This is a genomic window from Streptomyces sp. NPDC053542, from assembly GCF_044544685.1.
Lineage (GTDB): Bacteria > Actinomycetota > Actinomycetes > Streptomycetales > Streptomycetaceae > Streptomyces.
In genome coordinates, this window is the sequence record NZ_JBITXL010000004.1 from 262,740 (window position 1) to 318,784 (window position 56,045).

52 protein-coding genes, 3 tRNA genes and 1 pseudogene (2 of these 56 cut by a window edge) are annotated in these 56,045 nt (G+C 73.5%); 30 read left to right on the forward strand and 26 right to left on the reverse strand.

Going from position 1 to position 56,045, the window contains the following annotated elements:
• The 4 genes from ACIGXO_RS12880 to ACIGXO_RS12895 form a co-directional block, all read left to right on the forward strand.
• A protein-coding gene (locus ACIGXO_RS12880) for an ACP S-malonyltransferase (RefSeq protein ID WP_399784530.1) crosses the window boundary here: on the forward strand, positions 1-349 show its end. Its footprint begins 608 nt before the window's first position; only the last 349 of its 957 coding nucleotides appear in the window; the start codon falls outside the window, past its left edge; it ends in the stop codon at positions 347-349.
• A gap of 14 nt (positions 350-363) precedes the next feature.
• Positions 364-1,410 carry a ketoacyl-ACP synthase III gene (locus ACIGXO_RS12885; protein ID WP_399784533.1) on the forward strand — a complete coding sequence of 349 codons (1,047 nt, stop codon included), beginning with the start codon at positions 364-366 and terminating at the stop codon, positions 1,408-1,410.
• Positions 1,411-1,511: 101 nt separating this feature from the next.
• Positions 1,512-1,760: an acyl carrier protein gene (locus tag ACIGXO_RS12890; RefSeq protein ID WP_267245723.1), complete on the forward strand. Its 249-nt coding sequence runs from the start codon at positions 1,512-1,514 to the stop codon at positions 1,758-1,760.
• A gap of 77 nt (positions 1,761-1,837) precedes the next feature.
• A complete protein-coding gene (locus tag ACIGXO_RS12895; protein WP_399784539.1) occupies positions 1,838-3,118 on the forward strand; it encodes a beta-ketoacyl-[acyl-carrier-protein] synthase family protein in 1,281 nt (426 codons plus the stop codon).
• 63 nt (positions 3,119-3,181) lie between these two features.
• On the opposite strand, the gene ACIGXO_RS12900 is transcribed toward ACIGXO_RS12895, so the two are convergent.
• Together ACIGXO_RS12900 and ACIGXO_RS12905 are read right to left on the reverse strand one after the other, a co-directional pair.
• The gene (locus ACIGXO_RS12900; RefSeq protein WP_399784542.1) at positions 3,182-4,057 is read right to left on the reverse strand and encodes an NAD(P)-dependent oxidoreductase; all 876 of its coding nucleotides are present in this window, start codon (positions 4,055-4,057) and stop codon (positions 3,182-3,184) included.
• Positions 4,058-4,108: 51 nt separating this feature from the next.
• Positions 4,109-4,603: a DUF3145 domain-containing protein gene (locus ACIGXO_RS12905; protein ID WP_031055108.1), complete on the reverse strand. Its 495-nt coding sequence runs from the start codon at positions 4,601-4,603 to the stop codon at positions 4,109-4,111.
• A gap of 326 nt (positions 4,604-4,929) precedes the next feature.
• Between ACIGXO_RS12905 and ACIGXO_RS12910 the strand changes: the two genes are divergently transcribed.
• From ACIGXO_RS12910 to ACIGXO_RS12925, 4 genes are all read left to right on the forward strand, one after another.
• Positions 4,930-5,853 carry an SGNH/GDSL hydrolase family protein gene (locus ACIGXO_RS12910; RefSeq protein ID WP_399784546.1) on the forward strand — a complete coding sequence of 308 codons (924 nt, stop codon included), beginning with the start codon at positions 4,930-4,932 and terminating at the stop codon, positions 5,851-5,853.
• A 42-nt stretch (positions 5,854-5,895) separates the two neighbouring features.
• Complete coding sequence (locus ACIGXO_RS12915; RefSeq protein WP_399784549.1) at positions 5,896-6,942, forward strand: aldose epimerase family protein; 1,047 nt, start codon at positions 5,896-5,898, stop codon at positions 6,940-6,942.
• 142 nt (positions 6,943-7,084) lie between these two features.
• On the forward strand, positions 7,085-8,392 hold the full coding sequence (locus ACIGXO_RS12920) for a pyroglutamyl peptidase (protein WP_399784552.1): 1,308 nt from the start codon (positions 7,085-7,087) through the stop codon (positions 8,390-8,392).
• Between the two features lie 7 nt (positions 8,393-8,399).
• Entirely contained in the window at positions 8,400-9,191 is a 792-nt protein-coding gene (locus tag ACIGXO_RS12925) for a carbon-nitrogen hydrolase family protein (protein ID WP_399784556.1), read from the forward strand.
• Here the strand turns inward: ACIGXO_RS12925 and rbsK are convergent.
• The 6 genes and pseudogenes from rbsK to ACIGXO_RS12955 all read right to left on the reverse strand — a co-directional run bounded on the left by rbsK (position 9,158) and on the right by ACIGXO_RS12955 (position 16,836).
• Positions 9,158-10,111 carry a ribokinase gene (gene rbsK, locus ACIGXO_RS12930; RefSeq protein WP_399784559.1) on the reverse strand — a complete coding sequence of 318 codons (954 nt, stop codon included), beginning with the start codon at positions 10,109-10,111 and terminating at the stop codon, positions 9,158-9,160. The genes ACIGXO_RS12925 and rbsK overlap by 34 nt on opposite strands.
• Before the next feature lie 121 nt (positions 10,112-10,232).
• A pseudogene (locus ACIGXO_RS12935) lies at positions 10,233-12,157 on the reverse strand (substrate-binding domain-containing protein).
• Positions 12,147-13,760: a sugar ABC transporter ATP-binding protein gene (locus ACIGXO_RS12940; RefSeq protein WP_399784562.1), complete on the reverse strand. Its 1,614-nt coding sequence runs from the start codon at positions 13,758-13,760 to the stop codon at positions 12,147-12,149. Before ACIGXO_RS12940 ends, ACIGXO_RS12935 begins: the two are co-directional and overlap by 11 nt.
• Positions 13,757-14,827, reverse strand: a complete 1,071-nt coding sequence (locus ACIGXO_RS12945; RefSeq protein WP_399784566.1) for a LacI family DNA-binding transcriptional regulator — start codon at positions 14,825-14,827, stop codon at positions 13,757-13,759. The genes ACIGXO_RS12940 and ACIGXO_RS12945 overlap by 4 nt, the downstream gene beginning before the upstream one ends.
• Before the next feature lie 337 nt (positions 14,828-15,164).
• Complete coding sequence (locus tag ACIGXO_RS12950; RefSeq protein ID WP_399784568.1) at positions 15,165-15,593, reverse strand: organic hydroperoxide resistance protein; 429 nt, start codon at positions 15,591-15,593, stop codon at positions 15,165-15,167.
• A 223-nt stretch (positions 15,594-15,816) separates the two neighbouring features.
• On the reverse strand, positions 15,817-16,836 hold the full coding sequence (locus ACIGXO_RS12955; protein WP_399784570.1) for an NADP-dependent oxidoreductase: 1,020 nt from the start codon (positions 16,834-16,836) through the stop codon (positions 15,817-15,819).
• A 96-nt stretch (positions 16,837-16,932) separates the two neighbouring features.
• On the opposite strand from ACIGXO_RS12955, the gene ACIGXO_RS12960 reads away from it, so the two are divergent.
• Both ACIGXO_RS12960 and ACIGXO_RS12965 read left to right on the forward strand, forming a co-directional pair.
• The gene (locus ACIGXO_RS12960; RefSeq protein WP_399784573.1) at positions 16,933-17,430 is read left to right on the forward strand and encodes a MarR family winged helix-turn-helix transcriptional regulator; all 498 of its coding nucleotides are present in this window, start codon (positions 16,933-16,935) and stop codon (positions 17,428-17,430) included.
• A gap of 4 nt (positions 17,431-17,434) precedes the next feature.
• Positions 17,435-18,058 (forward strand): DsbA family protein, encoded by a 624-nt coding sequence (locus tag ACIGXO_RS12965; RefSeq protein WP_399784577.1) that lies wholly within the window; start codon positions 17,435-17,437, stop codon positions 18,056-18,058.
• A 53-nt stretch (positions 18,059-18,111) separates the two neighbouring features.
• Here the strand turns inward: ACIGXO_RS12965 and ACIGXO_RS12970 are convergent, their stop codons facing one another.
• Positions 18,112-18,258, reverse strand: coding sequence for a hypothetical protein (locus ACIGXO_RS12970; RefSeq protein ID WP_399784579.1), 147 nt, complete (start codon positions 18,256-18,258; stop codon positions 18,112-18,114).
• Between the two features lie 270 nt (positions 18,259-18,528).
• On the opposite strand from ACIGXO_RS12970, the gene ACIGXO_RS12975 reads away from it, so the two are divergent.
• From ACIGXO_RS12975 to ACIGXO_RS13020, 10 genes are all read left to right on the forward strand, one after another.
• Positions 18,529-19,563, forward strand: a complete 1,035-nt coding sequence (locus ACIGXO_RS12975; RefSeq protein WP_399784582.1) for a DUF3068 domain-containing protein — start codon at positions 18,529-18,531, stop codon at positions 19,561-19,563.
• A gap of 106 nt (positions 19,564-19,669) precedes the next feature.
• The gene (locus ACIGXO_RS12980; RefSeq protein ID WP_399784585.1) at positions 19,670-20,854 is read left to right on the forward strand and encodes a glycosyltransferase family 4 protein; all 1,185 of its coding nucleotides are present in this window, start codon (positions 19,670-19,672) and stop codon (positions 20,852-20,854) included.
• 7 nt (positions 20,855-20,861) lie between these two features.
• Entirely contained in the window at positions 20,862-21,587 is a 726-nt protein-coding gene (locus ACIGXO_RS12985; protein WP_399784588.1) for a class I SAM-dependent methyltransferase, read from the forward strand.
• Positions 21,584-26,122, forward strand: a complete 4,539-nt coding sequence (locus ACIGXO_RS12990; protein WP_399784590.1) for an alpha-(1->3)-arabinofuranosyltransferase family protein — start codon at positions 21,584-21,586, stop codon at positions 26,120-26,122. The genes ACIGXO_RS12985 and ACIGXO_RS12990 overlap by 4 nt, the downstream gene beginning before the upstream one ends.
• A complete protein-coding gene (locus ACIGXO_RS12995) occupies positions 26,119-27,543 on the forward strand; it encodes a condensation protein (RefSeq protein WP_399784593.1) in 1,425 nt (474 codons plus the stop codon). The genes ACIGXO_RS12990 and ACIGXO_RS12995 overlap by 4 nt, the downstream gene beginning before the upstream one ends.
• On the forward strand, positions 27,540-28,292 hold the full coding sequence (locus ACIGXO_RS13000; RefSeq protein ID WP_399784596.1) for a class I SAM-dependent methyltransferase: 753 nt from the start codon (positions 27,540-27,542) through the stop codon (positions 28,290-28,292). Before ACIGXO_RS12995 ends, ACIGXO_RS13000 begins: the two co-directional genes overlap by 4 nt.
• A 77-nt stretch (positions 28,293-28,369) precedes the next feature.
• Entirely contained in the window at positions 28,370-28,630 is a 261-nt protein-coding gene (locus ACIGXO_RS13005) for a Trm112 family protein (protein WP_399784600.1), read from the forward strand.
• Complete coding sequence (locus ACIGXO_RS13010; RefSeq protein WP_399784603.1) at positions 28,627-29,460, forward strand: FkbM family methyltransferase; 834 nt, start codon at positions 28,627-28,629, stop codon at positions 29,458-29,460. The genes ACIGXO_RS13005 and ACIGXO_RS13010 overlap by 4 nt, the downstream gene beginning before the upstream one ends.
• Positions 29,444-30,094, forward strand: coding sequence for a hypothetical protein (locus tag ACIGXO_RS13015; protein ID WP_399784606.1), 651 nt, complete (start codon positions 29,444-29,446; stop codon positions 30,092-30,094). The genes ACIGXO_RS13010 and ACIGXO_RS13015 overlap by 17 nt, the downstream gene beginning before the upstream one ends.
• 130 nt (positions 30,095-30,224) lie before the next feature.
• Positions 30,225-31,256 (forward strand): rod shape-determining protein, encoded by a 1,032-nt coding sequence (locus tag ACIGXO_RS13020; protein WP_399784608.1) that lies wholly within the window; start codon positions 30,225-30,227, stop codon positions 31,254-31,256.
• 85 nt (positions 31,257-31,341) lie between these two features.
• Here ACIGXO_RS13020 and ACIGXO_RS13025 read toward each other — a convergent pair whose 3' ends face one another.
• The 5 genes from ACIGXO_RS13025 to paaI form a co-directional block, all read right to left on the reverse strand.
• Complete coding sequence (locus tag ACIGXO_RS13025; RefSeq protein WP_399784611.1) at positions 31,342-31,938, reverse strand: histidine phosphatase family protein; 597 nt, start codon at positions 31,936-31,938, stop codon at positions 31,342-31,344.
• Positions 31,931-32,314: a thioredoxin gene (gene trxA / locus ACIGXO_RS13030; RefSeq protein ID WP_399784615.1), complete on the reverse strand. Its 384-nt coding sequence runs from the start codon at positions 32,312-32,314 to the stop codon at positions 31,931-31,933. The genes ACIGXO_RS13025 and trxA overlap by 8 nt, the downstream gene beginning before the upstream one ends.
• Before the next feature lie 288 nt (positions 32,315-32,602).
• Entirely contained in the window at positions 32,603-33,220 is a 618-nt protein-coding gene (locus ACIGXO_RS13035) for a TetR/AcrR family transcriptional regulator (RefSeq protein WP_399784618.1), read from the reverse strand.
• Between the two features lie 63 nt (positions 33,221-33,283).
• Positions 33,284-34,633 carry a phenylacetate--CoA ligase PaaK gene (gene paaK / locus ACIGXO_RS13040; protein WP_399784621.1) on the reverse strand — a complete coding sequence of 450 codons (1,350 nt, stop codon included), beginning with the start codon at positions 34,631-34,633 and terminating at the stop codon, positions 33,284-33,286.
• Between the two features lie 5 nt (positions 34,634-34,638).
• Positions 34,639-35,016, reverse strand: a complete 378-nt coding sequence (gene paaI, locus ACIGXO_RS13045; protein ID WP_363256649.1) for a hydroxyphenylacetyl-CoA thioesterase PaaI — start codon at positions 35,014-35,016, stop codon at positions 34,639-34,641.
• A gap of 127 nt (positions 35,017-35,143) precedes the next feature.
• Between paaI and paaN the strand changes: the two genes are divergently transcribed.
• From paaN to paaE, 10 genes are all read left to right on the forward strand, one after another.
• Positions 35,144-36,901, forward strand: a complete 1,758-nt coding sequence (gene paaN, locus ACIGXO_RS13050; RefSeq protein ID WP_399784624.1) for a phenylacetic acid degradation protein PaaN — start codon at positions 35,144-35,146, stop codon at positions 36,899-36,901.
• Between the two features lies 1 nt (position 36,902).
• A complete protein-coding gene (locus ACIGXO_RS13055; RefSeq protein WP_399784628.1) occupies positions 36,903-38,138 on the forward strand; it encodes a thiolase family protein in 1,236 nt (411 codons plus the stop codon).
• On the forward strand, positions 38,135-39,007 hold the full coding sequence (locus ACIGXO_RS13060) for an enoyl-CoA hydratase/isomerase family protein (protein ID WP_399784631.1): 873 nt from the start codon (positions 38,135-38,137) through the stop codon (positions 39,005-39,007). Before ACIGXO_RS13055 ends, ACIGXO_RS13060 begins: the two co-directional genes overlap by 4 nt.
• Before the next feature lie 80 nt (positions 39,008-39,087).
• On the forward strand, positions 39,088-39,897 hold the full coding sequence (locus ACIGXO_RS13065; RefSeq protein ID WP_399785634.1) for a 3-hydroxyacyl-CoA dehydrogenase family protein: 810 nt from the start codon (positions 39,088-39,090) through the stop codon (positions 39,895-39,897).
• Entirely contained in the window at positions 39,888-40,751 is an 864-nt protein-coding gene (locus ACIGXO_RS13070) for an enoyl-CoA hydratase/isomerase family protein (RefSeq protein ID WP_399784634.1), read from the forward strand. The genes ACIGXO_RS13065 and ACIGXO_RS13070 overlap by 10 nt, the downstream gene beginning before the upstream one ends.
• 170 nt (positions 40,752-40,921) lie before the next feature.
• Complete coding sequence (gene paaA, locus ACIGXO_RS13075) at positions 40,922-41,956, forward strand: 1,2-phenylacetyl-CoA epoxidase subunit PaaA (RefSeq protein ID WP_399784637.1); 1,035 nt, start codon at positions 40,922-40,924, stop codon at positions 41,954-41,956.
• The gene (gene paaB / locus ACIGXO_RS13080; protein WP_399784641.1) at positions 41,953-42,300 is read left to right on the forward strand and encodes a 1,2-phenylacetyl-CoA epoxidase subunit PaaB; all 348 of its coding nucleotides are present in this window, start codon (positions 41,953-41,955) and stop codon (positions 42,298-42,300) included. The genes paaA and paaB overlap by 4 nt, the downstream gene beginning before the upstream one ends.
• 43 nt (positions 42,301-42,343) lie before the next feature.
• Positions 42,344-43,234, forward strand: coding sequence for a 1,2-phenylacetyl-CoA epoxidase subunit PaaC (gene paaC, locus ACIGXO_RS13085; RefSeq protein WP_399784644.1), 891 nt, complete (start codon positions 42,344-42,346; stop codon positions 43,232-43,234).
• Between the two features lie 326 nt (positions 43,235-43,560).
• Positions 43,561-44,037, forward strand: a complete 477-nt coding sequence (paaD, locus tag ACIGXO_RS13090; RefSeq protein ID WP_399785637.1) for a 1,2-phenylacetyl-CoA epoxidase subunit PaaD — start codon at positions 43,561-43,563, stop codon at positions 44,035-44,037.
• Positions 44,037-45,152: a 1,2-phenylacetyl-CoA epoxidase subunit PaaE gene (gene paaE, locus ACIGXO_RS13095; RefSeq protein WP_399784647.1), complete on the forward strand. Its 1,116-nt coding sequence runs from the start codon at positions 44,037-44,039 to the stop codon at positions 45,150-45,152. The genes paaD and paaE overlap by 1 nt, the downstream gene beginning before the upstream one ends.
• On the opposite strand, the gene ACIGXO_RS13100 is transcribed toward paaE, so the two are convergent.
• The 12 genes from ACIGXO_RS13100 to ACIGXO_RS13155 all read right to left on the reverse strand — a co-directional run.
• Positions 45,097-45,303 carry a hypothetical protein gene (locus ACIGXO_RS13100; protein WP_399784650.1) on the reverse strand — a complete coding sequence of 69 codons (207 nt, stop codon included), beginning with the start codon at positions 45,301-45,303 and terminating at the stop codon, positions 45,097-45,099. The genes paaE and ACIGXO_RS13100 overlap by 56 nt on opposite strands.
• On the reverse strand, positions 45,300-46,313 hold the full coding sequence (locus ACIGXO_RS13105) for a 3-deoxy-7-phosphoheptulonate synthase (protein ID WP_399784653.1): 1,014 nt from the start codon (positions 46,311-46,313) through the stop codon (positions 45,300-45,302). Before ACIGXO_RS13105 ends, ACIGXO_RS13100 begins: the two co-directional genes overlap by 4 nt.
• Before the next feature lie 133 nt (positions 46,314-46,446).
• Complete coding sequence (locus ACIGXO_RS13110; RefSeq protein ID WP_399784656.1) at positions 46,447-47,724, reverse strand: ATP-grasp domain-containing protein; 1,278 nt, start codon at positions 47,722-47,724, stop codon at positions 46,447-46,449.
• Positions 47,725-47,777: 53 nt separating this feature from the next.
• Positions 47,778-49,076: an MFS transporter gene (locus tag ACIGXO_RS13115; RefSeq protein WP_399784659.1), complete on the reverse strand. Its 1,299-nt coding sequence runs from the start codon at positions 49,074-49,076 to the stop codon at positions 47,778-47,780.
• Positions 49,070-50,050, reverse strand: coding sequence for a prephenate dehydrogenase/arogenate dehydrogenase family protein (locus ACIGXO_RS13120; protein ID WP_399784661.1), 981 nt, complete (start codon positions 50,048-50,050; stop codon positions 49,070-49,072). The genes ACIGXO_RS13115 and ACIGXO_RS13120 overlap by 7 nt, the downstream gene beginning before the upstream one ends.
• Positions 50,050-52,185, reverse strand: a complete 2,136-nt coding sequence (gene pabB, locus ACIGXO_RS13125; protein WP_399784663.1) for an aminodeoxychorismate synthase component I — start codon at positions 52,183-52,185, stop codon at positions 50,050-50,052. The genes ACIGXO_RS13120 and pabB overlap by 1 nt, the downstream gene beginning before the upstream one ends.
• Positions 52,186-52,223: 38 nt before the next feature.
• Positions 52,224-52,544: a chorismate mutase family protein gene (locus ACIGXO_RS13130; protein WP_399784665.1), complete on the reverse strand. Its 321-nt coding sequence runs from the start codon at positions 52,542-52,544 to the stop codon at positions 52,224-52,226.
• 97 nt (positions 52,545-52,641) lie between these two features.
• Entirely contained in the window at positions 52,642-53,526 is an 885-nt protein-coding gene (locus ACIGXO_RS13135) for a N5-glutamine methyltransferase family protein (protein WP_399784669.1), read from the reverse strand.
• Complete coding sequence (locus ACIGXO_RS13140) at positions 53,513-54,931, reverse strand: NAD(P)/FAD-dependent oxidoreductase (protein WP_399784672.1); 1,419 nt, start codon at positions 54,929-54,931, stop codon at positions 53,513-53,515. Before ACIGXO_RS13140 ends, ACIGXO_RS13135 begins: the two co-directional genes overlap by 14 nt.
• Positions 54,932-55,526: 595 nt before the next feature.
• A tRNA-Ile gene (locus ACIGXO_RS13145) sits at positions 55,527-55,603 on the reverse strand.
• A gap of 302 nt (positions 55,604-55,905) precedes the next feature.
• A tRNA-Asn gene (locus ACIGXO_RS13150) sits at positions 55,906-55,978 on the reverse strand.
• A 5-nt stretch (positions 55,979-55,983) separates the two neighbouring features.
• Positions 55,984-56,045 (reverse strand) — tRNA-Asn (locus tag ACIGXO_RS13155) (it continues 11 nt past the right edge of the window).

Below are 56,045 nucleotides of genomic sequence, written 5' to 3' on the forward strand. Positions count from 1 at the left end.
TGTCTCCACCCTGGAGTCCGCGGTGGCCGAGCTGTCCCCCGCCGCCCCGCACACCCGGTACGTCTCGAACAAGGACGGCCAGGTCGTCACCGGCGGCCAGGAGGTCGTGCAGCGGCTGGTGGGTCAGGTGGCCAACCCGGTCCGCTGGGACCTGTGCATGGAGACCTTCAAGGAACTGGGCGTCACCGCGATGATCGAGGCGGCTCCGGGCGGGACCCTGGTGGGCCTCGCCAAGCGCGCGCTGCCCGGTGTGAAGACCCTGGCGCTGAAGACGCCGGAGGACCTCGACGCGGCCCGCGAGCTGATCGCCGAGCACGCTTCTCCCGCTGCCGAGAACTCGGCCGGATAAGGAGACCGAAGAGCATGACCTCGAAGATCAAGCCCTCGCAGGGCGCCCCGTACGCGCGGATCATGGGCGTGGGCGGCTACCGCCCCGTCAATGTCGTGCCGAACGAGGAGATCCTCAAGCACATCGACTCGTCCGACGAATGGATCCGGTCGCGCTCGGGCATCGCCACGCGGCACTGGGCCGGTCCCGAGGAGACCGTCGCGGCGATGTCGGTGGAGGCCGCCGGCAAGGCGATCGCCGATGCGGGTCTCACGCCGGAGCAGATCGGCGGCGTGATCGTCTCGACGGTTTCGCACTTCAAGCAGACCCCGGCGGTCGCGACGGAGATCGCGCACCGGATAGGGGCGGGCAAGCCGGCCGCGTTCGACATCTCGGCGGGCTGCGCGGGCTTCGGTTACGGCCTGACCCTGGCCAAGGGCATGGTCACCGAGGGCTCGGCGGAGTACGTGCTGGTCATCGGCGTGGAGCGGCTCTCGGACCTGACCGACCTGGAGGACCGCGCGACGGCCTTCCTCTTCGGTGACGGCGCCGGTGCCGTGGTCGTGGGCCCGTCGGAGGAGCCGGCCATCGGCCCGACCGTCTGGGGCTCGGAGGGCGACAAGTCCGAGACCATCAAGCAGACCCTGAGCTGGGACGTCTACCGCCGCACCCCGGTGCCCGGCGGCAACGGCCCGGCCGACCAGCTCGCCCTGGACGAGATCCGCTACCCGGCGATCACCCAGGAGGGCCAGGCGGTCTTCCGCTGGGCGGTCTTCGAGATGGCCAAGGTCGCCCAGGAAGCACTGGACGTGGCCGGGGTCAAGCCCGAGGATCTGGACGTCTTCATCCCGCATCAGGCCAACATGCGGATCATCGACTCGATGGTGAAGACGCTCAAGCTCCCCGAGTCCGTCACGGTCGCCCGGGACATCGAGACCACCGGCAACACCTCGGCCGCCTCGATTCCGCTCGCGATGGAGCGGCTGCTGGCGACCGGTCAGGCCAAGAGCGGCGACACCGCGCTCGTCATCGGGTTCGGGGCGGGTCTCGTGTACGCCGCCACGGTCGTTACTCTCCCCTAGGCAAGATCTACGCAGCGCCGACGTCTCCGGGCGGTCCGGCGGCTGTACTGGAACTTCACCGCAACGCACAGTTTCACTCGAAAAACACCGAAGGAGCCATCATGGCCGCCACTCAGGAAGAGATCGTCGCCGGTCTCGCCGAGATCGTGAACGAGATCGCCGGGATCCCCGTTGAGGACGTCCAGCTGGACAAGTCCTTCACCGACGACCTGGACGTCGACTCGCTGTCCATGGTCGAGGTCGTCGTCGCCGCCGAGGAGCGCTTCGACGTCAAGATCCCCGACGACGACGTCAAGAACCTCAAGACGGTCGGCGACGCCACCAAGTACATCCTCGACCACCAGAGCTGACCAGCTCGGAGCATGTCGCCACCCCGCGGTGGCGCCGTCGATTCTCGACCCCTCTACCCGTGGAGACAAGAATTCCCGTGAACGCGACCAATCGCACCGTGGTCGTCACCGGTATCGGCGCAACCACACCGCTGGGTGGCGACTCCGCTTCGACCTGGGAAGGTCTGCTGGCGGGCCGCTCCGGCGTGCGGCCCCTGGAAGGCGAGCGCTTCGCCGACCTGCCCGTCCGGATGGCCGCCACCGCGGCCGTGGAGCCGGACCAGGTCCTGCCGCGCCCCGTCGCCCGCAAGCTCGACCGCTCCGCGCAGTTCGCGCTGATCGCCGCGCGTGAGGCGTGGGCCGACGCCGGTTACACCGGCCCGGCCGGCGAGGACACCGCCGAGGACGGCTCGGCCCTGATCGCCCCGGAGCGCCTGGGCACCGTGATCGCCTCCGGCATCGGCGGCGTGACCACCCTGCTCGACCAGTACGACGTGCTGAAGGAGAAGGGCGTACGCCGCGTCTCCCCGCACACCGTGCCGATGCTCATGCCCAACGGCCCGTCCGCCAACGTCGGCCTGGAGGTCGGCGCGCAGGCGGGCGTGCACACCCCCGTGAGCGCCTGCGCCTCCGGCGCCGAGGCCATCGGGTACGCCGTCGAGATGATCCGCACCGGCCGTGCCGACGTGGTCGTCGCGGGCGGCACCGAGGCGGCGATCCACCCGCTTCCCATCGTCGCCTTCGCGAACATGATGGCGATGTCGAAGAACAACGACGAGCCGGAGAAGGCGTCCCGCCCGTACGACACCGCCCGGGACGGCTTCGTCCTCGGTGAAGGTGCGGGCGTGGTGATCCTGGAGTCGGCGGAGCACGCGGCCAAGCGCGGCGCCAAGGTGTACTGCGAGGTGCTGGGCCAGGGCCTGTCCGCGGACAGCCACCACATCGCGCAGCCCGAGCCGACCGGCCGGGGCATCGCGGCGGCCGTGCAGAACCTGCTGGACGCCACCGACCTCAAGCCGGCCGAGCTGGTGCACCTCAACGCGCACGCCACGTCCACCCCGCAGGGTGACGTCGCCGAGATCAAGGCGCTGCGCCGGGTGCTGGGCGACGATGTGGACCACATCGCGATCTCCGGTACCAAGTCGATGACCGGCCACCTGCTGGGCGGCGCGGGCGGCATCGAGACCGTCGCGACGGTCCTCGCGCTGCACCACCGCCAGGCTCCGCCGACCATCAACGTCGAGAACCTCGACGACGAGGTCGACGCGGACATCGTCCGCGACGAGCCCCGGCAGCTGCCGGAGGGCACGATCGCGGCGATCAACAACTCGTTCGGCTTCGGCGGCCACAACGTAGTGCTGGCGTTCCGTACGGTCTGACGCCTGCCGTAAGTACGTGACGAGGCCCGCCCCGGGTGATCCGGGGCGGGCCTCGTCACGTTCTCACTTCTCGAAGCTCGCGTAATAGGCGGCGGCGCCGTCCTTGTCGCCGTGGCCCGCCGCCTCCGCCCTGCGGAAGCGTTCGGCGGCGGCAGCCGCCAGGTCCATCCGTACGCCGGCGTCCTCCGCGGCCGCCGCGATCAGGGCCGCGTCCTTGCGGGCCGCGGAGACCGTGAAGCTCGCCGGGTAGTCGCCGGAGAGGATCAGCTGGGACTTCATCTGCAGGTACGGCAGGTCGAGGGGGCCGCCGGCCACCGCGTCCAGGAAGTCGCGCGGGTCCACGCCCAGACCCTCGGCGAGTGCCAGCGCCTCGCCCGCGCCGTTGATGATCGTCAGCACCCAGCTGTTGGCGACGAGCTTGAGGCGGCTGGCGGCGCCGCTCGCGCCGTCCTCACCGGCCCACAGCGTGCGCTGCCCGACGATCCCGAAGACCTCCTCGGCGGCCTCCCTTACGTCCTGCGGGCCGGCCGCGAGGACGGTCAGTGCCCCGTTCTCGGCGGGCTGCTTGGTACCGAGGACCGGGGCGTCGACGAAGGCGAGGCCATGTGCGGTCGCGAACTGAGCGAGCGGCGCCAGCGCCTGGGGGCCGACCGTGCTCATCTGCAGCCACAGCTGCCCGGGGCGCAGCGCGGGCTCGGCCTGGCGGAGCGCGTCCAGCGCGGCGGGCCCGTCGTGCACCATCGTGAGCACGATGTCCGCGCCGTCCACCGCGGCGGAGGCGGTGTCGGCCACCCGCGCGCCGTCGGCGGCCAGCGGCTCGGCCTTGGCGCGGGTGCGGTTCCATACGCGGACGTCGAGGCCGGCGCGCGCGAGGTTGCGGGCCATCGCGGCACCCATGATTCCGGTCCCGAGTACAGCCACTGAGGTCTTGTCAGCCATGGACGCACGCTACGTCTTCGAGCGGACTCGAGGACAAACGCGCCGCACCCGTCAGACGACCTGGTGCAGCCACCGCACCGGCGCGCCCTCGCCCGCGTACCGGAAGGGCTCCAACTCGTCGTCCCACGGCTTCCCGAGGAGCCGGGCGACCTCGGCGGCCAGGTCGGTCTCGCCGCGCGCGGAGCGCGCCACCGCGGCCCGCAGCCGGTCCTCGGGGATCAGGATGTCGCCGTGGATGCCCGTGACGGCGTGGAAGATGCCCAGGTCGGGCGTGGAGCTGTAGCGCTCGCCCTCGGCGGCCGCGCACGGCTCAGCGGTCACCTCGAAGCGCAGGAGGTGCCAGCCGCGCAGCGCGGAGGCGAGTTTGGAGGCCGTGCCGGACTCGCCCTGCCAGGAGAACTCCGCGCGCCAGGTGCCGGGCGAGGCGGGCTGCCGGATCCAGTCGAGATTGACGCGCACGCCGAGGACGCCCGCGACGGCCCATTCGACGTGCGGGCACAGCGCGCGCGGAGCGGAGTGGACGTACAGAACTCCACGTGTCGTCACCGGGACCTCCAGTACGGTTCGAGGTTCGCCTTCCCCAGCGGCCTCGTGCCCGTTCCGGTCTCGGCCGGGACAGCTGCTGACATTCTGCCCCAATGATCACTTCGGCACCAGCACGCGAGGTTACCTACAGTAAACACCATGGGGCTCAATTCGCCACAAAAGGGACAGGAAATGACGTGTTGTAATTTGTTCGTACGGGAGTGCGCTACTCCTCCAGGTCGCCGCCCGACGGCCACGGGGCAAAGCTATCGCGCTGTGACCGCGGAGGAGTGACGTACCGTCGCTCACGGAAGAGATATCACTCGCACGTCGGAGGGGGACAGGGGATGGCAAAGATCAACTGGGCCTCCGGACGCCCTCGCCGGCGGCCGGCCGCCGTCCGCGCGGCGCTCGCCGCCGCCCTGCTCTTTGCCGTTCCGGCCTGCGGTTCCGGCGACAGCGGCGACAACTCCCCGGCCTCGCGCGGCCGCACGGAATCCGCCCGTCCGCACCCGGCACCCCCACCGGTTTGGGACACCCGTCCGGATTCCGTTGCCGCGCTGGGTGACTCGATAACGGCCGGCTTCGACGCCTGCGGACTGCTGGCCGACTGCACGGCCGCCTCCTGGGCCACGGGCACGGATCCGGCCGTCCACAGCCTGGCCGAACGCCTCGTGGCGGACCCGTCCGGACACGCCTGGAACTACGCCCGCACCGGAGCGCTCATGGACGATCTGCCACGCCAGATCGACCGAGCGATTCCGCACAAACCCCAACTTGTCACGATCCTGATCGGCGCCAACGACGCCTGCCGGAACAACGCCTCCGCCATGACACCAACGGCTGATTTCCGCGCCGGTTTCCGGACGTCCTTGAAGAAGCTGCGCCGGGCACTGCCCCGTACGCAGGTCTACGTCGCCGCGGTGCCCGATCTGATGCGGCTGTGGTCGCAGGGCCGCCGGAATCCCGTGGGCAAGCAGGTGTGGAAGCTCGGGATCTGCCAGTCGATGCTGCACGACGCGGACGACGTCTCGCGCGCCGCCGACGACCGCAGGCAGGGCGTGCGGGACCAAGTGATCGCCTACAACACGGCGCTGCGCGAGGTGTGCGAGGAGGACCGCCGCTGCCGGTTCGACCAGGCGGTGTTTGATTACCGCTTTACTGGCAGGGAGTTGAGCGAGTGGGACTGGTTCCACCCGAGCAAGCGCGGTCAGCGCGAACTGGCCGAGTTGGCCTACCGCACCGTCACCCGCCCCGAGGGCCGCGGCTGACCGGGCGCTGCCCCCGGGGTGCGCGGGCATAGGCTCCCCGGCATGAGCGCGACCCACGTCGCCGAAGAGCCCTTCGGCACCTTGAAAAACGGCAGTATCGTCCACCGCTGGACACTCGAAGCAGGCGCAGTCCGGGTACGGATCCTGACGTACGGCGGCATCGTGCAGAGCGTCGAGACACCCGACCGGCACGGTGCGCGCGGCGAGACCGTGCTCGGCTTCCCGGACGCGGCCGGGTACGAGGCGCACGGCGAGTCGTACTTCGGGGCGCTGGTCGGCCGGTACGCGGGCCGTATCGGGGGCGCCGCGTTCACCCTTGAAGGGCAGCGGTACGCACTGCCCGCCAACGACGGGCCGAACTGCCTGCACGGTGGCGTCGCGAACTTCTCCACGGCCCTGTGGGACGCCGCGCCGTGCCCAGGAGGAGTGGAGCTGCGGCGCACCAGCGGGGACGGCGAGGAGGGCTTCCCCGGGGCGCTGGACGTCCGCGTCCGGTACACGCTCTCCGCCACCGGGGAGCTGGCCTGCGACTACCGCGCCACCACGGACGCGCCGACCGTCCTGAACCTCACCAACCACTCGTACTTCGACCTCAGCGGTGACGGCAGCGGCGGCGCGGAGACGCACCGGCTGCGGATGGCGGCGGATCACTACCTCCCGGTCGACGCGACCGGCATCCCGGCCGGCGCCCCGGCCCCCGTCGCCGGTACCCGCTTCGACTTCCGGGTGCGCCGGACCGTCGGTCGCGGGTACGACCACACGTTCGTGGTCGGCGACGGCTCGGGGACGATCGGCGGCCCCGAGGACCGGGCTCCGGCGCCGCGTCCGGTGGCCGAGCTGAGCGAGCCCTCCTCGGGGCGCGTCCTGCGCCTGTCGACCACCGAGCCGGGCGTACAGCTCTACACGGCCGAGCACTTGGACGGTTCGCTGACGGGCAGCACGGGCCGCCCCCTCCTGGCGGGCGGCGGAATCGCCCTGGAGACCCAGCACTTCCCCGACTCCCCCAACCGCCCGGACTTCCCCGGCACGGTGCTGCGGCCGGGCGGGGTGTTCCGGTCGCGGACGGTGTACGGGTTCGGGACGGAGTAGGGGCCGGGCGGCCCGCCTACGGGGGCGCGCGGCCGGACTACGGGGCCGGGCGGCGGCCGCCGGCCTACGGGCCGCGCGGCGATCGGCTTTGGCGGGGCTGCCCTCTACCGCCCCAAGGGCCCCTCCCGCTTTACTCGCCCCCATGAGACGCATACGTACCAGGCTCAGGCTCGTCGCCCTCGGGACGGCACTGACCGCCGCGCTCCCCCTGGCCCTGACCGCTCCGGCGGCCGCCGCTCAGGAGCGGCCCACCGCCCCCTCCCCGGTCGCGGTCGAGGAGGCGCGACTCTCGCTCGCCGCCCCGCGGGAAATCCTGCGCCGCAGCGGCTTCGACGAGATCGGCCCGGAGTTCGCCCGGGGGCTGGCCGCGACGCGCTCGGAGGGCGCGGCGAAACGGTACGTCGGACGGGCCGCGCGTGCCCTGTGGGAGCGGGCCGTGGACCGGGTCCAGGGGCGCGGCCCGGCGGGCGGCGATCTCAGCCGGGACGACGACCGGCCGCTGTACTGGGCGCGGCTGGAGATGACCCGGGCCCTTCGGGAGTGGCAGCCGTCCTTCGCGCTGTCCGACGGAGGGCGCGCGGCGCTGGCCGGGGCGCTGGAGCGCGCGTCCCGGGGCGAGGACTCGATCGAGCTGCCTCCGGGGCGGGGCGTCACGCGTGTCCTGGTGACGGGCTTCGACCCGTTCCAGCTGGACGCCGATCCGCGGCGCAGCAACCCGTCGGGCGCGTCGGCGCTCGCGCTGGACGGGACGACGGTGCGCACCGCTTCGGGGCGGGCCGTGCGGATCGAGACCGCGGTCATCCCGGTCCGCTGGTCGGACTTCGCGGCCGGAACCGTGGAACGCACCCTGCTGCCGCACTTCCGCCCGGGGCCGCGCCAGGTCGACCTCTTCACCACCGTGAGCCAGGGCCGCCCCGGCCGCTTCGACGTGGAGCGCACCAACGGGGCCTGGCGGGGCGGCTATCCGGACAACGCGCGGGAGTCGCGTACGGAGACGGTGCCGATTCCCGAGGGCGTGCCGACGGTACGGCCGCAGCCCCAGTGGACGGGCACGACGCTGCCCTACGAGGCGCTCGCGGGCGCCTCGACAGGCCCGTACCCGGTGCACGACAACACCGCGGTCACCGAGATCCCGGCGGGCGGCGGCGCTCCCGTGGAGCGTCCGGACGGCCCGACCCCGGGCTCCACGGCCCGCGCGGGCGGCGGCGGAAACTACCTCTCCAACGAGATCGCCTACCGTGCGACGCTGCTGCGCGACGCCGTGGCCCCGTCCCTGCCGGGCGGCCATCTGCACACCCCGGTACTGGAATTCGGCCCCGGCAACACCGACCCGAAGACCGGCACGGTCACCGATCCGGCCTTCGTCCGCAACCGCCTGGCGATCGTCGGACAACTGCGGGAGCTGGTGCGGACGGCGGTCGAGGCCGGTTGTCAGTGGCCGGGTGCATGATGGGCAAATGATCGTCGCAGCAGCGCAGTTCGCCCCCGTCCCGCTGGACGCCGCCGCCAACGCGGCGCGGATGGCCGGGCTGATCACCGAGGCCGCCGAGCGCGGCGCCGGGCTCGTCGTCTTCGCCGAGCTGGCGCTGACGGGCTATGAGCTGGACGGGATAGCCGCCGCGCCGGAGCGGTATGCGTACGCCGCGGACGGTCCGGTCCTCGCGCCGGTCGCGGCCGCCTGCCGGGCGACCGGCACGGCCGCGGTGGTCAACTGCCCGGCGCCCGCGGCGAACGGCGGACTGGCCTTGACCTCGTACGTCTACGGCCCGGACGGCGCGCTGCTGACCCGCTACGACAAGCGGCATCTGCACGGCCCGGAGAAGGCGGTCTTCACGCCGGGCCGCACGGACGGCAGGTGCACGCTCGGCGGCCTCCGCATCGCCCTGGCCACGTGCTACGACACGGCGCACCCGGAGGTGTGGGAGCGGGCCGCGGCGGACGGCTGCGGGGTACTGCTGGCGAGCGCGTTCCACGACTCGGCGGTGCGAGTCGAGGAGCTGTACGCGGCGGCCGCCCGGGAGCACGGCCTGCAAGTGCTGCTGGCCAACTGCCTCGGCCCGGGCAGCCCGGGCACCGCCTGCGGCCTGAGCGGCGCGTGGTCACCGACGGCCGGCCGGCTCGCCGACGCGGGTACCGAGGCCGGGCTCACCCTCGCCGACCTGCGGGAGCGGATCACGCTGATGTCGGACCCGGCGGTGGCGGCGGAGCCGGCCGCTCAGGCGCCCGGCAGCTCGTCCGGCGTCGGGTAGGACGGCTGGGCGCCGGGCTTGGTGACGGCTGCGGCGCCGACGCGTACGGCGTAGCGCGCGGCCGTGGCCAGGGGCTCGCCGCGGGCGAGGCGGGTGGCGAGGGCGCCGGTGAAGGCGTCGCCCGCGCCCGTGGTGTCCACGGCCGTCACCTTCACGCCGGGTACGGCCGCGGCGCCGTCCGCGTCCAGGACGTACGCGCCGTCGCCGCCGAGGGTGACGACGACCGAGCGGGCGCCGCGTGCGCGCAGCGCGCGGGCCCACTCCGCCGGGCCGCCGTCCGCGGCGCCGGAGAGCCGGCGTGCCTCGTGCTCGTTGACCACCAGCGGGTCGGCGGCGGCGAGCAGTTCGGGGGCGAGGCTCTCGGGTGCCGGGGAGGGGTTGAGGACGACGCGGGTGCCGGCCTCGCGCGCCGCGGCGGCCGTGGCCACCACGGACTCCATCGGGATCTCCAGCTGGAGGGAGACCACGGCGGCGGACGCGATCACCTCGCGGGCCGCGGCGACGTCCTTCGGGCTGAGCGCCGCGTTGGCGCCGAGCGAGACGACGATGCTGTTGTCGCCGTCCGCGCCGACGATGATCATCGCGGTGCCGGTGCGGGCCTCCGGGTCGACGATCACGTGCCGTACATCGGTACCGGCCGCGCGCTGGGCCTCCATCAGCAGCTCGCCGTAGGAGTCGGCCCCGACCCGCGCCAGCAGCGCGACCCGGCCGCCGAGCCGGGCAGCGGCGGCGGCCTGGTTGGCGCCCTTGCCGCCCGCCGACTCGACCAGGTCCGTACCGAGCACGGTCTCGCCCGCGTCCGGCCGCCGGTCCACCCGGACCGTCAGGTCGGCATTGGCCGAGCCCACCACCAGCACGTCGTAGTCGTAGCCGTCGCTGTGCTCGCAGCCGTCGCTGTGGTCGTCGTTGTGTGCGTCCACGTCCGCCGTTTCCATTCTTCGTTCACTGCCGGGCGGCGGTGTGCCGCCGCCCGGTGTCCTGCTGCCCTCGCCGCGGTCATCCGTCGTACCGCGCGTGGTCATCCCTCGTACCGCACCGCGGTCATCCGTCGTACCGCGCCGCGTTCTTCTCCGTCACCAGTACCACCGGCACCTTCACCTGCTTGGGCAGCGGCTGGTGCCGGGCCGCCTTCAGGGCCCAGTCCACGGCCTGCTTGCCGAGCAGCTTCGGCTGCTGCGCGACGGTCGCCGTCAGGGTCCCATTCCGTACGGCCTTGATGCCGTCCGGCGTGCCGTCGAAGCCCACGACCCGCACGGCCGAGCCGGACTTGGCGCCGAGCGCCTTGGAAGCGCCGAGCGCCATCTCGTCGTTGGCGGCGAAGACGCCGGCGATGTCGCGGTGCGCCTGGAGCATGTTGGACATCACGTCCATGCCCTTGGTGCGGTCGAAGTCGGCGGGCTGCCGCGCGACGACCTGGATACCGGGGTACTTCTTGATGCCCGCCTCGAAGCCCTGGCCGCGCTCGCGCGCCGCCGAGGTGCCCGGCTGGCCTTCGAGGAACACCACCTTGCCCTTGCCGCCGAGCGATTCGGCGAGCGTCTTCGCGGCGAGCCGGCCGCCCGCGACGTTGTCGGAGGCGATGGTCGAGCCGACCTTCCCGCCGTTGACGCCGCGGTCCAGGGAGATGACGGGGACATCGGCGCGGTTGGCGACGCCGACGGCCGGTACGGCGGCGTCGGAGTCGACCGGGTTGATGATCGCGGCCTTGACGTTCTGGCTGGTGAAGGTCTCCAGCTGGTTGATCTGCTGGGTGGGGTCGTTCTGCGCGTCGGTGATGTTGATCTTCAGCCCGCGCGCCTCGGCCTCGGCCTGCGCGCCTTCCTTGATGCCCACGAAGAACGGGTTGTTCATGGTGGACAGGGCGAGGCCGAGGTCCGTGTTGCCGCCCCGGTCGCAGCCGCTGACCACGAGGGTGGCCAGCACGGCAGCGGCGGCCGCGAGTGCTCCCGTACGCCCCCTCATCGCGCGCTCCGCCGCCGCAGCGTGTCCAGCAGGACCGCGAGGGCGATCACCAGGCCGGTGGCGACCTGCTGCCAGAACGCGGAGACGCTCAGCAGGTTCAGGCCGTTGCGCAACACCGCGAGGATCAGCGCGCCGATGAGCGTGCCGGACGCCTTGCCGGAGCCGCCGGAGAGGCTGGCGCCGCCGATGACGACGGCCGCGATGGCGTCCAGTTCGTAACCGGTGGCGGCCTGCGGCTGGGCGGAGGTGAGCCGGGCTGCCAGCACGATGCCGGCGACCGCGGCGAACAGCCCGGACAGCGCATAGATGACCAGCTTGCGGCGCTTGACGTGGATACCGGAGAGCCGCGCCGCCTCCTCGTTGCCGCCGATGGCGAACATCGCGCGCCCGGTGTACGTACGGGCCAGTATCAGCGCCGCGATCAGCCCCATCGCGATCATGACGAGGACGGGCACCGGCAGCCAGCCGCCGAGCGTGTCGCCGAGCTTGCTGACCGAGGCGGGGAACGCGATCGGCGAGCCGCCGGAGATCACCAGCGCGAGGCCGCGGCCGACGGACAGCATCGCGAGGGTGGCGATGAAGGCGGGCAGCTTCCCGTACGCGACGAGCGCGCCGGACAGCAGGCCCGCGGCCGCGCCGACCACCAGCCCGAGCAGTACGGCGACGATCACCGGCAGGCCCTCGGTGGTGGCCGCCCAGGCGACGACCGTCGCCGACAGGGCCGCGACCGAGCCGACGGACAGGTCGATGCCGGCCGAGACGATCACGAAGGTGACGCCGAAGGCCAGGATCGCGGTGACCGACGCCTGCACGCCGACGTTGAGGAGGTTCTGCCCGTTCAGGAAGTCCCTGGAGAGCACCGCCATCACCACGACCAGCGCGATCAGGCCGCCCAGCGGCCCGTTGCGCAGCACCGCGCGGGAGAACCACGGCCCGAAGCCGTCCCGGCCCGGTGCCTCTCCCACCGCCTCGGCGGCGGCTCCCGTCTTCACCTCAGCGGACATCGGAGCCCTCCATCGCGCTCTCGTCTTGGTTCGTCGTGTCGTCCGGCGCGGCCTGGAGCGCCAGCTCCATCACCGCGTCCTGGGTGGCCTCGGCCGCCGGCAGCTCGCCGGCCAGCCGGCCCTGGGACATCACCAGCACCCGGTCGCTCATGCCGAGCACCTCGGGCAGGTCGCTGGAGATCATCAGGACCGCCTTGCCGGCCGCCGTCAGTTCGTTGATCAGCTGGTAGATCTCGACCTTCGCGCCGACGTCGATGCCGCGCGTCGGCTCGTCGAGGATCAGCAGCTTGGTGTCGGTCAGCAGCCACTTGCCGATGACGATCTTCTGCTGGTTGCCGCCGGAGAGGGTACGGGCGCTCTGCGCGAGCCCGCTCATCCGTACTTTCAACCGGCCCGCCACCCTGGCCGCTTCGCGCCGCTGCGCACCGCGGTCCACCAGGCCGCCGCGGGTGTCGCGGTGCAGCCGGGCGAGCGTGAGGTTGTCCTGCAGCGAGGCGTCCAGCACCAGCCCCTGGCCCTTGCGGTCCTCAGGCACCAGCCCGAGCCCGGCACGCATGGCGGCGCGCACGTCGCCGCGGGCCAGCTCCGTACCGTCGATCTCGACCGTCCCGGCGTCGTACGCGTCCACGCCGAAGATCGCCCGGGCCACCTCGGTACGGCCCGCGCCCACCAGCCCGGCGACGCCGACGACCTCCCCGGCCCGCACCTCGAAGCCGACGTCCTGGAACACCGGCAGGCCCTTGGGCCCGTTACGGGTCAGCCCGCGCACCCGCAGCAGGGGCGCGCCCGGCTCCTCGGGGCGCTGCCGCGGGTACTGCTCGGCGATGTCCCGGCCGACCATCAGGCGGATCAGCTCGTCCTCGTCGGTGGACGCGGGCACCTCGTCGACGGACCGGCCGTCGCGCAGCACGGTGACCCGGTCGCCGAGCGCGCCGATCTCCTCCAGGTGGTGGGTGATGAAGATGATGCCGACGCCGGATTCGCGCAGCTCGCGGACGAGCCCGAAGAGCGTTTCCACCTCCTCGGAGGTGAGGACGGCCGTGGGCTCATCCATGATCAGTATGCGCGCTTCAAGACTCAGTGCCTTGGCGATTTCGACCATCTGGAGCCGGGCGATGCCCAGTTCGGCGACAGGAGTGTTCGGGGAGACGTCCAGCCGTACGCGTTCGAGCAGCTCGGCGGCGCGGGCCCGCATGGCCTTCTTGTCGACCAGGCCGAGCGCGGTGCGCGGCTGCCGGCCGAGGAAGATGTTCTCGGCGACGGTGAGGCCGGGGACGAGGTTGAACTCCTGGTAGATGGTGGCGATGCCGAGGCGTTCGGCGTCCTGGGCGGAGCGGATGTGCACCTCGTGCAGGCCGTCGCGCGAGCCGTCCTGTCCGCCGTCGGCCAGGATGCGGCCGTCGTCGGGGCGGTGCGCGCCCGAGAGCATCTTGATCAGGGTGCTCTTGCCCGCGCCGTTCTCACCGAGGAGTACGTGCACCTCGCCGGCGCGCAGGCTCATGTCCACGCCGTCCAGGGCGCGCACACCGGGGAACGACTTCGTCACCCCCTCCACGCGCAGCAGTTCGCGGCCGCCCGGTACGTCGTCGTTGACGCCGGTCATGCGCTGCCCCTCTCGTTGTGGGTGTCGCTGTCGGTATCGCTGTCGTCGGTGGTCAGGGGGTCGTGGCCGGCCGGTTCCGGCTCGCCGCAGGAGCGGCGCGGTACGAGGCGGGCGGGGAGCAGCACGGACTCGGCCGGCCTGCCCTCGATCCGCGCCAGCAGGGTGTGCACGGCGGCCCGGCCCAGCTCGCGGGTGGGCTGCGCGATGGCGGTCAGCGGCGGGTCGGTGTGCCGGAACCACGGCACGTCGTCGTAGCCCACCAGCGCCACGTCGTCCGGTACGCGCAGGCCGCGCGCCCGGATCTCGTCCATCGCGCCGAGCGCCATCAGGTTGTCCGTGGCGAGCACCGCGTCCGGCGGCTCGGGCAGGTCCAGGAAGCCGCGCATGACCCGGCGGCCCCCGGTGGGCTGGAGGTCGGGCGTGGCGCCGACCCGCTCGTCGGGCAGCTCGATGCCGTACGGGCGCAGCGCCTCCCGGAAGAACCGCAGCCGGTCGGCGCCGGTGCGGGTGCCGGCCGGCGCGACGATGATCGCGGGGCGGCGGCGGCCGAGCGCGGCGAAGTGCGCGGCGAGGTCGGCGAGCGCCGCCCGGCCGTCGGCCCGTACGCAGGGCACGTCGAGCCCGTCGACGGCGCGGTCCAGCAGGACCAGCGGGGTACCGGCCGCGGCGGTCTCGCGCAGTACGGGCGAACCGGTGCCGGCCGAGCTGACCAGCAGCCCGTCGATCCGCCGGTCGATGAGCGTACGGATGTGGTCGTCCTGCTGCTGCGGGCTCTCGCCCGCGTTGCCGATGACCAGGCTGTAGCCGAGGCTGCGGGCCTCGTCCTCCACGGCGTCCGCGAGCTCGGTGAAGAACGGATTGGTCAGGTCGCCGATGAGCAGGCCGAGCGCGCCGGTACGGGCGGTGCGCAGGGCACGGGCGACGTTGTTGGGCCGGTAGCCGAGCTCCTCGACGGCGGCGAGCACGCGGTCGCGGGTGGCCGCGACGGGCGAGTGGCCGTTGAGCACGCGCGAGACGGTGGCCACGGAGACGCCGGCCCGCTCGGCCACGTCCTTGATGTTCGCCATGGCGCCCTCGCCCTCACGCTCTCGTCCGGTGGTCGCGTGTAATCGATTACTCGTGCTGCAGTGGGGGCTACGTAATCGATTACACGGGCATGGCGTCAAGGTTTCATAAGTGTGGGCTGCGTCACTTGGGGGTGGAGGTGCGAGTGGGGCTGGGGACGGGCGATGGTCGTTGCGGGCGATGGTCGTTGCGCGCCTGCCGCCCGGCCCGGAACGGCCGGAACCGGCCCGGTGCGGGCGGAGCGGAGGCCGCCGGGAACGCCGAAGGGCCGCACCCCGGGCGGGGTGCGGCCCTTCTTGCGGCGGGCGGCGCTTCCTGCCGCGCGCCGCGCGTCACGGGTCAGGCGACGGTCAGCTTGACCTCGATGTTGCCGCGGGTGGCGTTCGAGTACGGGCAGACCTGGTGCGCCTTCTCCACCAGCGCCTTCGCGGTGTCCGCGTCGACGTTCGGGATCGAGGCCGCGATCTCGACCGTGAGGCCGAAGCCGCCGGCCGGGGTCTTGCCTATGCCGACCTTGGCGGTCACCCGCGAGCCGGAGACGTCCGCCTTCTCCTGGCGGGCCACGACGCTCAGCGCGCCCTGGAAGCAGGCGCTGTACCCGGCGGCGAAGAGCTGCTCGGGGTTGGTGCCGGCGCCGCTGCCGCCCTGCTCCTTGGGCGGGTTGACGACGACGTCGAGCTTGCCGTCGTCGGAGGCGACACGGCCGTCACGGCCGTTCTCCGCCGTGGCGACAGCGGTGTAGACGACGTCGACGGGCTGGATGGACATACGGATTCCTCCTGTACGTACGCCGCGACTCGCGCCCACGATCGCGACGGCTTGCCCCGAGCCTAACGGGCGGCCACAAGAGGGCCGCGAGCAAGGGGCCTTGACGAATTCCTCAACTGCCGGTAGGGCGACGGCCCCGTGACCGGTGGGGCGGCACCGTCTCCCGCGGCTGCGGGTGGGGCGACGGCGCCCTCCCCCGGCTGCGGCGCGCCGCCGTGGCGCGTCAGGCGGGCAGGCTGACGACCATCTTGCCGGTGTTCTCGCCGCGGAGGAGGCCGAGGAACGCCTCGACGCCGTTCTCGATGCCCTCCACGAACGTCTCGCGGTACTTCAGCTCGCCCGACCGCACCCAGGCCGAGACCTCCTCGACGAACTTCGGCTGCAGGTCGTAGTGATCACCGACGAGCAGCCCCTCCATGCGGAAGCGCTTGGCGATGATCTGGGCCAGGTTGCGCGGGGCCGGGGTCGGCTCGGTCGCGTTGTACTGCGAGATCATGCCGCAGACGGCGATGCGGCCGTGCAGGTTCAGCGCCGCGATGGCCGCCTCGAGGTGGTCCCCGCCGACGTTGTCGAAGTAGACGTCGATGCCGTCGGGCGCGGCCTCCTTGAGCTGGTCCTTCACCGGGCCGTTCTTGTAGTTGAACGCCGCGTCGAAGCCGTACTCCTCCAGGAGGACCTTGACCTTCTCGTCCGAACCGGCCGAGCCGATCACCCGGGACGCGCCCTTGAGCTTGGCGATCTGGCCGACCTGGCCGCCGACCGCGCCCGCCGCGCCGGAGACGAAGACCGCGTCGCCCTCCTTGAAGTCCGCGACGCGGAGCAGGCCGGCGTAGGCGGTCAGGCCCGGCATGCCGAGCACCCCGAGGTACGTGCTCAGCGGGGCGGTCTCGGAGTCCACCTTCACCGCGGTCTTCGCGTTGACCGTGGCGTACTCGCGCCAGCCGAGGAAGTGCAGGGCGTGGTCGCCCACCTCGAAGCCCTCGGCGTTGGAGGCGATGACCTCGCCGACCGCGCCGCCCTGCATGGGCTTGTCCAGCTCGAACGGCTCGACGTACGACTTCGCCGTGCTCATGCGGCCGCGCATGTACGGATCGACGGAGAAGTGGATGTTGCGGACCAGGATCTGGCCCTCACCGGGCTCGGCCACCGGCGCCTCGCGCAGGGCGAAGTCGGCGGGGGTCGGCCAGCCCTGCGGGCGGGCGACGAGGTGCCATTCGCGGCCGGTCGTGGGGAGTGCGGACATGCCCGGAGCCTCCTGATGCGGAAGATGTTTCATGTACTGAAACAACCATGCTCCTCAATATTTCAGGTTGTCAAGCAACGGGGTATCCTCATCCGTATGACGCCTCGCACCGACCCGTTGACCCTCGAGGTCGTGGAACTGATCGGCACCGTCGTCGCCCGTTACCACGAGGAGTACGAGCACGCGGCGGCCGAGCACGCGCTCACGGGTGCCCAGGCCCGGGTGCTGGGACTCCTCGCACACGAGCCGCTGCCCATGCGCCGCATCGCGCAGCGCCTGAAGTGCGAGCCGTCGAACGTCACGGGGATCGTGGACCGCCTCGAGTCCCGCGGCCTGGTCGAGCGCCGCCCCGACCCGGCCGACCGCCGCGTGAAGCTCGCCGCGCCGACCGAGGCGGGCCGGAGCACGGCGGAGGAGCTACGGGCCGCGCTCGGCTTCGCGCGCGAGCCCCTGGGAGGGCTGACCTTCGCCGAACGGACGGTGCTCAAGGAGCTGCTGCGGCGGATGCTGGGCATGGACGCCGACGACGGCGCGGAGGACTCGGCGGGCGCTGCCGGTACCGACCCCGGAGAGGGCGCCGCGCCTCTACGGTGAGGCCATGAGTGCCCGAAACAGCCGCCCCGCCGTCGATTTCTACTTCGACCCGCTCTGCCCCTTCGCCTGGATCTCCTCCCGCTGGATCCTGGAAGTGGAGCGCCACCGCGACCTGGACCTGCGCTTCCGGGTCATGAGCCTGGCCGTCCTGAACGAAGGCCGCGAGGACCTCCCCGAGCAGTACAAAGAGCTGCTCGAACGGGGCTGGGGCCCGGTCCGCGTCTGCATCGCCGCGGCGCAGCTGCGCGGCGAGGAGGTGCTGCGCGACCTGTACACCGCGCTCGGCACGCGCATCCACAACGAGGGCCGCGGCGAGGAGCCGGACGCCGTGATCACGGAGGCGCTGGCCGAGGCGGGACTCCCCGCCGAGCTGGCCGAGGCGGCCCACAGCACCGCGTACGACAAGGCGCTGCGCGCGAGCCACCACGAGGGCATGGACCCGGTCGGCTACGAGGTCGGCACGCCCACGATCCACATCGACGGCGTGGCCTTCTTCGGCCCCGTACTGTCCGCGATCCCGCGCGGCGAGGAGGCGGTACGGGTCTTCGACGGCGCCCGCCTGCTCGCCGGGTACGACAAGTTCTTCGAGCTGAAGCGGACCCGCACCGGGGAGCTGGACTTCAGCTGACCCGTAGGCGCGGCGCCGCTCGCCGTGCCGGGGCGCTCGGCGCCCTCGCCCCCTTATCCGTCGGTCCGTTCGAAGGTGACCAGCGGGACGTTCGGCTGCTCCGGGGTGGCGTGCAGCACGGCGACGACGCCGAGGCCCGCGCCGACGGCCAGCGCGGCGGCGACCAGGCAGGTCAGGGCGGCGGCGAGCAGTCGTGGCATGGCGCGGCGGACCCTTCGTCGTGGTACCTCGCCGCCGTGTGCGGCGCCCAGAGTCTCGGCGGGCACTGACGGGGTGTCAAGGCGCGTCTACTGCCCCCGGCCCAGGGCGGAGTACGACCGCCGGTACGGTTTCGGCCCGCTTCCGTGCCCGTTCGGCCCACCTCCGCGCACCGGCGCCCGGCCCGGCGGGCCCGCCGCTACGGTGTGCCGCTCGGAGCCCGGCACGGGCTCTCAGGGAGTGCCCCGCGCCTGCCTCACAGGAGTGCCCGTATGCGGAAGACTGCCTCACCCCTGTCCCTGGTCCTGCTCGGCAGCGGCGTGTTCCTGCTGGTACTGGCGGCGATGCTGACCTGGTACGTCGAGCCGCAGGCGAAGCGGACCCCGGTGGACGTCGACGTCACCACGGTGCTCACCGGAACCGGGCGCTACTTCGAGACCGAGGACCTGGAGACCAGAAAGGGCCGCCTCACGATCACCCGGCACGTGCTCGGTGACGTGGCGGCCGGCGAGCGCACGGGGTGGGCCGTCTGGGACGTGTCCACGACCATTAATTCGCCGCGGACGCTGCGCCTGAAGGACCCGCGCAAGGCGCTCCTGTGGACCACCGGGCGCTGGGTCACCGACCGGCGGACGAACGCGCCGGTGCACTGCTGTGCCGAGTCCCCCGCGCGCTACGAGGGCGAGGCGTACCTGAAGTTCCCCTTCGATGTGCAGCGGCGCACCTACCGGTGGTGGGACGACACGCTCCGGGAGGCGGTGCCGCTCCGGTACACCGGGACGCGGCGGGTGGCGGGGTACCGGGGCTATGTCTTCACCGGCTCGGTGCCGGCGGCCAGGACCGGCACCCGCCAGGTGCCGGGCAGGTTCGTGGACCGGCCGCGGCAGCCGCAGATCCAGGCCGAGGAGTGGTACGCCAACGCCGGGATCCAGCTGGTCGTCGACCCGCTGAGCGGCCGGATCATCGACGCGGTGACCTCGCCGCGCAGGACGCTGCGGCCGCCCGGCGGGCAGCGGGACGTGGTGACGCTGCTGGACGGCCACCGGCTGCGCTTCACGCCCGCCACCCGCCGGGCCCAGGCGGCCCGGGCGGCAGCGGACGCCACGAAGCGGGAGCTCGTCGGCGAGACGGTTCCCCAGTGGGCGGCACGAGCGGGCGGCGTACTGGCCCTGGCGGGCGCGGTACTGGTCGCCATCGGGCGGCGGCCGCGGCCGGAGTCCGCTCCTCGTGCGGACGAATCCGAAGGCGCGGGGCCGGAGTTCGCCACTCCGGCGTCCGGCCCCGAGGGAGGGCGCGGCGCGCGCTGACCGCCCTCGGGCCACCGGCGCTTTCCGGTCGGCTCGTTCCGCACGGCTCAGTACGCAGTACGTCCCCCACCCTGGGTACCGCACCCTGAGACGAGTGGGAGCGCAGATGCCCCAGCACGTGCCACCGCTGCCGCACGCCCCTGCCGTGGAGCCCGCACGCCCCTGGCACGAGCCTCTGCGCCCGCACGCCCGCAGACCGCCCCGTACGGCGCCACAGCCGTTTCCGCGCCGCATCGTCTTCCTCGCCCGGCGGGACCTCGGCAACCCCGCGGCGGGCGGCTCCGAACTGCTCGTCGACCGCCTCGCCGACGGCCTCACCGCCCTGGGCCACCAGGTCACCCTGCTGTGCGGCGGACCGGCCGCGCACCGCGGCTACCGGGTGATCTCGGCGGGCGGCGACGCGAGCCACTTCCTGCGCGCCCGCGGCCGGTTCGCCCGCCGGGTCGGCGGCTGCGACCTGCTGGTGGAGGTCTGCAACGGTATGCCGTACCTGGCGCCCCTGTGGCACAGCGGCCCGACCCTGTGCCTGGTCAACCACGTCCACACCGACCTGTGGGGGCTGCGCTGCCCGGCCCCCGCCGCCTTCCTGGGCCGCCGTCTGGAGCGGTGGGCGCTGGCCGGCACCCACCGCGGCAATCTGATGGTCGCGGTCTCCGGGTCGACCGCCGAGGCGCTGCACGGCCTGGGTGTGCCGCGGGACCGCGTCCGGCTGGTGCACAACGGCGTCGAGCAGCCGGGTCCGCTGCTCCCGAAGTCCCCCGAACCGCTGTTCCTGGCCATGGGCAGACTCGTCGAGTACAAGCGGATCGGCCTGCTCCTGCGGCTGTGGGAGCAGGTACGGCCGGTCACCGGGGGCCGGCTGGTCATCGTCGGGGACGGGCCCGAGCGGCGCCGCCTGGAGGCCCTGGCGGGCCCCGGCGTCCGCTTCACGGGCCGCGTCACCGAGCGGGAGAAGCACGAGCTGCTGTGCCGCTCCTGGCTGCTGCTGCACCCCTCGCTGGTCGAGGGGTGGGGCCTGGTGGTCATGGAGGCGGCGGCCCGGCGCACCCCGGCCGTCGGCTTCGACATACCGGGGCTGCGCGACTCCGTACAGGACGGGGTGACCGGGCTGCTCGCACGGGGCGAGAGCGCGTTCGCCGCCCACTGGTGCGCGCTCGCCTTCAGTCCGGAGCGCCGCCACGCGCTGGGCCGCGCGGCCGAGTTGCGCGCCGCGCGCTTCCGGTGGAGCGCCACGGTCCGCAGCTTCCGCGCGGTGGCCGCGGAGGCCGCGTACACGGCACGGGGGCGGTGAAGCGGCGGTGCGCGATCCTTCGCTGCGCAGGTCCCTCGCCCTCCTCCGCGCCTTCCGGCACGAGCAGACCGACCCCGAGGGCTGTTACGGGCTGCTCGCCCGGGACGCGGCCGACCAGCTCGAGCGGTACGCCCCGCTGGCCGGGGCCGTGGTGGCCGATGTCGGCGGCGGCGCGGGGCACTTCACCGAGGAGTTCCGCCGCCGCGGCGCGCTCGCGGTGCTTCTCGAACCGGACCCGGCCGAACTGTACGCGCGCGGCGCACCGCCAGAAGGCGCGGTGCGCGCAGACGGCTATCTGCTGCCCCTCGCGGACGGCGCCGCCGACATCTGCTTCTCCTCCAACGTCCTCGAACACGTCGCCGACCCGCGTACCTTCCTCAGCGAGATGGTGCGGGTCACCCGCCCCGGTGGGCTGATCTACGTCGCCTTCACCAACTGGCTCTCCCCCTGGGGCGGTCACGAGACGGCGCCCTGGCACTACCTGGGCGCGCGCCGGGCCCGCGACCGCTACCGGCGGCGCACCGGGCGCAGCCCCAAGCACGTCCTCGGTGAGAACCTCTTCGCTCTCCATGTCGGGCCCACGCTGCGCCAGGTACGGGCCCGCCCGGACATCGAGGTGCTCGCCGCGCGGTCCCGCTATGCGCCGTTCCTGGCCGGCGCCGTCGCCCGCCTGCCCGGCGTACGCGAGGTCGCCACCTGGAACCTCCTTCTCATACTCCGGCGGTTGCCATGACCCAGACGCTCGCCACCTCGCGCTCTCCGGGCTCCCCCGACCCGGGGAGCACCCCGACGCCCGCGCCCGGCGGGCCGCCACCGGAGCGGCCACGGCGGCGGAGCTGGCTGCTCGCCTTCTGGGCGGCCGCCTTCGTCGCCTTCCTGGCGCCGTCGCCGGGCCGGATGACCTTCGAGACCAAGCTCGGTGTGGCGCTGGCCCCGTGGCAGTTCCTCGTCGACCTCGGGAGCCTGTGGCACGACCGGGCCGGGTTCGGCGGCCTCGCCGACCAGTACATCGGCTACGCCTTCCCGATGCTCCCGTACTACGCGCTGGCCGACCTGGCGCACCTGCCGGTCTGGATCGCCGAACGGCTGTGGCTGTCCCTGGTGGTGACCGCCGCCTTCTGGGGCGCGCTGCGGCTGGCCGAGCGCCTGAAGGTGGGCAGCCCGCCGTCCCGGCTGCTGGGCGCCGCCACGTATGCGCTGTGGCCCGCCTTCACCATCGTCATCGGCTCCACGTCCGCGGCCGCGCTGCCGGGCGCGGTCCTCCCGTGGGTCCTGCTGCCGCTGGCGGACCCGTACCGCACCGCGCGCCTGGCGGCGGCCCGTTCGGCGTTGCTGGTCCCCTTCATGGGCGGCGTCAACGCGGCCTGCACGCTCGCCGCGCTGCTGCCCGCGCTGCTCTACGTGCTCACCCGTACCGGCTCCCGGAGGTGGCGGCTCCTGGCCTGGTGGCTGCCGGGCGTGGTGCTGGCCACCGCGTGGTGGTCGATACCGCTGCTCCTCCTGGGCCTGCACGGCGAGAACTTCATGCCGTACATCGAGCAGGCCGACACCACCACCGCCACCATGTCGGCCACCGAACTGCTGCGCGGCGCCGGGAACTGGGTCGCGTACCTGAACTTCGGCGAGCCCTGGCTGCCGGCCGGCTGGACGCTGGTCGCCGGGGTCTTCACGGTGCTCGGCACCGTGCTCACGGCCGCGCTGGGCCTGGCCGGGCTCGCCCGCCGGGACCTGCCCGAGCGGCGCTGGCTGCTGCTGACTGTGCTGGCCGTCGTGGCGGTCACGCTGGCCGGGTACGGGGGCGCGCTGGGCGGCCCGCTGCACGAGCGGGTGCAAGCCTGGCTGGACGGGCCGCTGCAGCCGTTCCGCAACGTCTACAAGTTCGCGCCGGGCCTCGCCCTCGCGCTGGCCTACGGGCTGACGCACCTCACGGGCGCGGCATACGGGCCGCGCGAGCGCCGCCCGGTGCGCGGCGGCCGGTGGTACGTGCCCCTGATCGTCGCGTTCCTGCTGCTCCCGGCCCTCGCCCTGCCCTACCTGAACGGCACGGTCCTGCAGTCCGGTGCCTTCACGCGGCTGCCCGCCCACTGGCAGCGCACCGCCGACTGGCTGAAGGAGCACAGCCCCGACGACCGCGCGCTGGTCGTCCCCGCCACCGCGCACGGCCTGTACACCTGGGGCTCCCCCATCGACCAGCCGCTGGACGTGCTCGCGGAATCCCGGTGGGCGCAGCGTGACTTCGTCCCCTTCGGCACGAAGGGCTCACGGCGCGCTCTGGACGCCGTGGAGCAGGCACTGATGACCGGGGCCCAAGTGCCGGGCCTGCGCGGCTTCCTGGCCCGCTCGGGGCTCCACAACGTCGTGGTGCGCAACGACCTGGACCCCGACCAGCTCGGCTACGTCCCCTCGCAGACCGTCCGGCGCACCCTCGTGACGTCCGGCTACCGCAAGGTGGCCTCCTTCGGGCCGCTGACCACCAGCGGCCGGATCGCGGCCGGCACCCCGGTCCAGGTGCAGGGGCTGTACCCGAGGCAGCGCGCGGTGGAGATCTACGAGCCAGTGGGCACCCCGCGGCCCGGTCCCGTCACCGTCAGGGCCGCGGCCGACACCGCACAGCTCAGCGGCGGCCCCGAGGCGCTGCTGCAGTTCGCGGCCGACCCCCGGCTGCGCGACCGGCCGGCCGTACTGACCGGCGACGCGCACCCCGGTGTCGACACCCCGGCGCTCCAGCTCACCGGGGACGGCCTGCGCCGCGCCGATACCCGCTTCGGCCTGGTCAACACCAACACGTCCTACACGTACACCCCCGGCGAGCGGAACGGCCCGGACAGCGTGCAGGACCCCGGCCGCCCGCCGCGCCAGATCCTGCCCACCCACGGCATCGAGCACCAGACCACCGCCGTACTGCGCGGCGCCCGCAGGGTCACCGCGTCCTCCAGCGGCAGCTGGCTCTTCCACCTCCCGCAGTACGACCCGGTGCACGCCTTCGACGGCGACCCGGACACCGCCTGGGCGGAGGGCAGCGCGGGCGAACCGGTGGGCCAGTGGCTGAGGATCGCCTTCAGCCGCCCCGTGGACGTCCCCGCGACGCTCTCGCTGACCCCGCTGGCCGGGGACGGGCTGCGCGCCGCTCCCACGGCCGTACGCGTCACCACGGACCGCGGCAGCGCGGTCAGCCAACTCCGCACCGACGGGCGGCGGCAGCCGGTCAAGGCGCCCCCGGGGCGGGCGAAGTGGCTGAAGATCACCCTCGTGGGGGCGGAACAGCCGCGCCCCGGGGTCTCCGGCGCGGGCATCTCCGAGGTCACCCTTCCCGGCGTCCGGGTCACCCGGTTCCTCCGGCTCCCCGCGGACTCCACGTATCCGGACGCGCCCGCCACCACGTACGCGCTGCACCGGGGCAGCGACCCCGGCGGGCTCTCCCCGGGCTCGGCGGAGACCGGGCTGCGCCGCCAGTTCCGTACCGGGGCCGACGGCTCGTACCGGGTCTCCGCCCAGGCGCTGGCCGTCCCCGGCCGCGCCCTGGACGCGCTGCTCACGAAGGCCGCGCCCGAACAGCGCCGCCGGATCACGGCCACCGCCGACTCCACCAGCAGTACGGGGCGGTCGCTCAGCCCGCGCAACCTCGTGGACGGCGATCTCACCACTGCCTGGATCGCCGGGGACGACCCCACGGTCCATCTGCGCTGGCCCGGCAAGAAGAAGATCGACACCATTGTGCTGGGCGCCGCCGGCGGCATCTCGGCGCGCCCCGAACAGATCCTGATCAACTCCCCCTACGGAGCGGCCACCGCCGGGGTCGACGAGAACGGCACGGCCCGCTTCGACCCGATCACCACCGACCGCCTCGACATCACCGTCTCCCGGGTCGCGCCGCTGACCCTGCACAACCCCGTCGCCGGCCGGCCGCTCCAACTGCCCGTGGGGCTCAGCGAGATCTACCTCCCGGCCCTCAAGAAGTACCGGACTCCGCCGCCCCCACGGGACGCGCGCTTCTCGCTCCCCTGTGGCCGCGGCCCGGACCTCACCATCGACGGCGTCCCGTACCCCACCAAGTCCTCCGGCCTGGTCCGCGACCTGGTGCAGCGCCGCCCCGTCAAGGTCGAGCTGTGCCGTGCGGAGGGCGGCCGGGTCGTCCTGCCCGCCGGGCGGCACCGCGTCGAGGCCGGTGGCCGCGGGCCGCTCGCGCTGACCGACGTGACGCTCCGCCGCGGCAGCCCGGCGCCGACGGCCGTCGCGCCGCGCCGGGTCATCGCGGGCGCCGACTGGTCGGGCGACAGCCGGGACGCCTACGTCGGCCCCGGGCGGGCCGTCTACCTCCAGACGTACGAGAACGCCAACGACGGCTGGCGCGCCACCCTGGACGGCCGCCCGCTCACTCCGCTGCGGGTGGACGGCTGGCAGCAGGCGTTCCTGATCCCGGCCGGCGGGGGCGGCACGGTCCACCTGTACTACGCGCCGGCCGCGCAGTACCGGCTGGGGCTGATCCTCGGGGCCGTCGGCGTGCTCCTGGTGGCGGCGTGCGCGCTGATAGGGCGGCACCGCGAGGCGGGCGAGGCGCCGGTACCGGTGGCGCCGCCCGCGCCCTCCTGGGTGCTCGGCGTCGTCGTGCTCACCGCCGTGCTGGCCCTCGCCACCGGACCGTACGCCGCGGCAGTACCGGTGCTCGCGCTGCTCGCCCGCGCCTGCCCGGGCGCCCTCGCGCCGCTCGCCTTCCTCGCGATGGCGGCGGCCGGCGTCGTCGCGTCCTTCGGGGCGGGCCTCCCGGCCTCGCTCGGCCGCGGCCCGTTCAGCGCCCCGGCCCAGGCCCTCGCCCTGTTCGCCCTGGCGGCGGCGCTGGTGACGGTGCCACCGGGCCGGCTGTGGCCGGCGTCGTGGCGACTGCGCCGGAAGCGGAAGGCGCCGGAACCGGAGCCGGAGGAGGGTGCGGCTGAGGCAGGCGCACCCGGCCAGGAACCCGCCCCCACCCGGCCGCTCCCGGCCGACGGCGGCGTCCCGCCGGGCTCCGAGGACGACACGGCGGTCCTGCCACCCGTCCCCACGGAGGAACCGCCTCCGGAGACGAAGACACCGCCACTTGAAGAGCAGCCGCCCCCTCGGGAGGAGCAGCCTCCCTCTCCGAAGGAGGAGACGCCGCCTCCCGAGGAGCAGCCGCCGCTCCGCCAGGAGGAGACGCCGCGGCCTCCGCTGCCGCGCCGCAAGAAGCGCGCCGGCGAGGCGCGCAACAACGAGCCGCGCGAGGAGAAGGACGGGGAGGAACCCGGCCCATGACCCCCATCACCCGCATGCCCTCCGAGGCGCCCGAGACGCCCCCGCACCCGCCCAGGGCGCCACGCACCGCCGTGCCACCGCCCCGCCCGGCCCCCTTCTCCCTCGTGGACGAGATCGCCCGGCACTGCGCCCAGGAGACCGAGCCGGAGACCGTGCACGTGGAGGTGCACTTGCCGGAACGCGTGGACCACCCGCGGCTGCGCGCCGCATTCGGGCGGGCGCTGGCGCGGCACCCGAGGGCGCTGCTGCGGCAGGCCCCCGTGCGCTGGTGGCACCGGCGATACGTATGGGAGCCGGCCGGCGCACCGGACCCGGCTCCGGTGTCCTTCTCCGGGCCGGACCCGGGGACGCTGCACCGCGCCCGGGAGCGGGCACTTGCCGAGTGCCCGCCCCTGGACGCCGGGCCGCCCGTACGCCTGGCGGTGATCGAACGGGCCACCGGTACGGACACCGGCACCGTGCTGCTCCTCACCGCCCACCACACCGCGCTGGACGCCCCGTCCTGCCTGCGCCTGCTGGCGACCACCGCCGAGCTGTACGGCGGCGCGGCCAACTCTCCCGCACCGGCTCCCTTACGCGTCCCGGCCCCGGCCGCCCGGCGCACCCGTAGGAGCGGCGCGGCACCCCTAAGTACCGCGCTGCGCCCTCCGGCCCGCATCGCCGCCGACCGTGCCGGCACGGCCCCCGGCAACGGCAACGGCATGCTCCTGGCCGAACTGCCCGTACCGGACCGCCCGCCCGGCGCTCCCGGGGCGGCGCGTTCCGCGCACACGGTCAATGACCAACTCCTCGTGGCCGCCTTCCTGATGGTGACCCGCTGGAACCGACTGCACGGCACACCCGCCGCTCCCGTGGTGCTCACCATGCCGGTCGACGACCGGCCGCGCGGTGCCGGGATGCCGCTCGGCAACGGGACACGGCTGGTCCAGGTGCGCTTCGGACCGGCGGACCTCCGGGACGCGGCTTCGGCCGCCGCCTCCGCTCCGCCGGACCCGGCGGCGGTCGCCCGGCTGCTGCGCCGCACCGCGGCCCGCACCCGCGCCCTCAAGGCCACGCCGGGCCGCCCCCTGGGGCTCGCGGGCGCCGTCCTGACCGCCCCCGTGCTGCCGGTCGGCGTACGGGCCGCCGTCACCCGCCGCGCGCGGGCCACCGCCGCGCCCTGGACGTCCACCGCCCTGCTCTCCAACATCGGCCGGGTGCCGTACCCGTTCGACTTCGGCGACGCGGGCCGGGCCACCGGGGTGTGGTTCTCCGCGCCGGCCCGGATGCCGCGCGGGCTGTCGCTCGCCACCGTCTCCACCGGCGGCCGGATACAGCTGAGCCTGCGCTGGTCCCGGGCGCTGCTGGACGACGCGGCGGGCGCCGCCCTGTACGCGCTCTTCGAGGAGTCATTGGCGGCGACCTCCTGGAGCGGCGCATGACCACAGCAGGCGCATGGCACGGTCTCGAGGGCCTGCGGTCCTTCTACGAGAACCCGTTGGTGCCCGTCGCCTCCGGGGCCGAACGGGCGCGGCGGCAGGCGCTGATGCTCGCGCGGGCGCTCGGCCCGGTAGAGGACGGTCGGCCCCCGGCCACCATCCTCGATGTCGGCTGCGGCGACGGGTCGGCGGCGGCCACCGCCGCGCCGTACCTGCCCGGTCACCGCATTGTGGGCGTCGACTGGTCACAGGACGCGCTGCGCCGCGCGGCGACGCGCATCCCGTATGCCGTGCGCGGCGAACTCACCGGCACCGGGCTGCCCTTCGGGAACGGGGTGGCCGACGCCGTGCTCTTCAGCGAGGTCGTCGAGCACCTCGTCGACCCCGACGCGGCCCTCGACGAGCTGCGCCGCGTTCTGCGCCCGGGCGGCCATCTGCTGCTCTCCACGCCCAATCTCGCCGCCTGGTACAACCGCGGCCTGCTGCTGGCCGGCGTGCAGCCGGTGTTCTCGGAGGTGAGCCTGCGCGGCATCCACGGCCGCCCGGGCAGCCAGGTCGTCGGCCATCTGCGGCTCTACACCGCCCGTGCGCTGCGCGGTTTCCTGACGGCTGCCGGGTTCGAGGTCGTACGGATGGCGGGGGCGCCGTACCACGATGTGCCGCGCCCGCTGCGGCCGCTGGACCGGGCGCTCTGCCGGTTCCCGTCGCTGGCGTCCATCCTGCTGGTGCACGCCCGTCGGGCGGGGCGGTAACCGTGCCGCGCCGTGGACCGGTACCCGCCGCCGGCCAGCACCGTTCCGCCACCGCACTCGTACGAGGGAGCTGACGCATGAAACCGGACGACCCGCTGCTGCGCATACTCGCCTGTCCGCTCGACAAGGGGCCGCTGGCCCTGATCGCCGCGGAGGACGTGCTCTACAACCCCCGGCTGCGCCGCCGCTACCCGATCCTGGACGGTGTGCCGCAGCTGCTGCCCTCTTCGGGGGAGCAGGTCTCCCCCGAAGAGCACGAGCGGCTGCTGTCCCGTATGCAGGCAGCGGGCGGGGCGCACGGTGCGGCGGACGCCTCCGAAGGCGGGGCCCGGCCGTGACGCTCGCCGCGCGGCTCGCCCCGCACCTGCCCCCGCGGCTGGTCTCCGCCGCCGCCACGCTGCTCTACCCGCGCTTCGAGCCCGAGCTGCGCCGGCTCTCCGACTTCTGCCGGCCCGGCGGCACCGCCGTGGACGTGGGCGGCTGGTACGGGCCCTGGGCCCGGCATCTGGCGCGCCGCGCCGACCGGGTGGTCACCCTGGAGCCGGTACCGCACCTGGCGCGGCTCCTGGCGGCCGTGACGCCCGACAACGTCGAGGTCGTGCGGGCCGCGGCCGGCGACCGCTCGGGGACCGCCACGTTATGGCTGCCCTCCGGGGGGCGCGGCGACCGCGGCGTCTCCTCGCTGGTGCGCCGCCGGCTGCACCGCAGCGCCCTGGAGGTGCGGTGCGTGGCCCTGGACGACCTGGAGCTGTCCGACGTGACGATCATCAAGATCGATGTGGACGGCGCCGAGCCGGCGGTGCTGCGCGGCGCCGAACGCACCGTCGAGCGGTACCGGCCCGCCCTCTTCGTCGAACTGGAGACACGCATCCAGCCGCTCGGGCCGATCCTGGAGTGGATCGCGGCGCGGGACTACAGAGGCTGGGTGCTGCCCGGCGACCGCTGGCTCCCCCTGGCCGCCTTCGACCTCCCGGGGCACCAGGCCCGCACGTCCTATGTGGCCGAGCACGGGCTGCTGCGCCGCACTCTGGTTCCGCACCGCCGCTACGTCAACTCCGTGCTCTTCCTGCCGCGCGGCCACGGCCCCGGTGACCCCACGTACCGTACGAACCCGGCCGCCACCCGCCCCGTACTGCGCGACGATGTGCGGCATGAGCCCTACGGATGAGCCCGGACCCCCACCCGAAGAACCGCGGAGCCGGCTGCAGGAGCCCGGAGGAGGGCCGCAGGGGCCGCTCGGCGTGCCGGGCCGGCTGGGCTTCCAGCTGGTCCTGCTGCGCCGCATGGCGGACCACCAGCCGGGCCTGGTGGAAGACGCGCTGCGGACCTTGGGCGTGACCCGCCCCGAGATGCGCGAGGCCAACCGCCGCTGGCAGGCGATGAGCCGCTCGCCCCGGTCGCGCGGCGCCCTGCAGCGCTACCGCTCGGTCCTGGGCCCTCCGGAGACCGACACCGCTCGCCAGGTGGGCGACCTGACGTGCCGAGCGCTGACCTGGCCGGTACCGCTCTGGCCCGATCTGCGCTTCGAGGTGCTGACCGCGCCCGGGGGCGCGGTGTGGAACGAGTGGCTGATCCGCGCCCCGGACGCGCCGGGCCCGGTACTCCGAACGGCCGACGACCTGGTGCCGTGGTCCTGCACTGTCGACGAGGTCGCACGTGCGTTCCCCCCGGCCCGCCCGATGGAGGGCTCGGCGCCCACCCGGTGGCGGCTCGGTTTCACCGCTCCGGACGCCGCCTCCGGCCGCCCCGGGCCACGGGTCGCGGAGTTCACGTGGGGCCTGCTGCAACGGCTGCTGGACTGACGGGGAGGACGGCGCGACGCCACTCGCACGGCCCCGTTCAGCGGGCAGCCGGACGCGTACGGCAGAAGGATGACGGTCGAGAGGTGTGCTGCCGCTCCTGCCCCTATCGGCCCACCCGCGGAGGAATCCCATGACCACCAGCGTTGGGCAGCTGCGTCGTTGCTCGGTCGCCGTCGACCTCGGCGCGGCGCGCACCCGGGTGTACGTGAAGAACCACGGCCTGATCGTGGACGAACCGACCGTCACAGCCGTCAACAGCCGTACCGGCGCGCTCATAGCCGTCGGCGGCCGCGCCGAGTACATGGCGGGCCGGACACCCGACCACATCCGGGTGGTCCGCCCGGTCTGCCACGGCACGATCGTGGACATCGAGATGGCCCAACGGCTGCTGCGGCAGCTCGTGGGCGACAAACTGCGCCGCGCGTGGCGGCGCAAACCCACCATGCGGGCGGCGGTCTGCCTGCCCGCCGGGAGCGAGCCGCTGACCCAGCGGGCCGCCGTGGAGACGCTCACCGGGCTCGGCGCCCGGCGGGTGGAACTGGTCGACACGATGGTGGCCGCCGCCGTCGGCTGCGGACTGCCGGTCGAACAGCCGGAAGCGACGATGATCGTGGTCTGCGGGGCCGGCACGACGCAGGTCGCCGTGTTGTCCCTCGGGTCCATCGTGGCCGCCCAGACCGTCCCCGTAGGCGGCGAGGCCGTCGACCACGCCGTCGTACAGCATCTGCGGCTGCACCACGAGCTGATGGTGGCCAGCCAGAACATCCGCCCGCTGCACCTGGCGCTCGCCGGTGACGACGGGCCCGAACCGGCCCCCGTGGAGGTGCACGGCCGGGACGTGGTCAGCGGCGAGGCCCGCTGCGTCGTGGTGGACCCCGAACGCGTACGGCGTGCCATCGCCGCCCGGCTCACCGGCGTCCTCGACGGCATCAGTGAAGTGCTGCGGCGCTGCCCGCCCGATCTGGTCGCCGACCTCGCCGAGCGCGGCATCATGCTGGCCGGCGGCAGCGCGCTGATCCCGGGCCTGGAGCCGATGATCCGGCAGGGCACGATGATGCCCGTCCAGGTGGCCGAGCGCCCGGACACCTGCGCCGTACAGGGGCTGGCCGCGATGATCGAGGGCCAGGTCTCCCCTCTGGAGCTGGCGCCGCTGACCGCCTGAAGCGCGCACCGCGCAAAGAGAGACGACGGAGCCCGCGCACCAGAAGGCGCGCGGGCTCCGTACGTATGCGGCGAGGGCTGCCCCTCTAGGGCGTCCGGGTGTTCCAGGCCACGACCGCGGGGCGGCCGTGTTCCGTGCCGAGCACGCCGACCGCCCCCGTCTCGAAGGTGAACAGCGCGCCCGCGGACGCGGGCAGCCCCAGCTGCCGGGCGGCCAGCACGCGCAGGAAGTGCGCGTGTCCGACCAGCGCGACATCTCCGTCGGCCGCGGCCCGCCGCGGCGCCAGCCGGGCCAGTACGCGGTCGGCGCGCGCCCCCACCTGTTCGGGCGTCTCGCCCGGATGCCCCTCGGGGCCGGGGGTGACGCCGTCGGTGAACAGGAACCACTCGGGGCGGGTGCGGTGGATGTCCACCGTGCGCACGCCTTCGTAGCCGCCGTAGTCCCACTCCACCAGGTCGCTGTCGACCTCGGCGTCGGTGAGACCGGCCAGCTCGGCGGTCCTGCGGGCCCTGGCCATCGGGCTGACCAGGGTCAGCGCCACTCGCCGGCCGGCGAGCAGCGGGCCCAGTTCACGGGCCTGCTCGACACCGCGCTCGGTGAGGGGGAGGTCGGTCCAGCTGGTGTGCTGGCCCGAACGGCTCCAGTCCGTCTCACCGTGCCGGATCAGCAGGAGTTCACTCACCGCCGCCCTGCTGCTCCTTCTGGGCCTCCTCGACGGACGCGCGGACCTCGTCCATGTCCAGGTTGCGGGCCTGGCCGATGACGTCCTCCAGGGCCTCCTCGGGGAGCGCGCCGGGCTGCGAGAAGACCGCGATGTTGTCGCGGACGATCATCACCGTGGGGATCGACTGGATCTGGAAGGCCGCGGCCAGCTCCGGCTGCGCCTCGGTGTCGACCTTGGCGAAGATCAGGTCTCCGTGCTTCTCGGAGGACTTCTCGAAGACCGGCGAGAACTGCTTGCACGGACCGCACCACTCGGCCCAGAAGTCGATCAGGACGAAGTCGTTCCCGGAGACGATCTCGTCGAAGTTGTCCTTGGTGAGCTCTACCGTGCTCATGTGCTTTCCCTGCTTCCGGTCCGGTCGTCGGTGTTCAGCCGCGTCAACAGGGGACGCGGAGGGACGTATTCCACCAGGGTGACCCACATACCGTGCTCCGCATCCCGCGCCACGCGGCCGTCCGGCACCCCTGCCCACGTTGCGCCGTCCTAGACATACGCATTCGGCCCGATCGGGGATGGGCCGACGCCCGGGCGTGTCGCGGCCCCGCACCGGGGCCCGCCGTGCTCCCGCACGGGGGTCGGCAGTACCCCAGCACCAGGTGGCCGGCGCCGCGCCATGGAGCGGTCAGTCCCGCTGCACCCGTAGGCCGTCGAAGACCATCGTGGCCAGCGCGTCGGCCAGCGTCGGCACGGACAGCCCGCCGTCCGGGCGGTACCACTCGATCAGGGAATTGACCGTACCGAACAGCAGCCGGCTGATCAGTCCCGGATCGATGTCACCGCGTACCCCGCCCTCGGCGGCCGCCCGCCGCACCAGCTCGGCGACCCGGTGATCGAAGTCACGCCGCCGCTCCAGAGCCCGCTTCTCCGCCTCGCTGTTCCCGTGCACGCGCAGCAGCAGCGTCACGTAGGGCAGCTCGGCGGCCAGCGTCTCCACGCTGCGGCGTACGGTGTGCTCCAGGCGGGCCGTGGCGTCCGCGTGCTCCCCGCACGGCTCGTCGAGTACGGCGAAGAGCGCGTCCAGGGCCCGGCCCACGGCCAGGTCGAGCAGCTCCTCCTTGCCGGACACATGGTGGTAGATGGAGGACTTGCTGATGCCCAGCCTGCGGGCCAGCTCCTCCATGCCGGTGCCGTCGTAGCCGCGCTCGTTGAACACCGCGACCGCGACCTCCACGAGGGAGTCGCGGTCGTAGGTGGTCCGGCCCTGCCGTGCCCCCGGGTTCCGGTCGGGTCGTCTGATCATGCCCTCACTGTGACACGGGCCGCGTCCGGTACGGGCGGGCGCCCGTACCGGGCCCGGCGGGCGTCAGTCCCGTTCGCGCACGTCCACGATGCGCTTGATCTTGCCGACCGAGCGCTCCAGCGTCTCCGGGTCGACGATGTCGACGCTCACGGTCACGCCGACGCCGTCCTTGACGCCCTTCGCGATCGACGCCGCGGCCGCCGCGCGGGCCTCCGTACCGGCGTCGGCGCGCGCCTCGACCCGTACGGTCAGGTGATCCATCCGGCCGCGCCGGGAGAGCTCCAGCTGGAAGTGCGGGGCGACCCCGGGGGTGCGCAGCACGATCTCCTCGATCTGGGACGGGAAGAGGTTCACCCCGCGCAGGATGATCATGTCGTCGCAGCGCCCGGTGACCTTCTGGATGCGCCGGAAGTTCGGGCGGGCCGTGCCGGGCAGGAGCCGGGTGAGGTCGCGGGTGCGGTACCGGATGACCGGCAGCGCCTCCTTGGTCAGCGAGGTGAACGTCAGCTCGCCCTCCTCGCCGTCGGGCAGCGCCTCTCCGGTGACCGGGTCGACGATCTCGGGGAAGAAGTGGTCCTCCCAGACGTGCAGCCCGTCCTTGGTCTCCACGCACTCCTGTGCCACGCCCGGGCCGATGACCTCGGACAGGCCGTAGATGTCGACCGCGTGGATGTCCATCCGCTCCTCGATCTCGCGGCGCATCTCCTCGGTCCACGGCTCGGCACCGAAGATGCCGATCTGCAGGGAGGTCGTACGGGGATCGACGCCCTGCCGCTCGAACTCGTCGAGGAGGGTGAGCATGTACGAGGGCGTGACGAGGATGATCTCGGGCCGGAAGTCCTGGATGAGCTGGACCTGACGGGCGGTCATGCCCCCGGAGGCGGGGATGACCGTACAGCCGGCACGCTCGGCACCGTAGTGCGCGCCGAGCCCCCCGGTGAACAGGCCGTATCCGTACGAGTTGTGGACCTTGTGGCCCGGACGGCCGCCGGCCGCGCGGATCGAGCGGGCGAACACGTCCGCCCACATGTCCAGGTCGGCCTCGGTGTACCCGACGACGGTGGGGCGGCCCGTCGTACCGCTGGAGGCGTGCAGGCGGCGGACGTCCGCCATGGGCACGGCGAACATCCCGAAGGGGTACGTGTCGCGCAGGTCGGCCTTGGTGGTGAAGGGGAAGCGCGCCAGGTCGGCCAGGCTGCGGCAGTCCTCGGGGCGGACGCCGGCCGCGTCGAACTTCTTGCGGTACAGCTCCACGTTGTCGTACGCGTGCCGCAGCGTGGCCTGAAGGTTCTTCAGCTGCTGCGCCCGCAGTTCGTCGCGGCTCAGCCGCTCGCCCGCATCCAGGAGCTCGTCGGGGAGCGGGGTGCCGGTCTTCCGGCGTCCGGCCGCCGCGGCCGTCGGATTGCTGCTCATGCTGCTCATTCCTCCACACCTCGGATCACGCGGCTTCGCCCCCGGAACTCCGCGATGACTTCCCCGCCCCGCTGGACGCTCACGTCGTATATGCCGCTCCGGCCGTACCGCGTGCGCTCCTCGGCCCGTGCGAGGAGGACGTCGCCCTGCTTGGCCGGCGCCACGAAGGTCACGTCGGCGCCGGCGGCCACGGTCACCGGGCCGTGGCTGTTGCAGGCGCAGGCGAAGGCCGTGTCGGCCAGCAGGAAGAGGTAGCCGCCGTGGGCGATGCCGTGCCCGTTGACCATGGTTTCGCACACGGTCATACGCAGCAGGGCCGACCCTTCGCCGGCCTCCAGCAGCTCGATGCCGAGCCGCTGTGACGCCTGGTCCGCGGCGAACATCCGCTGAGCGGAACCGGAGTTATCCACAGGCCATCAACCACCCTTGCTGCCCGACCGAACATTCGGTTAGCGTTACGACGCGGTTAAACAATCAGCATCTGAAGTGCCTGTCAAGAGGTGGACTGCCTTGTCCGAGAGCGTCACTGACCGAGCCACCGACCGGTCCTCCGGTCGCGCCACTGATCGAACCGACTTCTTCCCCCGCCACAAGGACCTGCTGGAGCGCGCCGTCGCCGCGGCCGGTGACCGGGACCACTGGTCGCCGCACCCGGAGTCGCCGAGCCCGAAGGTGTACGGCCCGGAGGCGGCGCCCGCCGGCGAGGCCGCCTTCCGCGCCCATCTGGGCTCCGCCTTCAAGCTCCCCGGCCATCCGCAGAGCGGCACGGTCGCTGTCGGCGAGCGCTCTCCGTACGGGCTGCCGCTGGACGTCGACTACCCGCGGGTCACGCCCGAGGAGGCGGTGGCCGCGGCGAAGGCGGCGGCGCCCGCCTGGCGCGCGGCCACGCCGGACGTCCGCGCGGGCGTCGCCGCCGAGATCCTGTCCCGGCTGAACGCGGCGAGTTTCGAGATCGCGCACGCCGTGCACCACACGACGGGCCAGCCCTTCGTGATGGCGTTCCAGGCGGGCGGGCCGCACGCGCAGGACCGCGGCCTGGAGGCGGTGGCGTACGCCTGGGCCGAGCAGAAGAAGCTCCCGGCGGTCACGCGCTGGACGAAGCCGCAGCGCAAGGGCGAGCCGCTCGTCATGGAGAAGACCTTCACCCCCGTGGGCCGCGGGGTGAACCTGCTCATCGCGTGCAACACCTTCCCCACGTGGAACGGCTATCCGGGCCTCTTCGCCGGCCTGGTCACGGGCAATCCTGTGATCGTCAAGCCGCACGCGGGCGCCGTGCTCCCGCTGGCGATCACCGTCCGGATCGCCCGCGAGGTGCTGGCCGAGGCCGGCTTCGACCCGGACGTGGTCCTCCTCGCCGCCGAGACCGCCGACCAGCGCACCGCCGCCGAGCTGGCGCTCCACCCGGATGTCCGGGTCGTGGACTTCACCGGCTCCAAGGAATTCGGCAACTGGCTGGAGAAGCACGCCCGCCAGGCCGTCGTGTACACGGAGAAGGCCGGCCTGAACACCGTCGTGCTGGACTCCACCGACGACTACAAGGGCCTGCTGCGCAACCTCGCCTTCGCCCTCTCCCTGTACAGCGGCCAGATGTGCACCACCCCGCAGAACCTGCTGGTGCCCCGCGACGGCATCCGTACGGACCAGGGCACCCGCACCGCCGCGGAGTTCGCCGAGGACCTGGCGGGCGCGCTGGACAAGCTGCTGGGCGACCCGGAGCGGGCGGCGGGCACGCTCGGCGCGCTCGTCAACGACGGAGTGCGCGCACGCCTGTCCGAGGCGGCGAGTCTGGGCCAGGCAGTGCACCCCTCGCAGACGGTCGACCACCCGGAGTACGAGGGCGCCACGCTGAGCACGCCGCACGTCGCGCTGCTGGACGCGGCCGCCGACGCGGGGACTTACACCCGCGAGTGGTTCGGCCCCGTCTCGTTCGTGATCGCCACCGACTCCACGGAGCACAGCCTGCGGCTCTTCACCGAGACGGTCCGGGCGCACGGCGCGCTCACCGCCACCGTGCACGCCACCGGCGAGGACGTCCTGGAGGCCACCCGAGCCGCCGCCCTGGAGGCCGGCGTCCACCTCTCCGAGAACCTCACCGGTGCGGTCTTCCCCAACCAGACCGCCGCGTTCAGCGACTTCCACGGCAGCGCGGCGAATCCGGCGGCGTCCGCCACGCTGACCGACTCGGCCTTCGTCACCGGCCGGTTCGACGTGCTCCAGTCCCGCCGCCACGTGGCCCCCGAAGCGGCCACCGCCACCGAGGAGAGCTGACGTGTCCGACGAGGTCTACCTGGTCGACGGCGCCCGTACGCCGCAAGGCCGGTACGGCGGCGCGCTGGCCTCCGTACGCCCCGACGATCTGGCCGCCCTGGTGGTCGGCGAGGCGGTGCGCCGCGCCGGCGCCCCGGCCGAGGCGGTCGACGAGGTCATACTCGGCGCGGCCAACCAGGCCGGCGAGGACAACCGCGACGTGGCGCGGATGGCCGTACTGCTGGCCGGCCTGCCGCACACCGTCCCCGGATACACGGTCAACCGGCTGTGCGCGTCCGGTCTGACCGCCGTCGCCTCGGCCGCGCAGGCCATCAGGGCGGGCGAGGCGGACCTGGTCGTGGCGGGCGGCGTGGAGTCGATGACCCGCGCGCCCTGGGTGATGGCCAAGCCCGGCACCCCCTGGGCGAAGCCGGGCGAGGTGCACGACACGTCGCTGGGCTGGCGGTTCACCAACCCCAGGTTCGCGGCGGCCGACCGCGAGGTGGCCGGGTCCGGCCCCGAGACGGCCAAGACGACGCTCTCCATGGGCGAGACCGCCGAGGAGGTCGCGGCGCTCGACGGCATCACGCGCGCCGAGTGCGACGCCTTCGCGCTCCGCAGCCACCAGCGGGCGGTCGCCGCGCAGGAGGCCGGCCACTTCGACCGGGAGATCGTTGCGGTACCGGTCAAGGCCAAGCGCGGCGAGGAGACCGAGGTGACCCGCGACGAGGGACCGCGCCCCGGCACGACCCTGGACAAGCTCGGCACGCTGCGGACGATCTTCCGCGAGGGCGGCGTCGTGACCGCCGGTTCCTCCTCGCCGCTCTCCGACGGCGCGGCCGCGCTGCTGGTGGCCAGCGCCGAGGCGGTGCGGCGGTACGGGCTGACGCCTCGCGCCCGCATCGTCACCTCCGCCTCGGCGGGCCTCCAGCCGAACCTCATGGGGCTGGGCCCGGTGCCGGCCACGGAGAAGGCGCTGGCCCGCGCGGACTGGAAGATCTCCGAGCTGGGCGCGATCGAGCTGAACGAAGCCTTCGCCGCCCAGTCGCTGGCCGTGACCCGGCGGCTCGGCCTGGACGAGGACAAGGTCAACGCCGACGGCGGTGCCATCGCGCTCGGCCACCCCCTCGGCTGCTCCGGCGCCCGCATCCTGCTGACGCTGCTGGGCCGCCTGGAGCGCGAGGACGCCCGCAAGGGCCTGGCGACGCTGTGCGTCGGCGTCGGACAGGGGGTCGCGATGCTGGTGGAGCGCATATGAGCGAGACGACAGCGACGGCTCCGGGCCGGCCGGCGGCCGACGACGGCCGTACTGCGGCGGTCGGGCCGTACGAGACGCTGCGCGTGGAGGAGCGGGACGACCGGGTCGTGGTGACCCTGTACCGGCCCGAGGCGCGCAACGCCCTCAGCGGCCTGATGATCTCCGAGCTGCACGCCGTCTGCGACCTGCTGGAGCGCGACCCGAGGCTGCTGCTGCTCACCGGGCACGGCGGCGTCTTCGCGGGCGGCGCGGACATCGCCGAGCTGCTGCGCCGCGGCAGGGACGACGCGCTGCGCGGCATCAACAGCCGGTTGTTCGAGCGGGTACGGCGGCTGCCGATGCCGACGCTGGCCGCGGTGGACGGCTGGGCGCTGGGCGGCGGTGCGGAGCTGAGTTACGCCTGCGACCTGCGGATCGCCGGGCCGGACGCGGTGTTCGGGAACCCGGAGCCGGGGCTGGGCATCCTCGCCGCGGCCGGCGCGTCCTGGCGGCTGCCGGAGCTGGTCGGCGAGTCGGTCGCCAAGCAGGTGCTGCTCGCCGGGCGGAATCTGGACGCGTCGGCGGCGCTCGCCGCGGGCCTGGTCATGGAGGTCGTCCCGGCCGACGAGCTGCTGGACCGGGCGCACGCCGTACTGGACCGCATGGCGCGCTCCTCGGCGACGGCGCTGCGGCTGACCAAGCTCGTGGTGGACGCGCCCGGCGCGCATCCCGTCGCCGACGACCTCGCGCAGGCGGTGCTCTTCGAGGGGCAGGACAAGAAGGACCGGATGACGCGCTTCTTGGAGAAGAGCGGCCCGGAAAAGAGGGGCGTGGAGAAGAAGAGCGGCTCGGACAAGAGCGGCCTCGCGGAGAAGGGAGAGCGGTCGTGAGCGCGGCAGCGAAGGAGGCCGGGGCGAACGCGGCTCCGGAGGCAGCGCCGGAGGCGGTGGCCGTGATCGGCGGCGGCCGGATGGGCGCCGGCATAGCCCAGTCGTTCGCGGCGGCCGGCTCGCGGGTCACGGTCGTCGAGAGCGGCGCCGAGGCCGCGGCCGCCGCGCTGGACCGGGTGGCCACCGGGCTGGCCAGGGCCGCCGAGCGCGGCAAGCTCGCCGAGCCGGCGGAGACGGTACTGGCCCGGGTGACCACGGTCGCCTCCCCCGAGGAGCTGCCGGGCGACGTCCGGCTGGTCGTCGAGGCGGTGCCCGAGGACGCCGGCCTGAAGGCGAAGGTGCTGGCGGCGGCGGAGCGGGCGGTGTCCGACGACACGGTCCTGGCCACGAACACCAGCTCGCTCTCGGTCACGGAGCTGAGCACGGCGCTCCGGCGGCCGGCGCGCTTCCTCGGCATGCACTTCTTCAACCCGGTGCCCGCCTCCGCGCTGATCGAGCTGGTCGTCGCCCCGGACACCGCGGACGCCACGCTGCAGTCGGCGCTGGCCTGGACGCACGCGCTCGGCAAGACCGACGTCGTGGTCAAGGACTCCCCCGGCTTCGCCAGCAGCCGGCTGGGCCTGGCGCTCGGCCTGGAGGCGGTGCGGATGGTCGAGGAGGGCGTGGCCGAGCCCGCCGCGATCGACGCCGCGATGAGCCTGGGCTACAAGCACCCCATGGGCCCGCTGAAGCTGACCGACCTGGTCGGCCTGGACGTCCGCCTGGCGATCGCCGAGTACCTGCACTCCACGCTGGGCGAGCGGTTCGCGCCGCCCGCGCTGCTCCGCGAGAAGGTGGCCCGCGGCGAGCTGGGCCGCAAGACCGGACAGGGGTTCTACACATGGGAGTGAGCCCTTCGGAGATACCCCACGAGACCGCGGGCCACGGCGAGACGACCGACCACGGTGAGGCAGTCGGCCACGGCGTGGCCTGCCGTCTCCAGGACGGCGTGGCCGTCATCGAGCTGGACCGCCCGGAGGCGGGCAACGCCCTGGACGTGACCATGAAGCACGGCCTGCTGGCCGCGGTCCGCCGGGTCGCGGCCGAGGGCGACGCCGTACGGGCGGTGCTGCTCACCGCCCGGGGCAAGGCGTTCTGCGTGGGCCAGGACCTCAAGGAGCACGCCCGGGCGCTGGAGGAGCACCCGGCGTCGGCGTTCGCCACGGTCACCGACGAGTACAACCCGCTCGTACTGGCGCTGCGCGCGCTGCCCCAGCCGGTCGTGGCGGCCGTCGAGGGCGCGTGCGTGGGCGCGGGGCTGGGGCTCGCGCTCTGTGCCGATGTGCGCGTGGTGGCGGCCGGGGCCCGGTTCGCCACGGCCTTCACGGGCATCGGGCTGGCCGCCGACACGGGGCTGAGCGCGTCGCTGGCCGAGGCCGTCGGGCCGTCCCGGGCGGCCGGGCTGTTCCTGCTGGGTGACCGTTTCGGCAGCGACGAGGCGCTGGAGTGGGGGCTGGCGCACCGCGTGGTCCCCGACGGCACGGCCGCCGCCGAGGGCCGGGCGCTGGCCGGCCGCCTCGCCCAGGGCCCGACCCTGGCGTACGCCCAGGTCAAGCGGCTGCTGCGGGAGGCGCCCGGCGCCGCACGGGCCGAGGTACTCGACCGTGAGGCGGCCGCGCAGGCCGCCCTGGGCGCCACCCACGACCATCGCGCGGCCGTCCGGTCCTTCCTCGACCGCGGACGCCCCGTCTTCGAAGGCCGCTGAGCGAGAAACAAGCCCGGGACCGCCCCGAAGACCGCCCGAAAGCGCAGCCGTCCCCGGGAAGCGTCCCCTCGGGCAGCAGCCCCCGAAAGATTCGCAGCCGCCTCTTGCCATACACGCCGCGATACACGAGACTAAGTAACCGAACGAACGGTCGGTTGGGAAGGATGGACATGCCAAGCTCTGCATCCTCGTCACCGGGCGACACCGCGGCCGCGCCGCCTCAGGAGCCCGATCTCCAGGAGACCGCTCTCCAGGCGCACTTCGACCGCACGATCGCCCGTGACCAGCGCGTCGAGCCGCGGGACTGGATGCCGGAGGGGTACCGCAGGACGCTGATCCGGCAGATCGCCCAGCACGCCCACTCCGAGATCATCGGCATGCAGCCGGAAGGCGCGTGGATCACCCGCGCCCCCTCGCTGCGCCGCAAGGCGATCCTCTTCGCGAAGGTCCAGGACGAGGCCGGCCACGGCCTGTACCTGTACTCCGCGGCCGAGACCCTGGGCGCGGACCGCGACGACCTGACCGACCGGCTGATCGAGGGCCGGCAGAAGTACTCCTCGATCTTCAACTACCCCACCCCGACCTTCGCCGACGTCGGCGTGATCGGCTGGTTCGTGGACGGCGCCGCGATCTGCAACCAGGTCCCGCTGTGCCGCAGTTCGTACGGCCCGTACGCGCGGGCCATGGTGCGGGTCTGCAAGGAGGAGTCGTTCCACCAGCGGCAGGGTTATGAGCTGCTGCGGACGATGATGCAGGGCACGCCGGCGCAGCAGGAGATGGTCCAGGACGCGGTGAACCGCTGGTGGTGGCCGTCCCTGATGATGTTCGGCCCGCCGGACGACGACTCACCGAACTCCGCGCAGTCGATGGCCTGGCGCATCAAGCGGCACTCCAACGACGAGCTGCGGCAGAAGTTCGTGGACATGACCGTGCCGCAGGCCGAGAAGCTCGGCGTCACCCTCCCCGACCCCGAGCTGAAGTGGAACGAGGAGCGCGGTCACCACGACTTCGGCACCCCCGACTTCAGCGAGCTGATGCGGGTCATCAAGGGCGACGGGCCCTGCAACGCCGAGCGGATGACCCGGCGCCGCACGGCCCACGAGGAAGGCGCCTGGGTGCGCGAAGCAGCGGCGGCCCACGCCGCCAAGCAGGCCCGCCGGGCGGCCGAGCGGGCCCGCGGGGAAGAGAAGGAGCACGCCGCATGAGCGAGACCCAGGACCGGGCAGCCGGCCGCCCCAAGGCGGAAGATCCCAAGGCGGAACACCCCAAGGCTCAGTGGCCGCTGTACGAGATCTTCGTACGCAGCAAGCGCGGGCTGAACCACGTGCACGTCGGGTCGCTGCGCGCCGCCGACGACCGGATGGCGCTCACGCACGCCCGGGACCTCTACACCCGGCGCAACGAAGGCGTCTCCCTCTGGGCCGTGCGCAGCGACCACATCGTCGCGTCCACGCCGGACGAGAAGGACCCGTTCTTCGAGCCCAGCGGCGACAAGGTCTACCGCCACCCGACCTTCTACGACATCCCCGCGGACGTCCCGCACATCTAGCCCGCCGGCCCGCGAGCAGGATCCGACCAGGAGCAGTTGAGACATGGCAGCCGACATGAGTGAAGCCCGCGAAGCGGCCGACGATCACGTGTACCTCTCGCTCGCCGACGGCGACGAGGGCGACGCCCGCTGGGCCTTCGGCACGGGCTTCGCCGACCCGCTGCACGGCGTCCCGACGGCGCTGCCCGAGGGCGTGGACGCGGCCGCGCTGGCCGCGCTCTGCGTGGCCCTCGGGGACGACGCGCTGATCAGCGCGCAGCGGCTGGCCGAGTGGTGCACCCGCGCCCCCGAGCTGGAGGAGGAGATGGCGCTCGCCAACATCGGCCTCGACCTGCTCGGCCAGGCCCGGCTGCTGTACGCCCGCGCCGGGCAGGCCGACGGCACGGGCCGCGACGAGGACGCGTACGCCTACTTCCGCGACGCGGCGGACTTCCGCAACGTACGCCTGGCGGAGCTGCCCCGCGGCGACTTCGCGTGCTGCGTCGGGCGGCTGCTGGCGCAGTCCGCGTGGCGGCTGGCCCTGTTCGAGCGGCTGGCCGGCTGCGCCGACCCGGTGCTGGCGGCGGTGGCCGCGAAGGGCGTCAAGGAGCTGACGTACCACCGGCAGTACGCGGCGGAGTGGGTCGTCCGGCTCGGTGACGGGACGGCGGAGTCGCACCGCCGTATGCAGGCGGCCTGGACGGAGCTCGCCCCCTGGCTGGAGGAGCTGTACGCGGACCGGAGCGCCGAGGGTTTCGGCGCGCCCGCCGAGGAGGTCGCCGAGGCCACCCGCGCGGTGCTCGCGCAGGTCGCCGAGGCCGCCGGGCTGAGCACTCCCGCGCAGGTCACGGCCGTACCGGGCGCGGGCCGGGCCGGCGACCGCACGGAGCACCTGGCACCGCTCCTCGATGAGCTGCAGGGCCTCGCCCGCGCCCACCCGGAAGCCGCGTGGTGACGATGGCCGCGACCCTGCACGTTCTCCACGGTGACGGCGCCGCACCGGTGACCAGCGTTGGCCACGGCGACGGCACCGCGCCGGAAACCACCGTGCTCCACGGCGACAACGCCGCACGGGAAACCACCGCTCGCCACGGCGACAACACCGCACCGGAAACCACCGTGCTCCACGGTGACGGCACCGCGCCGGTGACCAGCGTTCGCCACGGCGACGACGCCGCACCGGAAACCACCGCTCGCCACGAAGACAACACCGCGCCGGAGAACACCGTTCGTCACGAGGACGGCACCGAGCCGGAGGCCGCCGCGGCCCGCGCTCGGCGGATCGCCTCCGAGGTGGTCGACCCCGAGCTGCCCATGGTCACCCTCGCCGAGCTGGGTGTCCTGCGCGGCGTCGAGGCGGCGCCGGACGGATCGGTCACGGCCACCATGACCCCGACCTACTCGGGCTGCCCGGCCATGGCCGAGATGCGGGCCACGCTCGCGGCCCGGCTGCACGCCGCCGGGTATGCGGACGTCCGTATCGAAACGGTGCTGGACCCGCCGTGGACGACGGACTGGATCTCCGAGGAGGGCCGCCGCAAGCTCGCCGAGCACGGCATCGCGCCGCCCGGCCCCGCCCCGCGCCACACCGGAGGCCCGGTCCTGCTGGACCTGTCGCCGACCCGCCGGGCCGTGCCCTGCCCGCGCTGCGGCTCCGCCGACACCGAGGAGCTCTCCCGCTTCGGCGCCACCTCCTGCCGGGCGCTGCGCCGCTGCCGCAGCTGCCGGGAACCGTACGAGCACGTCAAGGAGATCTGATGACCGCCCCCACCGCGCCCGCCTCGCCCGCCCCGGCGGCGGCCCCGGCCCGTCGGCGTCCGGCGTTCCACTCGCTCCGCGTCGCCGCGGTCGAGCCGCTGACCGAGGACTCCGCCGCCGTCAGCTTCGAGGTACCGGAGGAGCTGGCCGGGGAGTTCGCGTTCGCGCCCGGCCAGTCGCTCACCCTCCGCCGGGAGATCGAGGGCCGCGACGAGCGCCGCTCGTACAGCATCTGCGCCCCCGTCGGCGACACCCCGCGCATCGGCGTCCGCGTCGTGCCCGGCGGCCTGTTCTCGTCCTGGCTGGTCAATGACGTACGGCCCGGGGACACCGTCGAGGTGATGGCGCCCACCGGCTTCTTCACCCCCGACCTCACCGTGCCCGGCCATCACGTCCTGATCGCGGCCGGGTCCGGGATCACGCCGATGCTCTCCATCGCCGCGTCCGTGCTGGCGGCCGACGACAGCTCACGCGTCACGCTCTTCTACGGCAACCGCCGGACGGCGACGGTGATGTTCGCGGACGAGCTGGCCGACCTGAAGGATCGTTACCCCACCCGCTTCCAGCTCGGTCACGTCCTCTCACGGGAGCCGCGCGAGGCCGAACTGTTCTCCGGGCGCCTGGACGCCGACCGGCTGTCCGCGCTCATCGGCTCACTGGTCGACGTGGCGGACGCCGACCACTGGTGGCTCTGCGGCCCGCACGGCATGGTCCGCGACGCGCAGCGGGTACTGGACGGGCTGGGCGTGCCCGAGGACCGTGTGCACCAGGAGCTGTTCTACGCCGATGACGAGCCGGTGCGCGAGGCGCGGCACGAAGAGGCCCCCGCCGACGGCCCGGTCAGCGAGGTCACGATCACCCTCGACGGCCGGACGACGACCCAGCCGCTCCCCCGCGACCGCGCGATACTGGACGGCGCCCAGCAGGCCCGCCCGGACGTCCCGTTCGCCTGCAAGGGCGGCGTCTGCGGCACCTGCCGCGCGCTGATCCGCGACGGCGAGGCCGACATGCGCCGCAACTTCGCCCTGGAGACCTCCGAGGTCGAGGCCGGTTACGTCCTTACCTGCCAGACCTTCCCGGCGTCCGACGCCCTGACGGTCGACTTCGACAGCTGACGGCCCGACGGGCGTCGGCAGCGTCGTCGGCGTCGGCGTCGGCGTCGGCGTCGGCGTCGGCGTCGGCGTCGGCGTCGCCGTCGGCAGCACCGTCGGCGTCGGCAGCACCGTCGGCGTCGGCGTCGGCGGCCTCCGCGGCAGGGGCGCTCACGGCGACCGGTAGAACTCGGCGAGTTGGAAGGCCAGCTCCAGAAGCGCGTCCGGTCCGCCGGTCCCGCCGAGCGGTGCGGCAGCACCACCCGCCGCCGGTCCGCCCCCGGCTTCGAGGTGGAGCCCCCCGGCGTACGTACCCGACGCACGGTGCGCCTCCGCGAACGCCCTGGCCTCCGCCAGCACCGCGTCGAGGTCCCAGCGCGGCCCGCCGTCCGGCGAGCGCACGGCGTTGGCGTGCCAGGGGTCGCAGGCCCAGACGGCCAGGGCACCGGACGCGGCGACCTTGCCCAGCAGGTCGGGGAGTACGTCGTGCACGGCGGCGGCGCCGAGCCGGGTGAGGAAGGTGAGCCGGCCCGCGGACCGCTCCGGGTCCAGGCGGTCCACCAGCGCCAGCAGGACGTCGCTGGTGGTGTCCGGCCCCAGCGTCACCCCCACCGGTCCCCCGGCCCCCGCCACCCGCGCCACGACGTCGTCGTCACGGTCCGCCGTCCGGGCGTCCAGCCAGGTCAGATGCCCGGCGGCGTCCGTACGGCCGGCGAAGAGATCCGTCATCGGGGCCGGGTCCCTGCGGACACCGTGGGCGCGCATGAAGCGCAGCGCCGCGTCGATCTCGCGGATCAGCGGCGCGTAGCGGTCGCGCCGCGGTGAGCTCGCGACGAACCGCTGGTTCGCCGCATGGGCCTCCGGCACGCCCGGCCGCCCGTCGCGTGTCAGGGCCCGCGCCAGGTTCAGCGTGGCGGCCGGCTCCTCGTCGGCGGCGTCACTGTGCAGCAGCCGTACGACGGGGACTCCGGCGGCGTACGACAGCACGGTGGCGGCCTGAGACAGCGCCGTCAGCAGGTTCCCGAGGCGCGCGGCCACGGGCGGGCCGCCGGGCCACGCCCGGTCGGCGGCCTGGATCAGCAGCGCCTCGCCGCGTGCGACGGCGGCCAGGTGCTCCTGGAGCCGGGCGCGCTCGCCGGGGAGCACGAGCGCCGCACCGGCCGCGCCCGACGCGGGCCGCGCCACCGCCCCACCAAGCGCCGCCGCCGCACCAACCGCCGCCGCCCCGCCAAGCGTCAACGCCCCACCAACCGCCGCCGACCCGTCACCCGCGAACGCCCCGCCAAGCGCCGCCGCCCCGTCACCCGCCACCACCCCCTCACGCCGTGACAATGCTGATCTTCTCCGCGACGCGGTCGCACAGGTCCACGGCCGCCGCGGTGTCCGCCGCCGTGACCAGGATCTGCCCGACCCGGTCCCAGCTGGCCTGCAGCGGCGGGACGGTGTCGCCGACCCGGACGCCGACCGAGACGTCCAGTACGCCGTCCAGCGCCCGCGCCGCCTCGACTCCGTGGATCTCCACGACCGTGCCGGGGGCGCTGGTCAGGAACCGGGTGGCGGCCGCGGCCAGGGGGCGCGGGCGGCCGGGCAGGTCCTCGCCCCGCCCGCTCAGCCAGGCGAGGGCGCGGGCCTCCAGGTCGATGCCGTAGGCCGCCTCGACCAGTTCGGAGATCCGGTCGCCGCCGGTCCGGTCGTGCGACTCGATCACCTTCGGGCCGCGGGACGAGAGACGTACCTCGGTGTGGGCCGGCCCCTGGCGCAGGCCGACGGCGTCCAGGAACGCGGTGACGCAACCGGTGATCTCCGCCTCAACACCCGGGGCCAGCCGGGCCGGCAGGGCGTGTCCCAGCTCCACGAACTCCGTGTGCGTGCGCTTCTCCGTGATGGCCACCACGGTGTGCCGGCCGTCGAAGCTGAGCGACTCGACGCTGTACTCGGGCCCGTCGAGGTATTCCTCCAGCAAGAAGCGCTCGAGGCGGAAGAAATTGGCGAACTGGTGCTCCGAGCTGCCGCGCAGCCCCTCCAGCCGGTCCAGTACCGCATCGATGTCCCCGGGCCCGTCCACCCGCAGCACGCCCAGGCTCGCGGCGGCGTCGACGGGCTTGAGGATGAAGGGGAAGCCGTGTGCCCGGCCGAACTCCACCAGGCTCTCCCGGCCGCCGGCCTCCGCCGCCGCCACCGACAGCGGCCCGGCCCCGGCGAGGTGCCGGCGCATGGCCCACTTGTCCCGCAGGAGGTTGCTGACCTGGTGGGGGTTGCCGTCGAAGCCGAGCAGTTCGTTGACCAGGCCGACCGGCTCCAGCGCGGGTTCGAGAGTGGAGAACGCGCAGGTGAAGCCGTACGCCTCGTGTGCCGCGGCCACCAGCGGCCGCAGCTCGCGCCAGTCCGTGTAGTCCACGAGCAGCGCCTTGTCGCACCACGCGGCCTCTTCGGCAAGGAAGTACTCCGGCTGCTGCACGTACACGACGTGCAGGCCGAGCGCCTTCGCCTTGCGCAGGACGTCGGTGCGCCCGCCGATCACCAGGACGCCTCCGGGCGAGGCGCCGGACGGCAGGCCGGTGGGCAGGGAGGAAGGCACGGCAGGGGTCTGGGACATGAGTGAGGACGCTCCTTGGACTGGTCGCAACCGGGCCGACCACAGCGGACGGTTCAGCCGGACGCCGGCACGTCGGGCGCGGCCGGACCGGCCGGCCGGTCCGCCGCCACGGGCGGCTCACCCGACGGCTCGCCCGACGGCTCTGGCGCCGGCTTGCGGGTGCGCTCCGCCCAGCGGACGGCCGGCGCCATCGCCAGGCTCGCGAGCAGCAGCGCGGCGCCGAGCACCAGCCAGCCGAGCGGCCCGCCGTAGATGATGAGGAAGGTGAGCACGATCGGGCCGAGGATCTCCGCGCCGGTCATCCCGATGCCGAAGAACCCTTGGTACTGGCCGTACTTGCCGGGCGGCGCGAGCCCGAAGCTGATCTCCCAGGTGCCCGCGGACTGCATCATCTCGCCCCACGTCAGCAGGGCGTATGCCACCAGCATCACCGCGCCGGCCAGCCACGCCGAGTTCCCCGCGGCCGACAGCGCGAACACCGCGCAGGCCGCCAGCATGAAGAACCCGGAGCGCAGCACGAAGCGGGTCGCACCCGCCAGGTCCGTGACCCCGCGGGCCACCCGGACCTGCAGCAGCACCACGGCCGCCGTGTTGAGCACGAACATCGCCGAGACCAGCCACTTGGGGGCGGTGGTGTACTGCACGATCCACAACGGCATGGCCACGTCGATCAGCGGGCCGTGCAGCACCAGGACCAGGTTGAGCAGGGTGATGACGGCGTACGGGCGGTCCCGCAACACGGCGAGCTGGGGTTCGCCCTCCTCCACCGCGGCCGGCGGCACGGCGGGCAGCCGGCTGAGCACGAAGGAGGAGCAGAAGAAGAGCAGCGCGTTCGCGGCGAAGGCCGTCATGTAGGCGGCGCGGTTGTCGAAGACCAGGGCCAGGCCGCCGAACGCCGCTCCGATGGAGAGCCCCGTGTTGTACGTGGCCTTCATGTAGGCGCGGGTCTCGGTGATCCGCTCCTTGTCCACCAGCCCCGCCATCAGGGCCTGTTGTGCCGCCGACCCGCCGTGCTGGCAGATCGCGTACACACAGGCCGTCAGGATGAACAGCGGCAGCGAGTGGATGAAGAGGTACGAGCCGATGGCGAGCCCCGCCACGGCGAACAGCAGCACGGCCGTACCCCGGGGGCCCTTGCGGTCGGCGATGTGTCCCAGGGGCACGCCCACGACCATGCCCAGCGTCCAGGCGACGGAGAGGCCCACGCCGAACTCGGCCGGGGACAGGCCGACGACGCGGGTGAAGTACAGCGCCGCGCAGACGTAGTACAGGCCGTCACCGACGCGTGCGACGAGCTGCGCGAGGGCGAGGGTGCGCGGCGGGCCGGGCGGCGGCAGCATGGTGCTCAGCACGCGGCACCGCCCGACGGCCCGTCCTGCTCCGGCCCCGGCTGCGGAAACTGCGCGAACAGGCCGGCGCACAGCTCCCCGTACGGCTCCAGCCGCTTGCCGAACACCTCGCGGATGCGGCCCATCTCCCCGGCGAACTCCGCCTCCGCCGCGCGGGCGGCAGCGGGATCGGCGAGCCGGTCGGGGTCGGCGAGCCCGTCGAGCCGCGCCAGCCCCGAGGCGAGCGCCTGCCGCGCCTCCCGGGCCAGCGGGTTGCCGGCCTGGACGTCCCAGTACACCTCGGGCGTGCCGCCCGCGATACGGGCGAGCAGGGCCAGCAGCGTGGCGTGCGGGGGCGGGGCGAGCGCGCTCAGCGTCTCGATGTCCACGTCCAGTTCGGCCAGCGCGGCGCCGAAGGAGAGGACCGCGGCGTGGGTCAGCGCCTGGGACGCGGCGGCGAGCCGGTCGTGCTCGGCGGCCGCCACCGTCACCACCCGGCCGCCGCCCTGCCGCACGATGTCCAGCAGCCGGGCCGCCAGCGGGCCGTCCCGGTGGACCACCGCGGCGACCGGCCGCCCGGGAAGACCGAGGGACGGCGCGAACATCGGGTTCAGGCCCACGGCTTGGTGCCCGGGGGCGGCGCTCCGCACGGCTTCACTGAAGGACGACTTCACCGACAGCGTCTCGGCGAGCAGGGCGTCCGGCCGTACGGCGTCCGCCAGCACCGCCACCGCGTCCAGCGCCACCCGCTCGGGCAGCGCCAGCAGGACCACGTCGGCGGCGGCCAGTTCGGCGCGTACCGCCGCGTCGGGGGCGGTGATGTCGCCCCGCAGCTGCCGGGGCGGTGGCCCGGCGGTGCCGGCCGGCCCGCCCGGCGGAGCGGTGTCGACCGTGCACACCTCGGCGCCGGCCGCGGCCAGGAGGCCGGCGAACATCCGGCCCACCGCCCCGGCGCCGCCCGCGACCACACACCGCAGCCGTCCTTCAGCTTCCGTCATCAGTGCGCTTCCCTGCCTTCCAGTACGCGCCCGGCCGTCCCGGCGGCCGCGCTTTCCGGTGCGGCCTCGCGCGGCGCCGCGAGAGCGGCGACCACCGCCCGGGACTTGACCATGGTTTCCTCGAACTCCTCGTCCGGGTCGGACAGGGCGACGATCGCACCGCCCACCCCGAAGGCGGCCCGGTCCCCCTCGACGACCAGGGTGCGGATGACGATGCTCAGATCGGCGGCCCCGGAGAGCGAGAACCAGCCGATCGCCCCCGAGTACACCCCGCGGGGCCCCTCCTCCAGCCGGTCGATGATCTCCATGGTGCGGATCTTGGGCGCGCCGGTCATCGAGCCGCCGGGGAAGGACGCCCGGACGCAGTCCACCGCGGACCGGTCCGCGCGCAGTGTCCCCCGGATCGTGGAGACCAGCTGGTGCACCTGCGCGTAGCTCTCCACGGTGAAGAGCGCGGGCACGTGCACGGAGCCGATCTCGCACACCGTGTTGAGGTCGTTGCGGACCAGGTCCACGATCATCAGGTTCTCGGCGCGGTCCTTCTCCTGGCCCAGCAGGTCCGCACGGAGCGCCGCGTCCTCGGCGGCCGTCGCGCCGCGCGGCCGGGTGCCCTTGATCGGCTTGGACTCCGCGCGCCCGTCGGCACCGATGCTCAGGAACCGCTCGGGGGACGCGCTGAGCACCGCGGTACCGGGGAAGTCGAGCAGCGCTCCGTACGGTACGGGGCTGATCCGGCGCAGCCGGGTGTAGGTCTCCAGCGCGTCGGCCGGCGCGGGCACGGTGGCGGTGTTGGTCAGGCACACCTCGTAGCTCTCGCCGTCCCTGATCTCGTCCAGGCAGGCGCCGATGCGCTTGAGGTAGGCGTCCTTGCCGTGGCGCAGCGCGCCGGGCTCGACCGACGCCGTGTGGCGTACGGGCGCCGCCGGGGCGCCGGCGGGGTCCTCGGCCAGCCGGTGCACGGCGTCGGCCGTGGCGTCCAGCCAGGCATCGCTCCGCTGCTCGCCGGTGGCCGGATCCAGCGCGAGGAGGTAGCAGACGCCCTCCTGGTGGTCCAGGACGAGCGCGCGGTCGGCGAAGAGCAGGGCCGCGTCGGGTGTGGTCGCGTCGTGCGCGGCGGCGCCGCCGGTCTCCGCCTTGAGTTCGTAGCCGAGGTAGCCGACGTAGCCGAGGTTGAAGTCGAAGGGCAGCCCCTCGGGCACCGGGAGGGTGCGCAGCCGCAGCTGTTCGTCGAGGTGGTCGAAGAACGGCCGGCGGACGCGGCGCGGCGGGTGGCCGGGGCGCTCCACGGTGACCGTGCCGTCGGCGACGCGGTAGGTGAGGTACTCCGCCAGCGGGCCGGTGCCGTCGCCCATGAAGGAGAAGCGGGATACCCCTTCGATGACGGCGCTGCTGTCCAGCCAGAAGCTGTGCGGCGCGGTGGCGAACAGGGTGCGGTAGGCGGCCTGCGCGTCGGGCAGCACCGGGAGCTTGCGCACCCGCAGGCGGTACGGAGAGGCGGCGGGCGCGGGCTGCCGGCTCGGGGCCTGCGGTCTTCGCGCCGGCCGCGGCGCCGCGGTGCGGGAGCGTTCCCGGGTGAGGTCGCGGAAGTTGGCCAGCAGCTCCCTGCCGTACGTACTGGATATCGACTCGGGGTGGAACTGCACGCCCCACAGGGGAGCGGTGCGGTGCCGTACCCCCATCAGGACGCCGTCCTCCGTCCAGGCGAGGGCCTCCAGCTCCGCGGGGAGTCCGGTGACCGCGAGCGAGTGGTAGCGCACGACGGGGAAGGGGGAGGGCAGGCCGGCGAAGATGTCCTGGCCGCTGTGGCGGACGTCGGAGAGCCGGCCGTGCATGGGCTCGGGCGCGTGCCCGACCTCGGCGCCGGCCAGGTGGCAGATGGCCTGGTGGCCGAGGCAGACACCGAGCACGGGGAGCCCGCTCTCGCGGATGGCCCGGGCGCTGATGCCCAGGTCGGCCGGGCGTTCGGGGGTTCCCGGGCCGGGCGAGACGACGATGTTGTCCACGTCCGCGAACGGGATGCCGGCCCAGTCGGCGTCGTTGCGCACGACCACGGGCGGCTCTCCGTTCACCTCCCCGAGGAGCTGGTGGAGGTTGTAGGTGAAGGAGTCGTAGTTGTCGATGATGAGTGTGCGCATCGTGTGCGGTTCTCCCAGTCGGGTGGCAGGGTCGCTGCCTACTTCGGTTCCTCACCCGCGATGACCAGGTCCTCGACGCGGCAGGTCTCGGTGATGATGAGATCGTAGAAACGCCGGATGAACGTCTGGTCGATACCGTGCTCTTCGGCGAACCGTGCGGCTCGGTCCTGGACGGCGCCGATACGGTGCGGCTGCATCATGGGGATGCCGTGCTGCCGCTTGTGCTCCGCGATCCGCACGCAGATCTCGATGCGTTCCCGCAGGGCGTCGCGCAGGCGGGTGTCGGTGGCATCGAGCTCGGCGCGCAGCGCCTCCAGGGTGTCCGAGGCGGGCTGGGACGTTGCCGGAACGTGCGTCACGGAGTCTCCTTACTGAGGTGTCGAACGCTTGAGCTATGGGGTGGGACGTTTCGGGCGGCCCGGCCGGACCGGGCCGCCCGGAACGTCCCGCCGGCGGTCAGCCGGTACGGAGAGCCGTCGCGTACAGCGGCCGGCCGTCCTGGTCCAGGTGGTCGGCGACGTCGGTGAACTCCCCCGACCCGCGGAGCAGCGCGGGGACCGTCTCCTCGTGGAAGTGGCCGTGCTCGATGACCAGCGCGCCCCGCGGGCGCAGCAGCCGGCCGGCCAGCCGCACCACGCCGCGGATCACGTCGAGGCCGTCGCCGCCGCTGAAGATCGCCTGCCGCGGGTGGTGCTCGCCGTACTCGGGCAGCAGTTCGGTGCCCTCGGGCACGAAGGGCGGATTGGCCGTGACCAGGTCCACCCGGCCGGTCAGCGCCGCCAGCAGGTCCGGGTCGGTGACGTCCCCTTCGTGCAGGTGGACGGGGGTGTCGCCGGCCTCGGCCCGCCGGGCGGCGTTGCGCCGCGCCCAGTCGAGCGCATACGGGTCCAGCTCGACCGCGTGCACCTGAGCGTCGGGCCGGGCGTGCGCCAGCGCCAGGGCGATCGCCCCGGAGCCGGTGCAGAGATCGACGATCACCGGCCGGGCGACCGGCGACAGGGCGTCCAGGGCGTGCGCGAGCACCCGCTCGCTGTGCACCCGCGGCACGAAGACGCCCGGCGCGACCGCCACCTCGATGCCGCCGAGGACCGCGCGGCCGGTGAGGTGGCCCAGCGGGATGCGGGCCGCCCGCCGGGCCACCAGCGCGGCCAGCTCCTCGGCCCGCTTCTCGTCCGCCGTCGCGTCCGGCCGCGGCCGGTCCGCGCCAGTACCGAACACATGGGCGACCAGCGCCGCCGCGTCCCCCTGCGGATCCGGCACCCCCGCGGCGGCCAGCGTGCGCGCCGCCGCGTCGGCGAGGGCGCCCGCGGAGCGCGGCGCCGCCTCGTCACTCACCGGCACGGCTCGCCGCGTAGTAGTCGCGCAGGGACTGGATGAGGTCCGGCCGCAGCCGGGAGGCGGCGAGCAGCTCCGGCGGCGGCGTGAACTCGGGGTCGAGCTCCTCGGCGAACTGGCGGTAGCCCTTCCGGAGGTAGTCCTCCATGATGTACGGCCACTCGATCGGGATGTTCCAGTCGTACTCGTAGCCGGTGGCGAGCATGTGCGTCACCGCCGTCTCGATGCTCTCGTCGCGGGTCAGCGCCTGGATCGGCGCCCGCCGGGGACGGAACATCTCCAGGTCCAGCTGCGGGGCCTCGCCCAGGATCCGCCGGGCCATCTCCTCGGCGAGCAGCGGGGACTGGTGCAGGCCGTCGCGGTAGGTGCCGGTCATCAGCCACAGTCCGCCGGGGCCGGCCTCGCCCAGCAGCGGGAAGCCGTCCAGGGGCACCGGCCGGTTGCCGACCTGGAGGCGCTCCAGGCCGCTCTCGGACAGGTCGCGGCGCACCTGGTGGGTGGCGCAGCCGAGCAGGAACAGCACGTCGCTGAGGAGCGGCGTGGTGCGCGGCGTGGTGGAGATGATGTTGGTCGCCCCGATGTAGACCCGGCCCTGCGAGCGGGGGACGACGTGCAGTCCGCAGGCGAAAGCGCGGTTGGGCGTGCGGATGACACTGTCCGGCGTCGTACCGTCCTCGGTCCCGACCAGCGCGGACACTCCGTATCCGCTGACCATGGGCGGAATGCCGGCGGATATTTCGGGGGCGGTGTCGAGGATGTGCTGAGTGGCCGCCCCGGCGGCCAGTACGACGTTGCCCGCCCGCAGCTCGCCACCGGATTTCAGCGTGACGCCGGTGACTCTTTCCGCATTCTTCAGCAGCCCGCCGACGCTTTCGGGTACGACCGTGCCGCCGGCCTTGGTGAAGGCCGCCTGCAGCCGGTCCAGCAACGCGTGGGAATTCACCGCGTGTTCATTGGGAATGAACATCGCCAGCTGCGGGCGCGATCCCGGGTCCGGGTCCAGCCAGGAGATGTCCGACGGCGAAATGTCTTCGTACTTCTCGCCGTACTCGTCCATCGCGGTGCGCATGGCCGCGTAGTTGTCGTCGTCGATCTGCGGAATTCCGACGGTGTTCAGCATGACGATCGTGCCGTCGGCGCTGCGGATCTCGTCGCCGCCGACCTCGTCGTACAGCCGCGCCAGCCAGCCGTCCCAGAGCTTGGTCGCCCTGACGTCCATGTCCAGCTTGGTGCGCCCGTGCTCGCTCTTGAGCAGGGTCGTGGTCACCTCGCCGAAGCAGCCGAGCATCGCTCCCGCGGCGACCGAGGCGGCGGCCGGCCGGTGCGGCTCCCCCACGAGTGCGACGCGGAGTCCGCGCCGGGCGAGGACGAGGGCGAGCGACGAACCGAGCGCTCCGTTGCCGACGACCACGGCATCGAACGTCCTGCTTTCAACCCCAAGTGAAGACATAGCGGTACCCACTCCCCAGACCAAGTGCATCCACGAAAAGAAGAACTCCAGGAACGACCGGGCGTTCCGGAGGCCGCGCGGCGGTCAGCGCGCAGGCGTGAGTCACTGGAATTCACGTCCGCACGCATAGCGCAGCGGTAAGGAATACGGAAGCAGCGGACGGCATGAAAAAGCCGTCTTCCCCGGGTCACACCCCCGGGGCTCGGTCAGACGCTTGCCCGTAGCGAGAAATTCATGAGCCGTAGGCCGGTCACGCCCCGTGCATCCCCCTCTTTCCCCCCGGCGAGTCCGGCTTCCCGACTCGCCCTGGCCGGAGAAATACTGCAAGTGCCGCCGCGCAACTGTCAACCATCACTCCGCTATTTATACGGAGCGCCTTCCGTCCGCTCGGCGAGCGGATGCGGAATGCATAGTTCGGACTTAGGAATTCCAGTTGGGCGGACGACCCGCCCCCCGGACCGCCGGCCCGGCAACGACGAGGGCCGCCACGCGACATGCGTGGCGGCCCTTCGATGCGCTGCGCTCGCTGGCCAGATCGTTTCTGCTCAGCGCGCGGTGGTGGGGCGGGTGGGACTCGAACCCACGGCCGACGGATTATGAGTCCGCTGCTCTAACCGGCTGAGCTACCGCCCCCGTAACGGCGCGCCGCGCACATTTGTGCGCGCCGTCTGCCGCAGCATAGCCGCTCATACGATCTGCTGCCCGTGAGGGTGGGCGTCGAGCGCGGAGCGGCTCGCTGCGTGCGATCGTGAAGACTCCGATCACCCACTGTTCGGTTCCGCCCAGAGGCTCACTCTTTGGAGTGGTCCGGGTGTTCGATTCCCGGCGAGGCGCCGGCGCGCTCCCGGCGGGCCCGCCGCCGACCGCGCCGGACCCGGCACCCGGTACGGAACCGGACATGAAAAAGGACCCCTCACGGGGTCCTCTTCCTCCTGCTCCCCCGACTGGACTCGAACCAGTAACCCTCCGGTTAACAGCCGAATGCTCTGCCAATTGAGCTACAGGGGACTGCGCTCCCCCGACTGGACTCGAACCAGTAACCTGCCGGTTAACAGCCGGCTGCTCTGCCAATTGA

Bases quoted from the DNA above. Each gene is read 5' to 3' on its own strand.
- ACIGXO_RS13000 (WP_399784596.1), top strand. From the start codon at position 27,540: ATGACCACAGCAGGCGCATGGCACGGTCTCGAGGGCCTGCGGTCCTTC.
- ACIGXO_RS12965 (WP_399784577.1), top strand. From the start codon at position 17,435: ATGAGTGCCCGAAACAGCCGCCCCGCCGTCGATTTCTACTTCGACCCG.
- ACIGXO_RS12915 (WP_399784549.1), top strand. From the start codon at position 5,896: ATGAGCGCGACCCACGTCGCCGAAGAGCCCTTCGGCACCTTGAAAAAC.
- ACIGXO_RS12970 (WP_399784579.1), bottom strand. From the start codon at position 18,258: ATGCCACGACTGCTCGCCGCCGCCCTGACCTGCCTGGTCGCCGCCGCG.
- ACIGXO_RS12910 (WP_399784546.1), top strand. From the start codon at position 4,930: ATGGCAAAGATCAACTGGGCCTCCGGACGCCCTCGCCGGCGGCCGGCC.
- ACIGXO_RS12995 (WP_399784593.1), top strand. From the start codon at position 26,119: ATGACCCCCATCACCCGCATGCCCTCCGAGGCGCCCGAGACGCCCCCG.
- paaE (WP_399784647.1), top strand. From the start codon at position 44,037: ATGACCGCCCCCACCGCGCCCGCCTCGCCCGCCCCGGCGGCGGCCCCG.
- trxA (WP_399784615.1), bottom strand. From the start codon at position 32,314: ATGAGCACGGTAGAGCTCACCAAGGACAACTTCGACGAGATCGTCTCC.
- ACIGXO_RS12990 (WP_399784590.1), top strand. From the start codon at position 21,584: ATGACCCAGACGCTCGCCACCTCGCGCTCTCCGGGCTCCCCCGACCCG.
- ACIGXO_RS13110 (WP_399784656.1), bottom strand. From the start codon at position 47,724: ATGTCCCAGACCCCTGCCGTGCCTTCCTCCCTGCCCACCGGCCTGCCG.
- ACIGXO_RS13120 (WP_399784661.1), bottom strand. From the start codon at position 50,050: ATGACGGAAGCTGAAGGACGGCTGCGGTGTGTGGTCGCGGGCGGCGCC.
- ACIGXO_RS13060 (WP_399784631.1), top strand. From the start codon at position 38,135: ATGAGCGAGACGACAGCGACGGCTCCGGGCCGGCCGGCGGCCGACGAC.
- ACIGXO_RS12900 (WP_399784542.1), bottom strand. From the start codon at position 4,057: ATGGCTGACAAGACCTCAGTGGCTGTACTCGGGACCGGAATCATGGGT.
- ACIGXO_RS13005 (WP_399784600.1), top strand. From the start codon at position 28,370: ATGAAACCGGACGACCCGCTGCTGCGCATACTCGCCTGTCCGCTCGAC.
- ACIGXO_RS12950 (WP_399784568.1), bottom strand. From the start codon at position 15,593: ATGTCCATCCAGCCCGTCGACGTCGTCTACACCGCTGTCGCCACGGCG.
- paaI (WP_363256649.1), bottom strand. From the start codon at position 35,016: ATGTTCGCCGCGGACCAGGCGTCACAGCGGCTCGGCATCGAGCTGCTG.
- paaB (WP_399784641.1), top strand. From the start codon at position 41,953: ATGAGCGAGACCCAGGACCGGGCAGCCGGCCGCCCCAAGGCGGAAGAT.
- ACIGXO_RS12920 (WP_399784552.1), top strand. From the start codon at position 7,085: ATGAGACGCATACGTACCAGGCTCAGGCTCGTCGCCCTCGGGACGGCA.
- ACIGXO_RS12890 (WP_267245723.1), top strand. From the start codon at position 1,512: ATGGCCGCCACTCAGGAAGAGATCGTCGCCGGTCTCGCCGAGATCGTG.
- paaA (WP_399784637.1), top strand. From the start codon at position 40,922: ATGCCAAGCTCTGCATCCTCGTCACCGGGCGACACCGCGGCCGCGCCG.
- paaC (WP_399784644.1), top strand. From the start codon at position 42,344: ATGGCAGCCGACATGAGTGAAGCCCGCGAAGCGGCCGACGATCACGTG.
- ACIGXO_RS12885 (WP_399784533.1), top strand. From the start codon at position 364: ATGACCTCGAAGATCAAGCCCTCGCAGGGCGCCCCGTACGCGCGGATC.
- ACIGXO_RS13035 (WP_399784618.1), bottom strand. From the start codon at position 33,220: ATGATCAGACGACCCGACCGGAACCCGGGGGCACGGCAGGGCCGGACC.
- ACIGXO_RS12955 (WP_399784570.1), bottom strand. From the start codon at position 16,836: ATGTCCGCACTCCCCACGACCGGCCGCGAATGGCACCTCGTCGCCCGC.
- ACIGXO_RS13065 (WP_399785634.1), top strand. From the start codon at position 39,088: ATGGGCGCCGGCATAGCCCAGTCGTTCGCGGCGGCCGGCTCGCGGGTC.
- ACIGXO_RS12975 (WP_399784582.1), top strand. From the start codon at position 18,529: ATGCGGAAGACTGCCTCACCCCTGTCCCTGGTCCTGCTCGGCAGCGGC.
- pabB (WP_399784663.1), bottom strand. From the start codon at position 52,185: ATGCGCACACTCATCATCGACAACTACGACTCCTTCACCTACAACCTC.
- ACIGXO_RS12940 (WP_399784562.1), bottom strand. From the start codon at position 13,760: ATGACCGGCGTCAACGACGACGTACCGGGCGGCCGCGAACTGCTGCGC.
- ACIGXO_RS12925 (WP_399784556.1), top strand. From the start codon at position 8,400: ATGATCGTCGCAGCAGCGCAGTTCGCCCCCGTCCCGCTGGACGCCGCC.
- ACIGXO_RS12980 (WP_399784585.1), top strand. From the start codon at position 19,670: ATGCCCCAGCACGTGCCACCGCTGCCGCACGCCCCTGCCGTGGAGCCC.
- ACIGXO_RS13020 (WP_399784608.1), top strand. From the start codon at position 30,225: ATGACCACCAGCGTTGGGCAGCTGCGTCGTTGCTCGGTCGCCGTCGAC.
- ACIGXO_RS13015 (WP_399784606.1), top strand. From the start codon at position 29,444: ATGAGCCCTACGGATGAGCCCGGACCCCCACCCGAAGAACCGCGGAGC.
- ACIGXO_RS13070 (WP_399784634.1), top strand. From the start codon at position 39,888: ATGGGAGTGAGCCCTTCGGAGATACCCCACGAGACCGCGGGCCACGGC.
- paaK (WP_399784621.1), bottom strand. From the start codon at position 34,633: ATGAGCAGCAATCCGACGGCCGCGGCGGCCGGACGCCGGAAGACCGGC.
- ACIGXO_RS12960 (WP_399784573.1), top strand. From the start codon at position 16,933: ATGACGCCTCGCACCGACCCGTTGACCCTCGAGGTCGTGGAACTGATC.
- ACIGXO_RS12945 (WP_399784566.1), bottom strand. From the start codon at position 14,827: ATGGCGAACATCAAGGACGTGGCCGAGCGGGCCGGCGTCTCCGTGGCC.